Origin of the sequence: Streptomyces sp. NPDC058678 (assembly GCF_042714835.1) — a bacterium.
Taxonomy (GTDB): domain Bacteria; phylum Actinomycetota; class Actinomycetes; order Streptomycetales; family Streptomycetaceae; genus Streptomyces.
Genome location: NZ_JBHXSG010000005.1, coordinates 1 through 57671 on the forward strand (window position 1 = coordinate 1; position 57671 = coordinate 57671).

Sequence of the window (57671 nt, forward strand, 5' to 3'; positions counted from 1 at the left end):
CTGCAGGGCAAGCACGCCGCCTCCCGCGGCCCGCTTCCCATCCCCCCGTCCGAGCAGGGCCAGCCGGTCATCTTCCAGGCGGGCGGCGGCAGTTATGGCCTGGAACTCGCGGGCCGTTATGCCAGCGGCGTCTACGTCAACCCGTACACCATCGAGGACGCCCAGGCCCAGGGCCAGGCCCTGCGGGACGCCGCCAAGCGTGCCGGACGCGACCCGGACGAGGTGAAAATGCTCGCCGGCTTCATGCCGACCATCGCCCCCTCCCGCCAGGCCGCCCTGGAACGGCGCCGCTTCCTGGACGAGGTCGTCGACCTGAACCAACGCGTCCGCTACCTCGGCGCCATGATCGGCCTCCCACTCAGCCCCGGCCAGCTCGACGAGCCGCTGACCGCGGACCAGCTCGCCGACGCCATGCCCAGCCCGCACGACCCGCGCTCCGCCCGCGCCCTCGAAGTGGCCCGGGAAGGCTGGACCCTGCGCGACGTACTCGCCCACGGCGTCATCGACTACCACCCGGTGGTCGCCGGCACCGCCGCCGATGCGGCCGACCACATGCAGCAGTGGTTCGAGGCAGGGGCCTGCGACGGCTTCTCGATCGCCGTCGACAGCTACCACGACGGCTTCGACGCCTTCGTCGACCAGGTCGTCCCGATCCTGCAGGAACGCGGCCTGTTCCACGACGACTACGAAGGCCCCACCCTGCGCGAGAACCTCGGCGCCCACGAGCAGTACGGCCTCGACCCGCGCCTCACGAAGCCGGTCCGGGCATGACCACCACCACGCAGCCCATTCCTCGACGCAACCTGAACGGAGATGGCTTCCGCATTTGTTCTGCCAGGACGACACCGGTGGCTACACCGCGTTCTGCCTGGAGGATCTCCATGACGGTCTGCTGGGCGACAGACGAACCGCTGACCTCAGAGATGGGGACATGCAGGGCAGGTGAGCGGTGTCGCCACCCGCTTGCGCCGCCCTCGTCGGCCTCAACCGGGTCTTCACGATCCTCACTGACAGCAACTGACGCACACCCGGGCCCGCCTGCCACCCACCCACCCACCCACCCACCCAGGTGATGGTGCAACACCTGTGGCGCCAACTAACCTTCCGGCAGAGCTGTTGAGCTGCACGTTCGCGTCCTCAGCCCGTCGCACCACTCTCCGACCCCTAGAGAAGGAAGCGGTACGCCTTGAGCGTGGTGTTGGGGTTGACCGCGGAGGTCTGGGCGACCGCCTTGGCCGTGGGCAACTGATCCCCGGGCACGAGTACGCCGAGCCGCAGCGCCTGCTTGGTCTGCTGAACGATCTGCTGATAGGCGGCGACCCCGCTCCGCCAGTCGATGCGGAACTCCAACCCCTTCATCATCATTTCACTAGTCGACTAGTGAAATGATGATGAGGCACAGATCGCGAACCTGTCAGACGCTGGCGCCGCACTGCCGTTCGTGCCCGTCGAGGCGGACTTGGCGGCACCGGTGCCGGTGGCGGCGCGCGACGCCGCGGCCACCGGGAGCCGACCGTGCGTGGCCTTCGGATCAGTCGCGCGCAGCCCATCCCGTCGGGCCTGGGACCTTGACGAGACGGAACGTATCGTCTAGTTTTTGGTTCATCGGTCGGCAGTCGGTGCTCCTTCTGCTTGCCGCACGACCCTGTTTCCCCAGCAAAGGACTGCTCTTGCACTGTGCTTCAGTCGAAACCACCGTCACTGCTTCTTCGCTCACCGCGTTTCAGATCGCTCTTGCCGAGGTGACCAAGCGCTACGGCGACCGCATGGTGCTGGACCGCGTGTCTCTCACTGTCCGGGCGGGCGAAAAGGTCGGAATCGTCGGTGACAACGGCTCTGGGAAGTCCACGCTCCTGCGGCTGCTGGCAGGACAGGAGCCTGTCGACAACGGCAGCGTGACCGTCGTAGCACCGGGCGGGATCGGCCACCTTCGCCAGACTCTCGATCTGCCCGGCACGGCGAGCGTGGGCGATGCCGTGGATCACGTACTGGGCGAACTGCGCGCCTTGGAGCACCGTATTTGCGCCGCCGAAGCTGCACTGGGCACGGCCGGCACGGCCGAGTTCGAGCGCTACGCCGCGCTGGTGGCCGAGTTCGATGCGCGGGGCGGGCACGGCGCGGATCGTCGGGTCGAGGTGAACCTGCGCCGGCTCGGCGAGAACGCGCCACTGGACCGGGAGCGTGTACTGAGCACCCTCTCAGGAGGGCAGCGCTCCCGGCTCGCGCTCGCCGCGACCCTGTCCTCGGCCCCCGAACTGCTGCTGCTCGACGAGCCGACCAATGATCTGGACGACGAGGCCGTGGCCTGGCTCGAAGGACAACTGCGCCGTCATCGGGGCACGGTCATCGTGGCCACACACGATCGGGCGTTCCTGGAACGCCTCACCGACACCATCCTGGAAGTGGACCACGATCAGCGCACGGTACGGCGCTACGGCAATGGATACGCCGGCTTTCTCGCCGCCAAGGCCGCGGCCCGGGCCCGGTGGATATGGGATCACGAGCAATGGCGCGATGAAGTGACCCGACAGGAACGCCTCGCCGACTCCGGTATCGGGCTGCTGGCCGAGATCCCCCGCAAGGGGCCCTGGGCGTTCAGCGGTGCCGGCGCCTTTCGAGCGCGCTCGCGGTCACACGGCGCCCAAAGCCGCATCCGCAACGCACGCGAGCGGTTGCAACGGCTCACTGAGCACCCCGTGCCGCCACCTCCGCAGCCACTGCGGTTCACAGGCAGCGTCAAAGGCGCGCCGACCGGCGAGAAAACGTCCACGGCCGTGCATTTGGAAGGCGCCCTGGTCCCAGGGCGGTTGTATGTTCCGTCCCTGAAACTCGCCCCTGGTGACCGACTCCTCGTCACCGGCCCCAACGGTGTCGGCAAAAGCACCCTTCTGCAGGTACTGGCAGGGGAACTGACGCCTGACGCCTGTATCGTGCGCCGACCGCGCCGGGTTGGATTCCTACGTCAGCGAAGCGCGCCCGACGACGCCTTCGATGCCCGAACGCTGCTCGCCGCATTCGCAGCCGACAGGGCGGGGCAACCAGACGAGCACGCCGACGCACTCCTCTCGCTCGGCCTGTTCCACGCCGCCGACCTCGCTGTTCCCGTACGGAACCTGTCCGTCGGGCAGCGCCGCAAGCTCGAACTGGCCCGTCTGGTGACGGCCGGCCCACTCGATCTGCTACTGCTCGACGAGCCGACGAACCACTTGGCCCCCGCCCTGGTGGAAGAGATCGAGGCAGCCCTGGCCCGCTACACCGGCACGCTGGTCGTGGTGACGCACGACCGGCTCCTGCGCGAACGCTTCCACGGGCCCCGCCTGGAACTACCCACGGCCAACGAGAAGACGGGCCAGAACTGACGACCTTGAGCCGCCCAACCGTGCACGCCGAATGGCTCGAGGACGGGACGTACACGACCTGCGGGGAGTTCGTCGGCGACGAGCCGCGCATCGGGCCAGGCCCCGAACCGGGCTCCGCCACGCCTCGACGCACCGTCAGACACCCAGACCTCAAGCGACGTGACCGCGCCCTTCACCAAGATGGTCATGTTGGGCGCGGCCAGCAGATCGCAGCTTGGTTTGGTTCAGGGCTGCGTGCCTATTTGGAAAGAACGGCGGCCGGACCGTCCCCTGCCGAGTCCCCTCCGGCGGCCGCTTGGACTCAGCCGCCGCTCTTGCGCCGGAACGACCGCTGACTCGCAGCAGGGCCGTGCGCCCCGCGGATCTTCGACGCGTCCGTGTTCTCAGCGCGGGCGGCCGCGTCCGCCTGCATGCCCCGCTTGCGCGCCAGGGCCTCCCGGAACTTGCGCTTCAAGTCGTCCTGGCCTTCGTCGTCGGGTGCCGGCGCGGGCTCCTCGATGTCGGCCGGCTCCGAACCTTCTTGCGGTGAGGGCTCTGCAGTCATGGTGACCTCCTGGTTCGGGCAGTGGGAAGCACAGCTTGTCATGAGCTATGAGATTCGCGATCAGGCCCCCAGTCCGGCCGCGCGTCGGCGAAGGTCGGCGAGGCCGGGACTGCCGACCGCCCTCTCACGCCGGGGCTCGCCGCCTGGTCCCTCGCATCTCCTTCCGCCGGACGGACCACAACCCGATCCCTCACTCCGCTCACCGCCCCAGCGGCTCGGCAGACACCGCTGGGTCTTCGAGAGGACAGTGTCCTGGCTCGCTGGATGCCACCGCCTGCACCGCCGCTACGAGCGCAAGGCTGAGCACTTCCCGGCCTTCCTCGGCATAGCCGCGGCTCTCATGTGTTCACCGCCGCTTGAGCAGGTGAACAGCACCCACGGTGAGAAACGCTGCACGAAGATGAGTCGCGTGAACAGCCCTACTGAGCACGAAGCCGTTGTGGCCCGCATGTGGTGAGCACCTGCGCGCGGCTTTCCCCGCTGGCCTGCGCGGTGCCGAGCGGGCAGGCCTCGACCGGGTGTTGCTCGACGCCGGCATCGCCGGGTGTGTGTCCACCTGGCAGAGCGACGGTGGCACTCTCGACAGAGAGCGCCACCGCATCCTGCGCGACTGCATCGCAGACCTGGACCGGGTGCTGCCGTTGCTCAACGAAGCAGACGGCTTCTGCTACTTCCAGCGCCTGCGCCGGCTGGCTCAACTCGTGTCGGATACCGATCCACAACGCGCCAACTGAAAACGATGTCTTCATCCGGAAGGTGTGCTCAAGATCGAATCTGCGCCAGAACGTCTGCTGGCGCAGGTCGATGTCCTCGCCCGGCGGGCCGGTGGCCGACGTCCACAGCCGGTCGACAAGGTCCTCGACGACCCGGCGAACCTGCGTGGACCGTAACGTCGGCGACGTCGTCGGCCGGCCCCAGGCGCACGGCCTCCAGGAGCTGGCACCGCCCGGACGCGCCGACCGGCGCGGACCGATTGTTCTGCCACGTCTACGGTCGCAGCGGCCAGCCAGTGGCTGATGTCGACCGCCAGAACCAGGTGCCCGTCGGCGACCGCGGCACGGCGAGGCCGGCCAGTACCCGCCGCAGCCGCGGCACGTCGACGTTCCCGCGGTTCCGGGCCTCGTACATGGCCCCGTGCCGCGCCGGTGCTCGGCCACCGGCGTCACGTCAACCGGCGCGCTCAACCGGCCCGTCCGCACCTTGGGTGCCCTCGGGCTACCGCCGAAGACACCTCCCGGCACGGTGCGAGTGGTGTTCGACAGCTGCCGTCCGACAATTCCCGCCGTCCGCCGGGAGTACCGAGATAGCCTCGGCGCTGTCATCGTCCAACGGGGAGGGGTAGAAGTATGCAGGGGCAGGACTGGATCGAACGTGCGGGTGAGCTGTTCGAAGTGGCGATGTTCGGCGGGGACACGTCCGCGCTGGATCGGTCCGATGACGTGCTGGACGCGGTCGAGGCGCCGCTTTCCATGGCGCGAGGCAAGGTACTGCACGTCCGCTTCCTCAACGACCGCGAAGAGAACACCCAGGAACTGGTGCTGTTCGAGCGCGCGGCCGAATTGTACGAGCGTCTGGGAGACGCGTCGGGTGAGGCGGAGGCGTTGTTCTGGGTTGGCTGCTGGCACCAGGTGGTCAAGGGTGCCGGTGCCACCGCCAGGCCATACTTCGAACAGTCCTACGCGCTGGCGAAATCCGTCGACGACCGGATGACGATGTCCTATGCGATTCGCCATCTCGGCTTCGCCGACACGGAGGCAGGCCACTTCGATCAGGCCCGCGAGCGGTTCACCGAATCGGTGACACTGCGCCGGGAGATCGGCTTCAGGGCCGGCGAAGCGGCTGGCCTGGTGGCACTGGCCGACCTCGCGGCCGAAACCGGCGACCCGTCGACGGCGTTCCGCCACCTCGACGAGGCCCGGTCGGTCGCCGAGAGCTGCGGTGCCAAGGCCGTGTTGGGGTGGATTGAGCAAGCCCGCACGGCTATCCGCTCCTAGTAGCTGATGAGACCGTGCTGGTCGCAGACACTCGTTGAGGACTGCGACCAGCACGGTCGCCTCGTAGCGCACGGCAAGCTTGTCGCATCGCATCGCATCCATCGCGTGGCCACGGCCCGGTGGCGCTTGAGGCGATTGCTCCCGCACTCCACGCCATGCCGCTCGCGGCGAGGTCGCCGGCGGCTTCCGGGTCGGCGGTGGCGAGCCGAGCCGCGAACGCCGGCCGACCGACGACGGTGTCCGGTCCGAGTGGGCGAGTTCGGTGAGTGCGCCGTATGGGCGAGCAAATGGGGCGGCAGGAGGCCGGATGCGGCTACCCGGCGGCCGGATCCGCGTAGTGCCCCCGGTGGGCGGCTACGGCGGGGGTGAGTCACGCGTCGACGGCGTTCTGTACGTACCCGCCCTCGCGGCGGGTGAGTTCGTCCCGTCGGCCAGGCCCTCCCTGCGCGCAACGGCCTTCACTCAGGTTCCTCGGTCACGGCATGGACCGCAGGGGCGGGTGCTGCGTCGTTATCCCTGAAGGCTGGAGCAGTGGCCGAGGTTCTGGGCCGGGCTCGTCGGTAACTACGACGCCGGCGGCCGAGTGGTCGAAACCGGCCGGCCAGCGGGTGTGCTCGCTGGCCACCGCGCCGGTCAGACGTGCCTGGAGAAGGTCGGCCGTGCTCAAGTCGGAGCCACGTAGGTCGGCCAGGCGCAGGTCGGCGCGGCGGAAGACAGCGCCGCCTGCGTCGGCCTTGCGCAGGTTCACCTCGCGCAGGTCGGCCTCGGTGAAGTCCGCGTCACGCAGGTCGGTTTCGACCAGCCGTGCGCCCCGCAGATCAGCCAGAACGCAGCGGGCCCGGCGCAGGATCGCCGTCTTGAGGTCGGCGTGCCGCAGGTTGACCGACACGAGAGACGCCTGCGTCAGGTTGGCGTGGTACAGGCCCGCCGCCTCCATACAGGACCGGTCGAGGTTGACCTCGTGCAGCCACAGCCCGTCGCAGTCGGCCCGGCGCAGGTCCGTGACGCTGAGGTTGACCCAGGAATGCTCCCGGGGCTGCAGCAGCAACACGCCGAGCCCGGTCAGCGCCACCTGGGCGTCGGCGGCACGGACCTCCAGCGGCACGACGTCGTTGATGGGCACGTTCGTCGCTGGGGCTTCCGGCCCGGCGGGCGGCCAGGGCACGTGTGTACGCAGGTAGGCGGCCTGGATGGAGATGACGGCCTCGCGGTCGCGGGCGGAGTGCTCCGCGATCCGCCACAGCGCGTGCAGCCCGCCGATGCGTGTTGCCAGCTTGTCACTGCCGAGTTGATCGACGGCCGTGCTGAACCGGTCGGTGACATAGCCCTCCTGGGTGGCGCGCAAGCCGTCCTGGCTGACGCGTAGTTGCCGCCAGGTGGCGTACGCGCCGAACAGCACGACCATGCCGCCCACGGCCTGCAGAAGTGTCGTCCGGACGTCGTTCACCGCTTTCAGCCGGTCCTGCGCAGCCACGCCCGCCCCGGCGAGATCGTGGTCCACCACCACACCCGGCAGGACGAAGAGCACCGCGCCAAGAACGGCCAGCCCCGCTGTCCCGGCCAGCAGGACCGCGATCGCACGATGCCTGACCAGTCGGTCGCGCCACGGCCTGTGACCGCGGCCCGGCTCCCCCATCTCCATGGGCATGGGAGCCTATGCGCCGCTCAAAAAACGATCAAGATGCACGACCACCTGCACCCGCCGCCGAGCCAACGTCTGCTCACCCAGGCCCCGGGCCTCCCCCTCTTCCCGCTCTCCGAGATCCGAGGTCCGAGGTCCGCCAGATCAACGGCCAGTGTGAGCGCGGCTTCCAGGGCGTCGGAGTGGTCCTCGCCCCTGGTCACCGGCGGCGCGATCCCGGATGAACCACCGTGCGAGGTGTGATGGAGGTGGTATCGGGCCTCTTTCCCGCACTGGCCAGCGGGTCGTACCGGCGATGCCTCATGATGAGCGGACCATGCACCAGCCCGTCACGACCCCGCACGCTCCGCTGCCCGTCCTGCGCGCCGCGGTGTTCGCCGTCGTCGGCACCTTGCTGGGGGTGAGCGCCCACCATCTGCTCGCCGAGGGGCCCGTGCCCTGGGCGCAGGGCGGAGCGGCAGCGGCCGTGCTCTTCGGTCTGGGTCTGCTCGGCACGCGCCGCCCACGCCACCTGGCCACGGTGGCCGCCTGCAGCGTGGTCGCCCAGTCCGGGCTGCACGTGTGGCTGACGCTCACCGCACACGCCGCCCCGCACCGGGCGGCCCCGGCCACTCGTCACCACGGCGGGCAGGTCCACGGCGCCCATTCGGCCTGGCACGAGCGCCTGCACGACTCCCTCGCCATGACGGTGGCACACGCGCTGGTCGCCGTGCTCGTCGCCGTCCTGCTGCACCGGGCGGACATGGCGTGCTGGACGCTGGCACAAGGTGCGACCGGAGCGCTTGACGGCGTGCGGGCGCGCCTCGCCGCCGCCCGGATGCTGCTCACGCCGCCATGGGCACCCGGGTGGATCAATCTGCCGGAACTGGTCCCCGCGGAGGATGACCGGCGCGCAGCGACAAGGCCGGTACTCGCGCATGTGGTGGTACGGCGGGGTCCTCCGGCGACGAGACCGGCTTTCGTCAACTGAGCCCTCAGGAGCGCCGGTTCGGCCTTGCCGTGCTGCCGCCCCGCCCCCCTTGCCTGGAGACACCATGTCCCGCATCACTGCGCGCCGCCTCACGGTGGGCGCGGCCACCGCCGCAACCGCCGTCCTGCTCGCCGCCGTACCGGCCGCCGCCCATGTGGAGGTCGAGTCCGACAACGCCCAGGCCCTCGCCGAGAACGTCGAGCTCACCTTCGTGGCCGAGTCGGAATCCGCCACGGCCGGCATCACCCAGCTGCGGGTGGTCCTGCCCGAGGGCATCGCGCCCGCCGACGTGACGTACGGCGAGGGCCCCACCGGCTGGAAGTTCACCGCGAACGACGACGGTTACACCGTCAAAGGTCCGGCGGTGAAGGTCGGCGGGGACGCCGAGTACTCGGTCGTCGTCCGCCAGCTGCCCGACGCCGAGGAGTTGGCGTTCAAAACGCTCCAGACCTACAGCGACGGCAAGATCGACCGCTGGATCGAACTGGGCGAGCCCAGCGGCGACGGCCACGGAAACGAAGCCCCGGTCCTGGATCTGAAGGCGGCGGCACCGGGCGCGAAGCCGGTCAGCCCCTCCCCCAGCGCGCCGGAGACCGCGTCCGCGTCCCCGACACCGACCGCGCAGGAGACGACCGCCTCGCCCACTCCGCAGGCGGCCGACACCGAGAAGGAGGACGACGGCGGACTGTCGGCGAGCGCCTGGGTCGGCATCATCGCCGCGATCCTGATCGCGGCCGCTGCGGTGGTGTTCGCCGTACGCCGCCGCGGGAGCCCCCAGCAGTAGCCGGGCGTTCGCCGCACGGGCCCTTGCCCTCCGAGTCGCCTCGGGGCAAGGGCCCGCCCTTGTACCTCAGTCGTGCGGGCCTTCCCGCTCACCCGGTGGTCCGCGTGGCTGAGCGCCTCCAGGACCAGGCGCCGCAGATGGCCGTCACTGAGCCGGCAACAGAAGATCTGCTGCCAGGGCGGGTCCGGGGGCGGCCGCGCAGGTCGTGGCGAGATGGCGGCGGACTTCTACAAGCAGGGTGCCAGTCCTGGCAGGCGCCGCGCATCCCGTACACCGCGGCGGTGGTGTCGAGGGCGGCGGCCAGGGCGACATCGGGAGTCGGCCACACCTGCGACCACGACGCAGTTGCAGGCGCGCGCCCCGTTGCCAGGCAGGGCTCGCCGGTGGTGGTGGCTGACGCAGCGCCACCCAGCAGCGGTGGCGCGCTGTACGGTCACGCCGATCCGGTGCATGCCGGGGCGTCGGCCCGGTCATTCCGCACTCTCGGCGGAAGGGCCGGGCCGACGGCCGACGCGTCCAGGGCATCTGGCACCGTCTGCTCCGACGGGCCCAAGCCCTGGCTAGTCCCGGATCACGTGCAGCGTCAGGGTGGAGCCGTACTCACCGGTCAGGGCAAACAGCCGGGTGCCGCCAGGAGACCAGATCAGGCCGTGCGGCCGCAGAGCTCGGCCGGTGTCCGGTTCCAGGTCGATGACCCGGGACGGTGCGTCGGCGCCCGGCGAGAAGAGGTAGACGTCCTGGCCGTAGGAGTTGTCGATGCCCGCGGCGATCTCACCCGTGACGGACACCGCGGCCGCGTTGGGGTAGTTGCTCGTGGGATACGTGTGCTCGACGGAGAGATCGCTCAGCCGGAAGGCCAGATGGTCGTACGGATAGCCCCCGACGATGAAGAGGGTGCTGGCGTCGGGCGACAGGGACAGGTCGGCGATGCTGCCGACGCCTCCAGGGTTGTCCTGCGTCGTGCGTACGACGGGTTCGCCCGAGGTGACGTCGTACACGGTCACCCTGGCCGAGGAGATGAACGGGTCGCCGGCGATGACCAGGCCGGGTGCCGACGGTGAGGACAGCAGCATCGGCGGACCGGCCCAGGTCCCCCACGGCACCAGCGCGAGTCGCACCGTCGGCCTGGAGCCGGACAGGCTGAGGGAGCCGATGCTGCTGTCCCAGTCGGATCCGTAGCTGAACCACAGGGTGCTGCCCACCAGGGCCAGGCGCAGCGGTGCGGTCCCGGCGCCCGTGGCGTAACGGGCCTTCTCCCGGTAGGTGGTGGTGTCGAGGGCGGCTATCGCGTCGCCGCCGCTCAGCGCGACGTAGAGCGTCCGCGAGTCGGGGGACAGCACGAGGTCCGCCGCGCCGGGCTTGTTCGTCAGGGTTTTGAGAAGCTTGCCGTCGAAGTCCGTGACCAACACGGAACTCGTGACGACATCGGCGATGTAGAGCCTGCGGTGTACGGCGTCCACGGCCATGTCCGCGTGGTACGAGATCGGCAGTGCGGTGGAGGATGTGCTGGCCAGGGGCCTGGCCGAGGCGGTGGAGGCAGTACCGAGCACGGGTAACAGGAGCATGATCAGCGCGCCGAGCACGGCTCTGAGGCGGGGTCTTGTCATCGGGTCGTCGTCCTTACGGTGGGCGTCTCTCATCGGGACGCGTGAGCAGAGTTGGGGCAGCACGAGCGACGAATGCCCTCGAGGCGTCCCGTCCATGCGAGCCTGGCCGGGCTTCGTCCGGATCAGACGGTCGTTCGGTGCAGGGGGCCGAAAAATTACCGCTTCGGCCGAGGAGTTCAAGGCGACGGAGCCGGCGCCCCGGGGATACACGTGCCGCTCGGCATTGGCACGCCGGCGCAGCGACTGGTGGCGGTGCGTACGGCGCCTCAGGCCCGCTCATGACCATGGCTTGACCGACCTCAGGCCGGATCATGACCACCTCTTCATGGTGCCGTGACCTGCGGTGATGTGCCTTTGACAGGGGGCTCGACGGGCTTGTAAACCTTGGTGGTTTTCAAGCCCCGGGTTGGCCTGCCGGGCCGGCGGATCGTCTCGTCGCATCCAGATCGACCGCGAAGGACAAAGAGTGTTCCTTTCCCATCACGCCGCCAGAGCGGCGCGTGTCATAGGTACTTTTGGCGCTGCGTCCGCACTCTCCATCTGTGCCGCTCACACGGCGTTGGCTTGCAACATCAGCGACTTCGAGGCAGCAGCCGTGTGCGACGCGGGCGGCAACGGCGTCATCCGCGTCACCGACAAGGACGCCTCCGGTACCCCGGCCACCATCACCCTTTACCTGCAGCTGAGCATGCCCGGCGGTGAACGGCTGGTCGACACCGAGACGATCGAGCACCCCACCGCGCAGGGCACCACCGTCGATCTCAACCCCTTGGAGTGGTATGCCGGGGAGAGCTTCCGGGTCCACGTCAAAGCGGGCAATCAAGTCGACCAGGACATCCAGCCGCTGACCGTCGTGGGGGACGAGACCTGCGCGCCCTCCGGCCCCTCTTCCTCGACGCCCGCGACTCCTTCCTCGGCGCCCTCCGCCACCCCGACTGCGCTGCCGAGCCCAGCCCAGAGCAGCAGCGCAGCCGCCGTCCCTGGTGCGAGCAGCGCGCCCTCTCCAGCGGGCGGCGGCACCGACCTTGCGGAGACCGGCGCGGGCAGCGGTACCACGGTGATCGCCGGCACCGCCGCGGCCCTGGTCATGGCCGGTGGCGGCATTGTCGTCGCGCTGCGCCGCCGGACGGCTCACCGCTCCCACTGACAACTCCTGTCCGCACTCCTCCAGGTCGTACGCCGACCTGACGTAGAGAAGATTCCCTCGGCGTCTCACAGGCGGTGGACCGCGGCTGGGCGCCGGTCTGATCTGTGCGCCACGGCCGGGCGGTCTCGAGAACCGCTCGGCCGGTCCATTCATCAGTGTGCTCCTTGGCCGCCCTCCTGTTCTTCTTGCGCGGCGCGCCGCTCAGGCCGGTCGCGATCTGCTGGGCGGGAGCTGCTGAGACGCCGTTGCCGTCACTTTTGATCAAGAGCACGCCCAGCACGGCTTGTTCACAGGCCCCGGCGGGCAGCACCCGGCCTACCTGGAAGACCCCTTGGCGACCAGGCGCCTGCGCCACTCCTGCAGACGCTTCATCTGCCAACGCGGAACGTTCACGGGTTCACGCAGCGCCGGGCCTTCCTCGCCGGCCGAGTACGGCGGGGTCTCAGCGCCGGCCGTCGATCACTTACGCGTCTGGGTGGCTGTAGCCGGGTTCGTTGGGCCTGTGCATGGTCACGCCCTGCAACGTTGGGAAACCGCGGTCGACTCGCCGGGTGACTGGCTCAGGAGTCATCGCCGCCCCGGCTCCAGGCCCGTGTTCCTCTGACGTCCTGCTTCCGCGCCGTACAAGGTGGAGCAGCGGACCTGTCATGGCTGTGGTGAGTACCGCCACCACGACAAGCACCGAGTAGAACTCCTCATCGATGAGGCCCATCTGCAGCCCGACCGTGAGGATGACCACCTCAGTGAGGCCGCGGGTGTTCATCAGTATGGAAATGGGCAGCGCGTCGTCACGCTGCAGGCCCGAGATGCGGGCACCGAGATACGCGCCCGACATCTTGGTCGAGACGGCCACGGCCAGGGCGGCCACCAGAATGCCCATGCTCGAGCCGTCGAAGGCAGCGAGGTTCACCCCGGTGCCCGCCACGACGAAGTAGACCGGCAGCAGAACCTGTGTGCCCGCCTGCTCCATTCGCTCCAGGACCTCGATACGCAGCCGGGCCAGGCCCACCCTGGGCATGACGGCACCGAAGGCGAACGCGCCGAAGATGAAGTGGACACCCAGCCATTCCGTGGCCGCGCAAGAGGCCATCAGACCCGTGGTCACCAGCGGGATTGCCGCAGTCGGCCGGCTCCCCTTGTCTTCCCCAGGTCGCAGCAGTCGGGCCATGAGCGGGCGTACGACAAAGACCAGGACGACCACGTAGAGGGGAACCAGTGCCACGCGCCACTGGTCGGCCGCACCGAAGAAGGCAACGACTCCTGCGAGCAACACCCACGCGACCAAGTCGTTCACGGCGGCCGCAGCCATGGTGATGCGACCGACGTGCGTGCGGTTCAGTCGTCGGTCGGCCAGGATCCGCGCCAACACCGGGAAAGCAGTGACCGATAGGGCCACACCCGTGAACAAGACAAAGCCCGCGCTCCCTGATGGCCCGTGCTCTTCGGCGAAGGGCAACGCCACAAGGCAGCCGCCCACCAGGGGTACCAGCGCCGAGCCCGCTGCCACACTCAGTGTGGTGCGTCCGCTGCCGCGGAAGAAGGAGTGGTCCATTTCGTAGCCGATGACGAACATGAACATCGCCAGACCGACGTTGGCGAGTGCTCCGAGGAGAGGGCGGACGTCGTCGAGCGGGACGGTCTCCCCCCATGAGTCCCCTGTGGTGGACAACAGAGTGGAACCGAGCAGAATACCCGCGACGATTTCGCCGACCACGGAAGGCTGTCCCACCTTGCGAGCTGCTGCTGCGAACAGTCGAGCCAGCCCCAAGACCACCGCGAAGGCGAGGAAGAACACCGCCATCTCGTCGCCCTTCATGCCCTCTCCTGTCCACCGGTGCGCCCGGCGCCCGAGCTCGGCCGGGTCCTGAGAACAGCGTGTCCGATGAGGTCGCGCATCACCTCGCTGGGACCAGCGGCGATGGTGGCCGCCCGTGCGTCCCGGTAAGTACGAGCGGCGCCGGAGGAATCGAGATAGCCGTGCGCCCCCTGGAGCTGCAGACTCGCATCGGCCATGCGGCAAGCCAGCTCGGTGGTATAGAGCTTGGCCATGGAGCACTCGGTGGTCGGCAGCTCCCCCTGCTCGTACAGCCATGCGGCATGGTGGACGAGCTGCCGGGCAGCGGCCAACTCGGTTGCCAGGTCCGCGATGCGGTGAGCGGGCGCCTGCAGTTCGGACAGTGTGCTGCCGAAGAGCCGACGCTCGGTCAGGTAGTGGCGGGTGTCGTCGAGACAGCGCTCCATCCCGCCCAGCGCCAGCGTCGCCGCGACCAGTCGCTCCAGCTGCAGCCCGCGCATCAGGTAGTAGAAGCCACTGCTGGCGCGCCCGATCAGGCGGTCCGCCGGTACGTGGACATCCTCGTACGCCACCGTAGCCGTACCGGCTGCGCACCAGCCCAGCGTCGGCGTCGGCGTGGTGGTGACGCCGGGCAGGTCGGAGTCGACGACCAGGAGGGACAAGCCCGTCGTTCCGTGCGGGCCGGAGCCGGTGTCGGGCGATGTGCGCACGGCGACGACGTGGAAGTCCGCCACTGTGCCGTTGCTGACCATCGTCTTGACCCCGCGCACCACGAAGCAGTCGCCGTCTCGCTCTGCCGTGGTCGTCAGTCCGGAAAGGTCGGCGCCTGCCCCAGGTTCGGTGATCGCAAGGGCCGCCACGCTCTCGCCCCGAAGCGCAGGGCCGAGGTAGTCCCGGCGCAGCCCAGGGGTGCCGGCCGCGGCGAGGTAGTGGGTGGCCATGTAGGCGTGCACGGAGACCGCTGCCCGCAGCCCGCCGAATCCGGTGCGCCCAAGCTCCTCCAAGAACACCACCGACGTGAACAGATCCCGCTCGCCGCCGCCCGCGCTACGTGGGTGCAGCAGCCCGAGATAGCCCTGCTCACCGAACGACTTCCACAGGGAACGCGGCAGGCCGCCCTCCCGCTCCCAGGCAGCGGCGCTCGGCATCACCTCCGCCGTCAGGAACTCCCGGGTGCGCTCGCGGAACGCCGCGTGGTCGGGGGTGAAGTACGGGGATCGCACCATGTGCTCTCTTCCTGATTCTTTGCCTGCTGGGCGATTTCGCCGTGCAGCAAGGAGCAGACCTCGTCGGCCGAGTCGTGGAGAAAGAAGTGCCCCCCGGCCACTTCGTGGCTGCGGAATCCATGAGGTGCCAAAGGCCGCCAGGCTGCTACGGCGGCTTGGGGCGCGACCTCGTCGTCGGTTCCCCAGAACGTCGTGACCGGTACGGGGACGGGCAGGACAGGGCCCTGCGGCCAGGTTTCCGCCAGCCGGAAGTCCGCACGGAGCGTGGGCGCGAGCACCCTGAGCAGACCCGGGTTCGCCAGGACCGGTGGCGGCGTTCCGGCCAACTGGGCCAAGTGCTCGGTGAACTGTGCGTCGGGCAGGTCATGGATCACGGGCAGTTCGCGTCTGGCACCAGGGGCCCGGCAACCAGAGATGATGACGCGTTCGGGGGCACGGCTCATGGGCCGGTTGACTGCCTCGTACACCAGCATCCCGCCCATGCTGTGCCCGAAGAGCACATACGGAGAGGCGATCTGCTCGGCCAGGGCGTCGCTGAACGCCGTAGCCAGAGCGGGCCACCGGGAGTAGGGCCGTTCGCGGATGCGGTTCTCCCGGCCAGGCAGCCGGACAGCGACAAGTTCCACATCGGCGGGCAGTCTGGCTGCCCAGTGCTTGAACGCGCCGGCGCCGGCGCCCGCATACGGGACACACACCAGCCTGAGCCTGGCGTCGGGTCGCGGTTCGGGGCGGTGGAACCAACGTTGCGCCGACCGTCGCGTCACTGCGTCAGCCACGGAGTTCACGGCTCCCTGTGGCTTCCGCGGTCCGGCGTCGGCCGCCGCACGTCACCACAAAGGTGAGCGTCCCGGCCAGCAGGCCCCAGAAGGCGGATCCGATACCGAGCAGTGTGACCCCGGAGGCGGTTGCCAGGAAGGTCACCACGGCAGGCTCGCGCAGGGCCTCGTCCCCAAGGGCGGACGCGAGGGATCCGGCGGTCGTGCCGAGCAGTCCGAGCCCGGCGATGCCCAGGATGAGCGCGGTGGGCAGGGAGGCGAGGAGCGAGCCCACGGCCACGCCGAAGATGCCGACGCAGAGGTAAAACACACCCGCCCAGACCCCGGCCAGGTAGCGTTCGCGTGGGTTCGGGTGGGCCTCCTGGCCGGTGCAGATCGCCGCGGTGATGGCGGCGAGGTTGAGCCCGAAGCAGCCGAACGGCGCCAGCAGTCCGTTGACCGCGCCGGTCCAGCTGATCAGGGGTGACACGGGGACTTGGTATCCGTCGTTCCGCAGCACCGCCACTCCGGGCAGGTTCTGTGAGGCCATCGTCACCACGAACAGCGGCAGCGCGACGCTGACGATCACCTGCCAGGAGAGCTCGGGCCGGACGAAGACCGGTGCGGCAAGGGCCAGGTGCACCTTCTCCGGTCGCAAGGAGCCCTGCCCGGCTGCGGCCAGGACCCCGACGGTGAGGGCGACGAGGATCGCGTATCGGGGCAGCCAGCGACGGCAGAGCAGATAGGCCACGAACATCGGGAACACCACCGTGAAGTTCCCCGGCATCGAGCCGAACAGGCCGGTGCCGAACCGGACGAGCACCCCGGCAAGCAGCGCCGCAGCCAGCGGCACCGGGATCTTGTCCATGACACGCTCGAACCAGCCGGTCAGCCCGCTGAGCGTGATCAGCGCCGCCGAGACCAGGAACGCCCCGACGGCCTGCTCCATCGACACCCCGTCGAGGCTGCCCGCCAGGAGGGCGGCGCCGGGTGTGGACCATGCGGTCACCACGGGCGCCCGGTAACGCACGGAGAGCCCGATGCTGGTCACGCCCATGCCGACGCCCAGTGCCAGCATCCACGAGGCGAGTTGCCCAGGAGTGGCCCCCGCTGCCTTGGCGGCGGTGAAAACGATCGCTGCCGAGCTGGTGGTGCCGACCAGCACCGCGATCAGACCCGCGACGACTGCCGAAACGGGAGCGGCCCGGTGCATGCGCTGCGAGATGGTCATGAGCTGCGGTCTTCGCCCCCGGCCTGATGTGCGCCCGCTGCGGTGGAAGCCTGCGCAGGCGCGGATGCCTCGATCGCCGCGGCCAAGGCACCGAACGTACCGTCCATGAAGATCAGGTCCGGGGTCAGGGCGTCCTCCCCGAGCTGCCCCTCGACTTGCGCCAACAGGCGTACGGCGGTGAGTGAGTCGCCGCCGAGGTCGAAGAAGTCCGCGTCCGGCTGCACGGCTTCCGGGCCGAAGAGACCGGCCCAGATCTCGGCAAGGAGTGCGGTGCGAGGGGTGCTCCCCGGCACCGCGGCCGGAGCGGGCGACTCGACGGTGACCTGGTCGAGGTCGGGCACCACAGCGAATCGTGCCGGCACCTCGGCCGACGGGTCCCATTGTGTGAGGAGTTCGCGCAGCTCCCGCTCGAGCACCCGCAGAGTCGGGCCGCAGTAGGCGGACTTGACGGTCTCGGTCGATGGACATGCGCCTGGGGTGGCGGCCTCAGGCCGGTACGCGTAGACGTTGTGACAAGGCGTCAGGGCCAGCCTGGGGTCTTGCTCGTGCGCGACGGCGAAGCCTTGCGCGCGCAGCGTGCCGAGGACGGATGCGAGCCGGCCATCGATGTCATGAACTTCCATGACGATCCGGTCGATACCAGACCAGAGCGCATCGTCGATGCCTTCGAGGACCTCCGCCTCGGCCTTCTCCACGTCGATCTTGAGCAGGTCGATCCCGGTCAGGCCGTGCTCGGCAGCGATGTGGGTGAGCGTGGTGGTGGGAACGCGCCTCCGCACCGCGGTCATGCGGTCGGTGACCAACCGGTCCAGTTGCGCCCCGTCCTCTGCGCCGTCGCCGGTGAGGAGGTAGGCGCGCAGCACGTCGAGGTCCTCGTCGGCTTCGGCGAACCCACCCGACATCACGCTGTTGTTCGGGTAGTAGGTGAACTCGGTCTCCGACTCCGCCCGTCCGAGACCGCACCGCAGGACGGTGGCATCCACGCCGTGCAGCTCGGCGTTGACCGCTGCCGCGTCGGCGAGTTCCGCTACCGGTTCGACGGCGATGACGCGCGCGCCAGGGCTGCGCTGCGCGACGGCCAGGGTGAACATGCCGATGTTGGCCCCGGCATCCACGACGACCGCGCTCGGGGGGAGGGTGATGCCGTGCCTGAAGTAGGCGTTCTGGGCGAAGATCTCGCGGTGCAGGAAGTCGGTCTCGCTGCGGTTCACCCCGGCCACCCGGAGATCATCGGCTGGTTCGTGCCAGCCGAGCGTGCCGAGCCGTCCAGCCGCTTCGAGGACGGCCGCACGGTGCAGCAGCGGGGCACGGCTTTGATCGGGCACGAGCCAGGCGACGGTCTCCCGGCCGTCCACCCCCGATGTGACGGTGGCTTCGGTGACTGCGGGGTGCTTGCACATCAGTTGGGTCACGACGCTCGCACGGTCACTGTCCATCGAGTCGGTCACCTGTCCTTCCGGTCGGTTGCGGTGGCATCGTGGAGGAAATCCTCTGCCAGGCATACCAGTTCGGGCCCCGCATCGAAGGCGCTGAGGTGATCACCGTCCGGCAGCATGCGCAGTTCCGCTTGCGGGAGCCGCCGCGCAACGTACTCGGAGCCCGCAGGGTGCGCCGTCGTGTCCTTGGGACTGCTGACTACGAGAGCCGGCTGACCGGCTGCCAGAAAGGGGCGGCAGTCGGTGGACATGATCGCGCCGTTGAGCAGGCCGTAGCGGTGCAGCAGGTCGGGCGTCGAGTAGGGGTGCACGAGGTGATGAGCGATATCGGGACGCATGCCGGTCAACGCTGCCGGGCGTCGCATCAGCCGGTGCAGCCCAGTGGCCTGCTTCAGGCTCCGGGAGGCCATGGCGAGCAGCGACTCGACGTCTCGCTGATGGTCGGTCTTGGGTGCTGCACCGCCGAGTTCGTAGTCTCCGTGCCACAGGCTCAGGGACACCACACGTGCCGAGCCGCAAGCAGCGGCCAGCGCGACGGCGGCACCCCCGCACAGTCCCATGGCGTGCGCCCGCCGGATGCCGAATCCGTCGAGTACCGCCAGCAGATCACTGGCTTGTGCGGCGAGACCGTGGCCACCCATTGCGGCCGGCCCCGGCCCGCCCTCCGCGGGGAAAAGCCCACGGCTCTCCCAAGTCACCACCCGGAAAGAACCGCACAATGCCTTCATCCAGCGTGCCGCCAGCCCCACCGGCATACCGCACGCCGACACCAGGGCGACGGCCGGACGGTCCTCCCGCCCTGCCGTCCAACAGCGCAGCGGGCTGCCGTCGTACGCGGGCACCACGACCGGCTGACCGGGGAACGCAGCCAACGCAGACCGCGCCACGTCCTCGAGCTCACCGGAGCCCGGCCGGGCGCTGCCCGCGGCCTCGACCAGGTCGCAATCCAGCATCAGGCGCCTGCTGAGCGCGAGTTCCACGGACCAGAGAGGTGCAGTTTCCGGCACCACATCGAGCCTGGGCAACTCCAGTGCGGCGGTGAGCCGGTTCAGCAGAAGCTGGAGCGCCGGTATCGAGTCCGGCGCGGCTCCTTGGGCCGGTGCCACCTGTAGCCGTTCCGGAACGGCGCGGATGAGGGAGGCGCTGTCGACCAGTGCCGCTGCCAGCCGGTGCAGGGAATCGCTCGCCGCTGTCGCGCCGTCCGCGGGTTCCGTCACCCTTGGGCCCCGCTCCTGGACCGTCGGAACGGCTGATCACGGGTGGTGCGGTCGACCAGACGGTTGTGCCCGAATTCGTCCGTGCCACCGACCAGCACTGCCCCGTAGCGGTCGAGGCTGACACGGCCGCCGTACTCCTCAATGGCGGAGGTGCCGGGGTAGACCTCTACGCAGGTGGGCACATATCGGGACGCGAACCCCATCCGCATGTCCTTCGTCTTGCCGGCGTGCGGATGTGAGGCGTGCATCAGCGTGGACCAGAAGACGATGAACTGTCCCGCCTTCATCTCCATGGAAACGGCCTGCGACTCGTCCGGCTTCCAGTCCGGGTCGATCTGCAGTTCCCGGTAGTCGTAGCCGAAGAAGCCACGCCGTACGCCGTCCTTCTCCACTGCGATGTTCCGGTCCGGCGAATAGTGCATCCGCTTGGTTTCGTCGTAGAACATGGTGTGGTGCGTGCCGGGAATGAACTGCAGGCACCCCATGTCGACAGTGGCGTCGCTGAACGCGCACCACACGGTGATGGTGCCACCGAAGTCGGATCCGCCCGGCCACTGGATCTGCGGGGTTCCCGAAGCGTTGGCGAAGGTGTCCGCCTGGTGCCAGTCGGTGCCCTCGTCCCCCGGGTACTTGGGGAAGAACTCAGTGCGCCAGCACAGCACGTCAGGACCGAGGATGCTGCTGACCCGGTCGACGATCTCCGGCCGGCCGATGTGCTCGGCCAGGAATCCGTGGTCCAGGTGGCGGTCGTAGTTGGAGATGTTCGTGGCACCTGATATCGCGGCGCTGTCCTGGTACACGGCGGCGCTGCGGTCCAGCAGTTCGAGGCGGGCGCGTCCCCACGCCTTCTTGATCTCCGACGGTTCGTAGAGGGTGAAGGGTCCGGCAAAGCCCTGCTGGTGGAAAGCGGCCAGCTCCTCGGTGCTGCGCGAGAAGTCGGTTGTCCGTGTGGTCATTTGGTCTCCTCAGTCGGTGACTTCGTCGGGGGCTCGGCGCGTGCCTCAGCCGGTGGGCACCGGAGCGGACAGCGCGGCATCGACGTGCCGCCCGAGCACGCGGACCGTCGCGCCGTCGATCAGCACGGTGATGTCGAGGTCGAGGCGGAACACCTCATTGACGCGAGTGAACATGCGCAGCAGCGACAGCGACGTGCCGCCGAGGTCGAAGAAGTCGGCGTCGTGCTCCACCCGGGGGACGTCCAGAACGATTCGCCACACCTCGGCGATCCGTTCTTCCGTGCCGATCAGACCGGCGCCGTCTTCACCCGGGTCCGGGACGTATGCCCCGGCCGCCTCCGGGGAGGGCAACTGCGCTTTGTCCACCTTGCCGTTGAGGGTGAGCGGGAGCTCGGGGAGTACGACGTACTTGGACGGACGCATGTGCGGGGGCAGTGCTGCGGCAGCTTGCTCGCCCAGCGCGGATGCAAGCGTCGTACCCGCTGTTCCGGATGCGACATAGGCAATGAGCCTGACGTCGTCCTCGCCGTAGTCATGCGGCAGGACGACGGCCTTCGCCACGTCCGGGTGGCGGGTGAGCAGCGACTCGATCTCCCCGGGCTCGACCCGGTAGCCCCGGATCTTCACCTGGTCATCCGTGCGGCCGAGGTAGCCGTATCCACCGCCGGGCAGAGCAACGATCCGGTCACCGGTGCGGTAGCAGCGGTGCAGTGCGCCGTCGGAGCCGGCGAGATCGGTGAACCGCTCCTTGTTCAGCTCCGGGCGGCCCAGATATCCGCGGGCCAGTCCCGGGCCTTCGATGTACAGCTCGCCGGGTTCGCCCTCGGCGACGGGCAGTTCGTCCTCGCCCAGGACGTGGAAGACGAGATCAGGCAGGGGCTTCCCGATCGGGCTCGGCCCTTCCCCTTCCAGATCGGCACGGAGCAACGGGCGATAGGAGCTGTGTACGGTCGCCTCGGTGATGCCGTACATGTTGACCAGGCGCGGATGTTCGTCACCATGCCGCTCCACCCACGGCCGCAGCGTGGCGGGATCGAGCTTCTCGCCGCCGAACACCACCAGGCGCAGATGCGGCAGCGGACGCGAAGCGTGCGCGTCTGCCGCTGCGAGCCGGCGGAAGGCGGACGGCGTCTGGTTGAGCACCGTCACCGACTCCGCGCCCAGCAGCTCGAGAAAGGTCTCCGGCGCACGGGCCACTTCCTGGGGGACCATCACCAGCCGCCCGCCGAAGAGCAGCGCACCCCAGATCTCCCACACGGAGAAGTCGAAGGCGGCCGAGTGGAATGCGGCCCAGACGTCGTTCTCGTCGAAGCCGAACCACGGCTGTGTCACATCGAAGAGACGGACGACACTGCGGTGTTCCACTTGCACGCCCTTGGGCAAACCGGTGGACCCTGACGTGTAGATCACATAGGCGAGGTCGTCGCTGTCCACGGAAGGCGGTTTTCCGGAGTGCGCCTGGCTCGGCGCGGCAGGGAGACGGTCCAGCAGGACGACGTCGACGTCCAGGTCGGTGAGTGCTGCGCCGAGCGCCGAGGTGGACACGACGAGGGGCGACTGGCTGTCCTTGACCGTCCACAGGATTCGCTCCGGCGGATGACCGGGATCGATCGGCAGGTATCCAGCACCCGCCTTGAGGATGCCGAGCATGCCCACGAGCAGTTCCGCGTCCCTCGGGGCCAGCAGGGCCACTACCGCTCCCGGCCGCACCCCCAGGACTGTGAGCTTGTGCGCAAGCGCGTCGGCCCTCTCATTCAGCTGTCGATAGGTGAGTTGGTCCTGCGACGTGGTCACCGCCACCTTGTCCGGGAACCGCTCCACCACATCCTGGAACAACTCCGTGAGTGTGCGTCCTCTTGCTGCCATGGGCTCTCCTGCCTGTTCGGTCGATGCAGCAGTGGGCACTGGGTGCTCGACTTCCGGCTCTGGTCGTTTGAAAGGGCGTCCCGTGTGCATACACCTCGATCTCGGCTTTTTAGTCGTATTGCCACGCCCCTCAGGCCGGTACGGTCGCGGGCTCGGTGGGCCGGTCCTTGCGCAGGAGGCGGAGTTCGGCCACCACGGCCAGGGCGCACAGCACCGCTGCCATCAGCGGGAGCCGGTGAGGTGCCACCTGCCCCAGGAGCAGTCCGCCGACCGCGCCACCGAGTGCGGCGCCCACATAGATGACGGAACTGTTCAGGGACACGGCCAGAGGGCCCGCCGGTCCCGCCAGGCGGAGCAGGCGGTGCTGCTGTGGCGCGGCGTACATCCAGCCGGTAACGCCCCACAGCACCATGGCGACGAGCGCACCCGGGAACGACCCGCCCAGCTGTGTCATCGCCAGGAAGGTGACTGTCATCCCGGCCACCGAGACCAGGACGAGCCGCCGGCCCGCCGGACGGTCCATGTACGCGCCGGCAAGGGCGTTGCCGGCCAGGCCGCCGAGTCCGAAGGCGAAGAGCAGCACCGCGAGCCGGGTGCCGTCCTCGGCGGTGGCCTCGGCGAACACGGTGGCGGCGTAGGTCAGCACCGCGTACTCCGCGATCACGGCGAAGATCGTGACGGTCAGAACCATGCGGACCAGAGGTCCGCGCAGGGCGGCCAGCCCTTCCCGCGGCCGGTACGCGGTGTGCTCGGAGCCGACGCCGCGCAGTCCTGCCGCAAGGGGCACAGCCACGGCAGCGGTGCCTGCCGCGAGGACCGTGAGGGTGGGACGCCAGCCAAAGGCGTCCGCCGCCCAGGTACCCGCGGGCACCCCCACCACCGACCCCATCACCAGGCCGCTGGTGACCAGCGCGAGGGATTTGCCTGAGCGTCCCTGCGGGGCGAGGGCCGCCGCGAGTGAGCACGCGTGCGGAGTGAACTGACTGGCCCCGGCAGCGACGAGCAGCCGCCCTGCCATGGCGGTCGGCAGTGAGTCGGCGACCGCGCACAGAACGTTCCCGAGGGCGACGGCGACCAGCGCCGCGGTGAGCGAAACCCGGGGTGACCGGCGGCTGAGGGGGGCCGCGAGCAGCGGGCCGAGGACTGCGTACCCGACGGAGAACACCGTCATGAGCTGTCCCGCGGCCGATACGGAGACGTTCAGCGAGTCGCTGATCTGGGGAAGCATTCCAGCGATGACGAACACGTCGGTGCCGATGAGGAAGGTTCCCGCGGCCAGCAGTGAAAGCCTCATGTGTCCGTCCTGCTCCGTGAGTGCCCGATCGAGCCGGTCGTGCGGGTGACTGCGGTACGTACCGCCTCCACGATCAGTGGTGGAAAGCCGTCGAGATAGAAGTGGCCGCCGGCGAAGTCCCGGGTGTGAAACGCCGAGGTGGTGTGCTCGTCCCAGGCGTGTACGTCGCCATCGGTGAGTTCGTCGTCCCGGCCCGTCCACGCGGTGATGGGGCAGGAGAGCAGCGAGGGGCAGCTGCCGAGCCGGTAGTTGGCGGCCGCCCGAAAGTCGCTGCGCAGGGCCGGCAGGATCATCGCCCGGAGCTCGGGATGGTCGATGATCGCGGGGTCGGTGCCGCCGAGCCCCAGCAGTGCCACCAGGGCGGCCTCCTCGTCGTCGCCCGACAGCCGCGAGGCCGTGCGGCGGTACGGCGCCTGCATGCCGGAGACGATCAGTCCCGCGGGCGCAACACCGTGCCGGTGCTCGAGCCGGGCGGCCGTCTCAAAGGCGACCAGGGCACCCAGGCTGTGTCCGAACAGAACCGGCGAAGACGCCGGTTGCGGTTCGGCGAGCAGTCGTGCGATCTCGTCCGCGAGCAGAGCGATGTCCTCGAAGGCGGGCTCGGCGCAGCGGTCCTGGCGCCCCGGGTACTGCACCGCCAGGACCCGGACATCGGGGGCGAGCGCAGCGGAGAGCGGGAAGTACTGGCCCGCGGTGCCGCCTGCGTGGGGGAAGCACACGAGGGTGCGGGCCTGTTCGCGGGCGTCATGGAAGGCACGGATCCAGGCGGCGCGTTCGCGCGCCCGGTCGTGTGCGGGCGGAAGGGTCATGCTGCGGCTCGTTCCGTGATCAGTGCGGTGATCGCGTCCACCGTGGGTTCGAAGAGGAACTCCTGTATGGACACCTGGACTTGAAAGTGCCGATGCAGGCGGGTCACGACCAGCGCAGCGGAGAGCGAGGTACCGCCCAGGTCCATGAAGTGCCGGCCGGGGGGTATCTCGGCGACGCCGAGCACTGTCGACCAGATGGCGGCGACGGCCGACTGCACATCGCCGGAGTCCGGGAGCGGACCGACGCTGTCGCCGGCGTCGCCTGGGGCCGGAAGACGGCGGCGGTCGATCTTCCCGTTCGGGGAGAGCGGCAGGCCGGGCGTGAGAACCACGTGGTGCGGAACCAAGTAGTCGGGCAGCAACTCAGCGGTATGGGCCCGCAGTTCCCCCGTATCCGGTGCGCTCCCGGGCGCAGCCACGACATGGGCGACCAGCCTGCGTTCCTCGCTGCCGGGCGGTGTCCAGGCCACCACGGCGCACTCCCGCACCGCGGGGTGGCGGAGCAGCGCTGCCTCGATGTCGCCCGGCTCGACCCGGTAACCGCGGATCTTGAGCTGGCCGTCGGTCCGGCCCAGATACTCAAGGGCTCCGTCGGGCCGCTCGCGCACGACGTCACCGGTGCGGTACGCGCGTACGGTCCGGCCTTCGATCCGTGTGCTTCGGAACCGTTCCTTCGTCTGCTGCGGCTCGTGTACGTATCCGTGGGCGAGACCGACCCCGGCCAGCCACAGCTCGCCGTCCTCCTCCAGCGGGACGACATGGGCCGTCATGCCGGGCAGTGGCCGCCCGATGGGAGGAAGATCCGGCCACGAGTGCGGCGGACCGGTGAGGGTGTGGGCAACAGCGACATGGGTCTCCGCCGGACCGTAGTGGTTGTGCAGACGCGCCGCGGGCAGTCGTCCGAACAGTTCCCGGATCGCGGGTGTGATGTGCAGCGCCTCGCCCGCCACCGCCACCTCGCGCAGAGCGCCGGGCAGGATGCCGAACTCGCCGGTGAGATCCGCCAGTCGACGCAGCGCCACGGGAGGCAGGAAGATCCGCTGTATCTCCCATTCCCGGCACAGCTCCCACACGCGCTGCAGGTCGACGCGGTCGGCGTCGGCCGGTGTGTACAGACAGCCCCCGCTGCACCAAGCCGTGAACACCTCCTGGACGAACACGTCGAAGCCGAGTGAGGCGAACATCAGCGTGCGCAGTGGCTCGGGGGAAGTGCTGGCCAGCGTCCATTCGATCAGGTTGTCCAGGCAACGGTGCGGCATGGAGACCGCCTTGGGCCCTCCTGTGGACCCGGACGTGAAGACCACATACGCGGGATCCTCGCTGCCTGGCTCCGGCGGACGGGGCACCGGGGCATCCCGCACAGTGCCGGACACGACGTACGGCCGGAGAGGAAGCACGACGGGCCCGTCCGGTACGTCCGGGGCGCGCAGCGTCGGCTCGACCAGCGCGAACCGGGCGTGACTGCGCCGCCACATGTGCTCGATGCGGTCCGCCGGATACTGCGGATCGATCACGCAGAAGGCCGCGCCCGCCCGGAGCACCGCGAGGACGGCCACGCCGAGAGCGACTCCGCGAGAAGCCTGGATGAGCACGACGTCCCCGGGGTGCACCCCCTGCCGCAGCAGGTGCGCGGCCAAGTCCGTCGATCTGGCGTCGAGTTCGGCGTAGTCGAGCCTGCCGTCGGGTGCGACCAGGGCGGCCGCCCCGGGGCGGCGCCCAGCCTGGGCGGCGATCATCTCCACTACGCCGGGCAACGCTCTGCCCTCTCCCAGGTGTTCGGCGCGAGTGGGAGCCCGAGCGCCTCGAGGACTGCCACGCGAGTCTCCTCGGCCCTGAGCAGCTCGAACCGGTCGCAGCTCAGGCGCAGCGCACGCTGCTGCCCGGCAGCGCGGGCGAAGCTGGACGGATCGGCATCCGCGGAGGTCAGACGCAGCACCTCCCCCTCCCAGGGCGACGTACGCGCGTGGTGGGCCGCCACCAGATGGCTGAGCCAGTCCGCATACGCGCTCACCATGTGCGTGGCGCTCGCCGCGACCTCTGCCTCGTCGGCGCCTGCCGCACGCAGCGCCGCATGTGCCTGGCGGGCCAGTTCGCCGGTGAGCGCGTCGACGAAGCGCTCTGGGTCTTCGGCCAGTGCGACGGCCTCGATCCGCTGCCTCAGCTCGGGCTCGCTCAGTCGTATGCCCAGACCGCCGAGCCGGGCTCGGTAGTCCGCGGTGATCGTGTCCCACGACGTTGCCTCGGGGTCGAACAGCACGATCACCGGTGGCTCCCCGCCCAGGGCGGCGGCCACCTCGAAGGCGAGCGGTGCCGAGGCGCAGTACGCGGCGACCGCTGCGATCGGCCCCGTCCCGGCCGGCACGTTCGCCAGCAGTCGTGCCGCGTAGCCGGCGCCGCTCACCGCCCGTGGCAGGGGGGATCGCAGCAGGCCGTGTACACGTACCCCGTGCCGGTCCAGGCCCAGTTCGTCGATCCGGGCCTCCTTCCGGTATCCGGGATAGTCGAGTGCGAGAACCACGGGGCCTTCGGTCCGGTGCATGTACGAGGTCCTTTCGCTGCTCACTGCGGGGCCTCGCCGACAAGGCCGGACAGCGTGCGCAGTTGTGCGGTCATCAGGTCGTAACCACCGTCGACGAGGTCCTCCATGGAGGCGAGCTGCTGCCCGGCGACCGCGGTGAGGGCCTGCGGTGCGGTGCCGAGTGCCGGGGTGGCCGCGGCCGAGCCAGGTGAGGAAGCCAGGGGCAGCGTGACGGCGGTGGCTGGCGCGGGGGCCGCGCCCGCCGGGGTCTCCGCCCGTGTGAGCCAGGGCATTTCCGGCGTCGGGTACGGCTCGCGGCGGAAGGGATACCCGGGCAGGTGTACCCGCCCGCCGTCCACACCCACGGCCCGCCAGTCGAGGCTCAGGCCATGGCGGTACAGCTCGGCCAGCGCCTCGTACAGCGCGCCGATGCCGGTCGACTCCCGGGACTGGCTCGCGGTCCATCGGCTGCCGGGCAGCGCCACCCGGGCCAGCGAGGTGAGCACATCGGCGGGCCCGAGCTCGAGGAAGTCGGCGTGGCCCAGCGCGTGCACGGCGGCCAGCGTCCGCTGGAACAGCACGGGCCGGCGCGCCTGACGTACCAGATGTTCCGCGTCCACGACGGACCCGGCGGGAAGCACCTCGCCCCGCGCGCTGTCGCCGCACGGCATGCCCAGGGGCGTGAAGGTGAGGGACTCGGCGACCTCGCGCAGCGCGGGGAGTACCGGGTCGAGCAGCGCGGAGTGGAAGGCCCTGTCCACGTCGAGCGGCCGGCAGGCGATGTGCTTCCCGGCCAGCGTCCGGTGGGCCGTCTCGATGGCCTCGGGGTCACCGGACAGCACGAGTGAGCGCGGCCCGTTGACCGCTGCGATCTCCACCGGCAGCCCGGCGCACCACTGCCGTACGGTGTCGGCATCGCCGTGCAGAGCCAGCATGCGACCGGGAGCGGCGGCGCTCATGAGGTTGCCCCGCGCGACGGTGAACCGCAGCCCGTCGGCGAGTGAGAAGGCGCCCGCGGTGCAGAGCGCGGCCATCTCGCCGAGGCTGTGCCCGAGCACACACTCGGGCTCGACACCGAACTGCCGCCACAGCCGCACGAGGGCCATCTGCAGCGCGAATTGGGCTGCCTGCGTGACCGGCCCCGCACCATCCGAAGGCGGCGTCAGGAGTACGTCGATCAGGCTGCCGGGTTCCTCCTGCCGGTACGTCTCTTCACACTCGTCCAGGACCTCGCGTACGACGGCGTACTGCCGATACAACTCCCGTGCCATGCCCGCGGTGGCATGGCCCTGCCCGGAGAAGGCGAAGGCGATCGGCCCTGCGGTACTCGGCTGGTCCCCATCGGGCATTCCCAGAAACCGGTCGAGGCCGTCGGCCAGTTCGGTGGCGGTCCGGCCGTGCACCACCGTGCGGTGAAAATGGTGCGTGCGGCCGAGCGCCAATGTGGTGTGGACGTCGGCGACGCCGAGCCAGGGCCGTGCTCGCAGCTCGTCCCGCAGTCGAGTGGCGACCTCGTGCAGGGCCTCCTGGGATCGTGCGCTGACAGGCACCGGGAGCGGATGAGCGGGCTGCGGCCGGACCGTCGCCACCGGCGGTTCCTCGAGGAGCACATGGGCGTTCGTACCGCCGAACCCCAGCGCGCTGACCCCGCCGCGGCGCGGGACTCCCTGCGGCGTCCGCCACTCCTCGGCCGCGGTGGCCAGGCGGAACGGGCTGGTGTCCCAGGGCAGCCGGGGACTTGGCCGGGTCACGTTCGCGGTGGGCACGATGGTGCCGTGCCGCAGCATCAGTACCGTTTTGACAAGCCCCGCCATCCCGGCACAGGTGTCCAGGTGTCCGAGGCTGGGTTTGACGGAGCCGAGGGTACAGAACCCTGTCCTGCCCTGCTGCGAGCGGTACGCCCGTGACAGCGCCTCGAACTCCACCGGGTCGCCGAGCTCGGTGCCGGTGCCATGGGCCTCCACATGGCCGACGGAATCCGCCTCGATGCCCGCGCGAGCCAGAGCGAGCCGGACGACCTCCGCATGGCCCTGCACGCCAGGGGCGGTGAAGCCGGCCTTGGCAGCGCCGTCGTTGTTCACCGCCGAGCCGAGGATCACCGCATGGATCTCGTCCCCGTCCGCAAGGGCCGCATCCAGCCGCTTGAGCAGCACGGCGGCAACACCGTTGCCGCCGACCGTGCCGTCCGACGCGTCATCGAAGGCCCGGCACACCCCGCTCGGCGACAGGATGAACTCCGGATCGTGCGCGTATCCGGCGTCCTGGGGCAGATGCACGGCCGCGGCCCCGGCCAGAGCCAGGTCGTTCTCGCCCGACAGCAGTGACTGGGCGGCCAGATGGACCGCGACGAGCCCGGTCGAGCAGGCGCTTTGGACGGCGACGGCCGCACCCGTCAGACCGAGACGGTAGGCGACCCGGGTGGCGAGGAAGTCCTGCTGCCCGCCGATCAGCCCCTGCATCTCCTCCATGATGTTCGCCGAGGGCGCGGCGCCCCCCATGCCGTGCCGCGCGAAGTAGGGCAGACCGGGGCCGTACAGGTTCATCCCGCCTCCGGCATACACTCCGATGCGACGGTCTCGGGGCTGGTCCGCGTACCCGCCGTCCTCCAGGGCATGGGCGCAGCACTCCAGGAACAGACGGTGTGACGGATCGGTGAGGCTTGCCTCCTTCGGGCTCATGCCGAAGTGGTCCGCGTCGAAGCACTCGGCGTCTTCGAGTACTCCTGCGGCCCGCACCCGCCCGTCGCTCTGCCCCGCGCCCAGGGTGCGCACACTGCTTCTGCCGGCGCGCAGATTTCCCCAGAGCGCGTCCAGGTCTGGCGCGCCCGGCAGCCGCGCCGCCATGCCGATGACGGCGATCCGCCCGTCGGTGGACACCGGCGCGGGCCCGGAGGGCTGGGGCCCGTCGGCTGCACCGGGGGCGAGGTGCGCGGCGAGCGCGGCGATGCTGGTGTGCTCGAAGAGGGCGGTGTCATCCAGAGAAAGGCCAAGAGCGGCTTCCAGGCGGACCTTGATCCGCATCAGCGACAGGGAGGTGAGTCCCAGGTCGAAGAAGGAGGCCTGCGGATCGGCCGTGCCGCCGAGCACCTCCTCGACGAGCGCCCCGATGCGCTGCCGCAGCTCCCGATCACTGAGCGAGCCCATGTCAGCGCTCCTCTCCCTGCAAGGCGGTCAGGCGGTGGGCGACCCCGCGGATCGTGGGCGCGGCGAAGAAGTCGGCCACGGGTATGCGATGCCCGAGCTCCGTGAAGATGCGCTCCAGGACACGTACCGACGACAGGGAGTTGCCGCCGATGTCGAAGAAGGAGCGGTCCGGCGCGATCGGGTCGATGCCCAGCTCGACCGCCCACAGCTTGTGCACCATACGCTCGAGCTCGCTGAGCTCGAAGTCCGTCGCGATGGCGGTCGGTTGCGCGCGCAGGGCGAGGAGCTCGTCGCGGGCGAGCTTGCCGGTTGCGCCGTACGGAATCCGGTCGAGTCGCACCCAGGACTGCGGTACGAGGTAGTGCGGCAGCACCGCGGCCAGCTGCGCGCGCAGCGGAGCGCTCCAGTCGCCGTCGGGCGCATGCGTCGGCGAGAGCACCACGAAGGCGGCGAGTTCGGTGTCACCGGACTCGTCGGGGCGGGCCAGGACGACGGCCTCGCGCACCCCGTCGAGGCGGCCGAGCGCCCACTGGGCCTCCTCGGGCTCCACCCGGTAGCCGCGGATCTTCACCTGATCATCGATGCGGCCGATGTACTCGAGGACGCCGTCGGCACGCCAACGCACCAGGTCACCGGTGCGATAGCGGCGTTCGCCGGAGTCCGGCGCGTCAAAGAAGCCGCGCGCGGTGGTGTCTGGGTTGCCGTGGTAGCCGTGCGAGACGGCGACACCGCCGATGACGAGCTCGCCGGGGACACCGATCGGCACCGGCCGGCCCGAGTCGTCGGACACGACGAGCGTGACATTGTCCACCGGCCGTCCGATCGGCACCACCGTCTCGGTCGCCGGGTCCACCCGGTGCGAGGTGACCACGATGGACGTCTCGGTGGGCCCGTACTGGTTGTACAGCGTCAGCTCGGGGCGCCGTGCGGCCAGATCGCGCAGCTCGGGGGTGAGCGTCAGCTTCTCGCCGCCGATCAGCAACTGGCGCAGGGACGGGACTGCCTTGAGCTCCCGCACCAGGTACTTGAGGGGGGTGAACGGCACGCTCATGCGCTCCACCCCGAAGTGGCGCAGCTGCGCCGCGACCGCTGCCGGGTCATAGCGGGTCTCGTCGTCGATGGTGATCAGCGCCTGCCCCGAGGCGAGGGTGGAGAAGATCTCCTGGACGCTCACATCGAAGCCAGCCGACGCCCACTGCACGGTCCGCAGCGCGCCGAGCGTGCGCAGTTGCCAGCGGATCAGGTTCACCGGACCCCGGTGCGGGACGGCGACCGGCTTGGCACGGCCGCTCGAGCCCGAGGTGTAGATGAAGTACGCCGTGTCCGCGGCGTCCACGACCCGGCCCAGCGGCCCGTCCTCACCACTCGGTGCCACGTCCTCCAGCCACTGCACGGGGCACGGCAGTGCGTCGGCAACGTCGCCGTCGAGCGTCTGGTCGGCGATGACAAGGCGGGCTCCGCTGTCCGTCAGCATGAACGCGCGCCGCTCGGCGGGCAACGCCCGATCAACCGGTACGTAGGTGGCGCCGCACTTGAGTACGGCGAGTACCGCTGTCACCAGGCCCGGGCCGCGCGGCACGCTGACTGCGGCGACCTCGCCCTTGGCCAGGCCCCGGTCGGCGAGCCGCCGTGCGAGGCGGTTCGCCGCGGCGTCCAGCTGTGCGTAGGTGAGCGGATCGCCCACGCCGGCCACCGCGAGGGCGTCCGGTGTCAGGGCGGCCTGCTCCTCGAACAGCCCGTGCAGCGTGGCGGGTTCGATGTCGGTGCGCTCACCCTGGAAGCCGGCCAGGGTCCGCTCATCGCCCGCGGTCAACGCCAGTAGCTCGGACAGCGCGGCACCGGGCGAATCCACCGCGCCGCGCAGCAGGTTCTCGGTGTACTCGACGATCCGCCGCACCGTCGACTCGTCGAAGAGACCGGCATCGTATTCGACGGTGCAGCGGATGCCCGCCGCGTGGTCGGTGAAGTAGAAGGTCAGGCCGAACGGTGCCTGCTTGCGCGGTACTTGGCGGAACTCGGCGGTCAGCCCGGTGTTCTCGAAGACGGAGCCCAGCTCCTCCTCGTACTCCACCATGACCTGGAACAGGGGGTTCGCGCCGCTGCTGCGGTCGGGATTGACGGCCTCGACGATCTGGTCGAACGGGACACCCCTGTGGTCCATGGCCGCCGTGGTGCGGGCCTTGACGCGGTGCAGCAGTTCCCGGAAGCCGATGCCGCCGGACAGATCGAGCCGCAGCGCGACCGTTTCGACCCACATGCCTATGACGTCGGCGGCGTCCTCCGGCCGGTTGGTGACCGCCGTACCGATGACGATGTCATCCTGCGCGGCGAACCGGCCCAGGGTGGCGGACACCGCACCGAGCAGCGCCATGAAAGGCGTGCAACCCTCGGCCCGGGCAAGACGGCGGACGCCGCTGCGCAGCCGGCCGTCGGTCTCGTGCACCAGCGTGGCTCCGCGGACCTCGTGCCCGGCCGAGCGCGGCCGGTCAGTGGGCAGGCCGAGCGGGGTGGCGTCCGCCAACTCCCGTTTCCAGTAGGCAAGTCCCTCGGGCGTGGGGCTTTCCTGCGCAGCGGTGGGCCACAGGGGCAGTTCGGGCAGATCGGTGGGCTCACCCGGCCAAGCACGGTAGTACGCGGCGAGGTCCCGGCACAGGATGCGGGTCGACAAGGCGTCGAGCACAGTGTGGTGGGCCACGAGGTAGAGCAGATGGCGCCCTCCGTCGAGTTTGCCGATCCTGGCGCGCAACAGCGGGCCGACGGCAAGGTCGAAGTCCGCCTCGTCCTCGAGATCCCGCAGCCTCAGCAGCGCGGCTGTGTCGTCGAGGCCGGGCAGGTCCGTCACCGGGCAGTCCACCGCGACCGTGTCGAGCACGACCTGTTCCAGCTGGCCGGCCCGTTCCCGGAAGACGGTGCGCAGTTGGGGATGGCGCGCCACGACCTGATGCAGGGCGGCCCGCAGCGCGTCGGTGTCGAGCGGGCCCTCGATGAACAGGGCCTTCGGCTCGTAGTAGGTGTGGCTCCCGGGGTCCATCCGGTCGAGCAGCCACAGCTGACGCTGCAGCGGGGTGGCAGGGGCGGTGCGGGGCGACACGGCAGGGGCGGGAGCGGTTTCGGTTCGCTCGGCGGACGCGGCGCGCAGCCGGTTGAGTTCGGGCAGCCCGCCGAGCATGAGGTCAGGGGCGACCCCGAAGTCGATGAAGCACCCGATCTCGTCCGCACCCGCGGCCGTCAACGAATCGAGGACGGGCCGCACTTCGGTGGCACTGCCGATCAAAGCCCGGGTTTCGCAGTAACGCTCGTAGGCCAGGTCGAGGACGTAGTCGAGGTCGTCCTGGTGCGTGGTCAGCAGATCTACGTCGATGCCGAGGCTGTTGGCGGCGTTGTCGAACAGGTCGATCGAGGAGCGCAGATAGTCGCAGAACGGCTTGCGCGCCTCTTGCCTGGCGCGTTCCGCGTCGGGCCCGAGATAGGTGTGCACCAGAACAACGACGCGTCCGGTTTCGGGATCGAGGCCGTGGGCCGCACGGGCGGCACGGTAGCGGGCGATGTTCGCGGCGAGGTCCTCGACGCTCTGGGCCATGAGGTTGGTGACGATGCCGAGTCCGGCCCGTGCCGCCCGCTCATAGCTCTCGGGGTTGGACAGGACCGCGGCGAACAGCGGGACGTCGTCGCCCTGCACGGGGTTGGGATGCAGGCTCACCTCTGTCGGGCGGCCGTCGCCCGAGGTCACGGTCAGCGGCCGACCGGACCACAGTCGCCGGAAGGTGTCGAGGTGTGCATACATGATGTCCCGCTGCCGGCCGTAGTTCTCCGGTGCCAGGACGAAGTCGGTGGAGTGCCAGCCGCTGGCGAAGCCGAGCCCGACCCGCCCACCGGACAGGTTGTCGACGACCGCCCACTCCTCCGCCACCCGGATGGGGTTGTGCAGGGGCAGCACGACGGAGCCCGCATGCAGTCGGACCCGGGAGGTGCGCGTGGCCAGGGAGGCCGCCAGAACGGAAGGGTTGGGAAAGAGCGCGCCGAACGAGTGGAAGTGCCGTTCCGGCAGCCACAGGGCGTGGAAACCCTGCTCGTCGGCGTACTCAGCGGCCTGCAGCAGGTGCTGGTAGGCGAGGGCGCTGTCGGGCTCGGGGTAGTCGCCGAAGAAGTAGAGACTGAAGTCGGGGGAAGTGCGCGCGGCGGTGCCCGCAGGCGTGCGCCCGGCGGTGCCGGCAGCCGTGAGGTGTGGTGTGCCGGGACGGGACACCCGGGCCGGCCGCCGGTTGGTGGTTCCGTCGGCAGAGGCAGGCTCGGCGGTCGCGGCAGCGGCGTCGGACCGGTCCGTCCCGAGTGGGGGGTGTACGGCGGGCAGGGCGGGCGGAGCCCCGGTGGCCGGGCCGGGTCGCAGACCGCTGAGTATTTTCAACTGTTCGGCCGTCAGCTCGGAGAAGCGGGTCATCATCTTGCCCGCCAGTTGCAGTTGGTCGGTGAAGAGGGCAAGCGCGGAGTCGTAGGCGTCGGCGGTCGGCACCGGGGGCGGTGCGGCGGGCGCGGTGTGCACGGTGGCGGACCGGACGGGCTCCGCAGCCGGGGCAGCCGGGGCAGCCGGAGCGGCCGGAGCAGTTGCAGCGGCCGGAGCAGCTGGAGCAGTGGCGGGAGCCGGAGGTTCCGCGGCACGGCCGGCCACCGTTTCGGCCAGCTTCCCCGGCGTGTCCACGTCCGTGAAGAGTTCGCGCACGGACACCCGTACGCCGAACTCGGACTGCACGGCCCTGGCCAGCGCCATGAGCGACAGCGAGTCAGCTCCCGCGGCGACGAACGAGCGGCCGGGGTCGAGCTGTTCTGCCGGGACGCCAAGCCGGCTCGAGACAAGGGCGAGCACCTCACCCGCGGTTACGTTCACTTCCGCTGCTCCAATCCACTTGTCTGACCTGCATTGACCTGCGTACGCGTTGCGCTGGACGGCATCGGCGAGGCGATGACCGGGCCGGACGGGAACGGGCCTGGGCTCATGCCTCACGTCGCCAGTAGACGCCCAGGCCGTCGATGTCCCGGATGGGGTCCGTGATCCCGAACTTGGCCCTCCAGTCGTGTACTGCTTCGGCGCACACGGGAATGTGGTAGTCGTCCACGATCACGAACCCGCCGGGCGAGACCTTGGGATACAGGTGGACCAAGGTGTCCATCGTCGACTCGTACAGATCGCTGTCCAGGCGCAGCACGGCGAGCCGGTCCACCGGAGCGGTGGGGAGCGTGTCGCGGAACCAACCGGGCAGGAACCTCACCTGGTCGTCGAGCAGGTCGTACCGCTCGAAGTTCCGGCGGACCGTGGGCAGATCGGTCGCCATGAAGTCGTTGTAGCGATCGGAGGCGAGCTCCTGGTCCCCCGCGTGGGTCGACTCGTCCGCCCTCGGCATGCCCTCGAAGGAGTCCGCCACCCAGACGCACCGGTCGGTCACACCGTGGGCCTTGAGCACGGCCCGCATGAAGATGCAGGTCCCACCGCGCCACACGCCGGTCTCGATGAAGTCACCTGGTACGCCGTCCGCGAGTGCCGTCGTCACGCAGTGCTCGACGTTCTCGAGACGACGTATCCCGATCATGGTGTGCGCCACGCTCGGCCAGTCGACGCCGAGTCTGCGGTTGAGTTCGTCGTACTCGTGCGCCGGGGCCCAGCTGGCCGGTACGGGCGCGTCCTCGTAGATGGTGTTCGCCAGTACCTTCTTCATCAGATCCAGGTAGAGCTGTGCCGTCGAGTCCATGCAACCGTCCTGTCAGAGCTGGGGCGCGTCTCACGCCCTGGAGACGAATGGCGGCTGTGCCGCGACCGGTGCGGGTTTGTCTTTGCCGGACACCCGCACGTACCAGACCGCGACCAGGATCAGTGCACAGATCTCGGCGAGCGAGACGGCATCGAAGGAGCCGTGGAAGGCGGTCTCCGCAAGGTAGGTGATGCCCGGCAGCGTGGTGAGGAGGACGATCGCCACCATGGGGTCGGTGCGCTGCAACCCGGCCTGCAGTGCGAACAGCGGCAGAGTCACAGCGAGCACACCGGTGAGCAGCATCGTCGGCAGCTCCCCGGTCCAGTCACTGCCGGGTCCGCCGACGAGGAGCAGGAGCAGTCCGCCGCACACGTACGTGAGGTGGAACCGGTGTGCCGTGACGTACACGGGGTCGACGCCTTGCCTCCCCAGCTCCGCTGAGATCAGGGCGAGTACGGGCGCGCCGACACCCGCGACGACCACCAGGGCGAGACCTGATACCACCCCCGGCCCGAACGCGCCGTCCTCGGTGAACCGCTGTCCGACCGCGACACCGAGCAACACCAGGACGACCGCGGCGAACCAGCCCTGCCGCGACACTCGGCGCCCCTGCCCGGCCAGGCCGAGCAGCGCGAGCACGATCGGGCCCATCGCCGTCTCGACACCGGTGGCCAGCGTGGCGGGCACCCAGGTCAAGGAGGCATAGAAGCTGAGGAAGGTGACGGCCGTGACGACGTTCATCGCCACGAGCAGACCACGGGCCGGGGGGGCGGTGACTCCTACCGGTCCGCTCCGCATGCGGCGGACCAGCAGGACCGTGTTGAACAGCACGGCCGCGGCGGCGAATCCGGCGCAGGAAAGGGCGAGGCTGCCGCTGGAGTCCAGGGTGCCCGACACGAAGCCGTACACGCCGGCCTGCAGCAACACGGAGGTGACGATGTAGAGAACGGGCAAGGTCAAGCCCCGGCTTCCGAGACCTGGAACAGGGTTCCGGAGTCCTCCATCTCGTGCAGCACCGCGAGGCTGTGCTCGATGAGTTCGGCGTCCTCGTGCACGAAGAAGGCAGTGCCGCAGGAACCCGTGGTCAGCTGGGTGTCCCGCAGTACGTCGTTGACCTGCGGCAGCCGGGCCACACTGTGAAAGCCGGGCAGCCGACGCAGTTCGCGCAGGCCGTCGGCGGAGGTCAGGATGCCCGGGCGGTGAGCGCGCAGGAAGACCTTGGCCAGGGTGCGGGCCGGGCCGTACGGCAGGTCGAACCGGTTACGGAAGTCGTCGGGGCGCAGAAGTCGCTCGGCGACCAGGTGCTGGCTGCTGTAGCCGAAGGCGCAGTGGTAGGCGTCGGGTGACAGATAGGGGCCCATCAACCGCGAGTTGACCTCGACGAGCCGGGGTCCGTCGGCGGTGAGCATCACCTCGGTATGGGCCGCGCCGTCCTGGATGCCGAGCACGTCGAGGCAGCGCTTGCTGTAGTTGACGAGCTCCCGCTCGCGCTCGTCCGGGATGGTACGGCTGATGATGTGCCGCAGCACCGGACTGCCCTCGACGCGATCGATGCGCTCGGCGTACAACTCGGCGAGCAGATGCCGGCCGTCCATGCTCACCGTGTTCACGATGTACTGCGAGCCGGCCAGGAACTCCTGGGCGAGGACACCTTCGTTGATCTCGCCCATGAGGTTGCGCTGTCCGGCGATCGCACGAAAGGCGGCGAGGGCCTCGTCGGAGGTGGAGCAGATCTGGCAGCCGTCGCTGCCCGCGCTGTTGAACGGCTTGATCACCAAGGGATACGACGCCCATTGGGCGAGGACGGCCCTCAGCTCATCCTCGGTGCGCACGACACTGCTGCGGGCATGGGCCAGGCCGGCCCCGGCGAGGGCCTGCTGCATCCGATACTTGTCACGGCGGGCCGAGCGCAGTGCATGGTCGTGGTGCGGGAGCCGGAGCCGCTCGGCGAGTTCGTCGGCAAGGGTGACGCCGAACTCGCTGCCGGCGACGATCGTGCGTACGCCGAGTGCGCGCAGCTGCTCCGCCGTGCTGTCCAGGTCGGAGTGCAGGACGGTCTTGACACCGGTGCGTTCCGTCCCTGCAAGCGACGCGCGGTCCTCCGGGTAGACCTCGAGTAATTCGGCTCCCTCCTCCTGGAGAGCATCGGCGAGCTGGGCTCCGCTGGAGGCCGGGACGACGAGCGCGATCACAGAGCAGTCCTTTCGGCGAACGTGGCAACTTCATCGGTACGGGGCCGGGCGATCTGGTCCCCGGCCACGGCCGCGTGCTGGGCGGCCGCCCGCAGGTAGTTGACGATGGGGTGGCGGGCACCTGCAGCAGCGCCGAGGACCCAGATGCGTTCCGGGGTGCCCCGATCGGGAAACCGGACCCTCAGGTCGGCGAGGAGTTCGGGCTCCGGGCCGTCCCCGTCGTAGCCGATGTGCAGTCGGCCAACCGTTCCGGTGAGCCGGCGAGTACGGTATCCGGCGGCGACGACCACCTGGTCGAAGCTCTCGCGCGAGCCGTCCGGCCAGTCCACCTGCCAGCCGACATCGGTGCGCTTGATCCGCTCCAGGTAGTCGGGGGCCACGCGCAGTCTGCCCGCTGCGGCATGGGATCCGAGCAGCTTGGCATTGTGCAGCGGGATCGCGGAGATGTAGCGCGACATCAGGGTGCGGTACCGGGCGAGGACGTCCGTGGCGGCCTGGGGCCGCCAGTGCGGCACATGCTCGTTGAGTGCGTCTATCACCTCAGCGACGATGTCCTGCCACGGGATGCGGCCCTCGTCGGCGAGTTGTGCCTCTTCGCGCAGCAGCCGAGTGGCCATGTCCGCCCCGGAGCGGGTGCGCACCCCGCGGGCCTCCGGGTGGCTGCGGCGTATGGCCCGCACGAGCATGCGGGCGAGTGAGCCGTCGAAGGACGCCTTCTCGGGATCGAGTGCCGCCCAGTCGCTCGGGCCGATGGCCGGCTCGGCGCTGCGGCGCAGACGGGTGCGTACGGCCGGCAGGGTGGCGGAAGGAGAAGTGAGGACACAGTACCGACGGCCTTGCTGGGACAGGACGAGGGCGGCGTCGATGGCCGACAGCTTGGAGCCGAGCACAAGGACCCGTGCGTCGTGCGGCAGTCGCCGCAGCCGGTCGGCCGGGTAGGGCGACTCGATGAGGCACGGGTCACCCTGGTGGGCGCTGACCTCGGCGGGCAGCCGGGGGGCGTCGGCGCCCGCGCAGAAGATGACGTCGGTGCCCTCGACGGTGGCGCCGTCGGCCAACTCGACCTGGTAGGTGCCGTCGTCAAGGCTGTTGATGGCGACCGCCCGTTCCCGGATGTGGGTGACCTTGGTGCCCATGGCGCGAGCCCGGTCGCGGTACTGGCCGTAGCGCTCCCTGCAGTACTGCCCGACGAGATACCGGGGCACGAAGTCGTCATGGTGTACCGGATGGCCGCGTGCCGCCAGGTAGTCGAGGAAGTCGGATCGCCCCTCGGCCAGCAGGGACGTCACGTCCACGGAGGTGTTGCAGAGAAGCGTGGGGTCGGTGGTGCCGAAGGCGGTGCCGAACCCGATGGCACCGGGCGCCACCAGGGTGATGCGTTCGTTGCCGGGCGCACCGGCCAGGTGGGCCAACGCGCTGACAGCGGTGGCACCACCCCCGATGATGACAATTCTCTTGGTCACAGGCTTGTCCGTTGCTGCTCAACTGGTTCCCGGGCGATACGTCCCGAGCGGTCGGCGGTCGAGAAGTGGTACTCCGGAGTGACGACCCCGCGCCGAACTTTCACGGCGTCGACGAGGAAAGACGGGGAAACCCTGTCGAGATGGTCGGTGGCAATGGAACCGGCTACGGCGATACGTATCTTCATTCCCGTCCACTTACTTGCTCATGGTTCTGCGGACCTGGTTCGGTCAGCCGCCCCTGTCAAGCGCGCCGTCGTTCAGGAGAGGCCGGCGGCGTTGCGGAGGGCGTCGGTGCGGTCGGTGCGTTCCCAGGTGAAGTCGGGCAGTTCGCGGCCGAAGTGGCCGTAGGCGGCGGTCTGGGCGTAGATGGGGCGGAGCAGGTCGAGGTCGCGGATGATCGCGGCGGGGCGCAGGTCGAAGACCTGGGCGATGGCGTCCTCGATGCGGCTCTGCGGAACCCGGCCGGTGCCGAAGGTCTCCACGAACACGCTGACCGGTTCGGCCTTGCCGATGGCGTAGGCGACCTGGACCTCACAGCGCTCGGCGAGACCTGCGGCGACGATGTTCTTGGCGACCCAGCGCATGGCGTAGGCGGCCGAGCGGTCGACCTTGGACGGGTCCTTGCCGGAGAAGGCGCCGCCGCCGTGGCGGGCCATGCCGCCGTACGTATCGATGATGATCTTGCGGCCGGTCACGCCGGCGTCGCCCATCGGGCCGCCGACCTCGAACCGGCCGGTGGGGTTGACCAGCAGACGGTATCCGTCGGTGTCGAGGGAGATGCCGTCCTCGGCAAGCTGCTTCAGGACGACGTCGACCACGTGTTCCTGGATGTCCGGCAGCAGCAGCGAGTCCAGATCCACGTCGGCCGCGTGCTGCGAGGAGACCACGACGGTGTCCAGGCGTGTCGGGCGGCTGCCCGAGTACTCGATGGTCACCTGGGTCTTGCCGTCCGGGCGCAGGTAGGGGACGGTCCCGTTCTTGCGGACCTCGGTCAGTCGCCGCGACAGGCGGTGTGCCAGATCGATCGGCAGCGGCATGAACTGGGGTGTCTCGTCGGTCGCGTAACCGAACATCAGGCCCTGGTCGCCGGCGCCCTGCTGGTCGATCGCATCGCTCCTGTCCGCGGCAGCGGCCTCGATCCGGGTCTCGTACGAAGTGTCGACACCCTGCGCGATGTCCGGGGACTGCGCGCCGATGGAGACGGAAACGCCACAGGAGGCGCCGTCGAAGCCCTTCCTCGACGAGTCGTAGCCGATCTCGAGGATCTTCTCGCGCACCAACTGCGCGATCGGGACGTATGCCTTGGTGGTCACCTCGCCGGCCACGTGCACCAGGCCGGTGGTGACCAGCGTCTCCACGGCGACCCGGGAAGTCGGGTCCTCTCGCAGAAGCGCGTCGAGGATGGTGTCGCTGATCTGGTCAGCAATCTTGTCAGGATGCCCCTCGGTCACGGACTCCGAGGTGAACAGTCGACGGGACACAACGCTCCCTGAGGTTGCAGCGGCAGCCGACCGCTGAGGGGATTCGGGAAGGGCACTTCGGGCTCCGGCCCAAAAGGGGAAGCCGTCACTCTTGGCGCTGGTGGCGGACACCGCGTCGAAGTGCGTGGTCGTCGAGTCGGCACCGGAGTTGGGGTGCTACGGACGGTCGACGGTGTGTGGCAGGCTCCTGGGATCGGCTTTCCGCAGACCTCGCAGCGGCAGCACCGTGCCGTGGCGTGGAAAGCAGACTGCGGCTACCCAAAGGGAGCGCATCTCACAAGGAGCTGCAGGTGTATCCGCTGGGGAATGGCTCGAGACGCCCGCGCTGGGCCAACGCCTGTGGCCGGCCAGCAGGTTGAGGCGGAACTCTCGATGTGGCCCAGGGCGGCCCTGACCCAGGATGCCGGGCGGGCCGCCCTGCGAGACGCCTGGACTGGATCAGTCCTGCGGCGTGGCGTACACCACCCAGTTGTCGTGGGTGTGCGGGTACGGGCGGAAGTCGCCGTGCGGCGGGTCGTCCCAGGAGATCCGGCGAATCTCGTGAATGGTCCAGTCGGAGAAGAGCTCGCGCATCTCCTCCTCGCTGTAGTAGCGGAACAGCGTGTCCTTGTAGGCGAAGGTGTGCGGCGCGATCTCGTCGCCCTCGCCGTAGGTGCCGTCGTCGAGGGTGAAGGCGTTGGTGACGAACAGGCCACCGGGCGCCACGATGCGACGGGCCTCGGCTATCAGGTCGGTGGGGTCCTGGATCTGGCCGAACACGTCGAAGCACGTCACCGCGTCCACCGAGGCGTCGACGAGCGGCAGGTTCGTCGCATCGGCGCGCAGCAGGAACGAGCGCTGCTTGATCACGCGGCGGGCATTCGCCAGGCCGGTGGGGGCGATGTCGACGCCGAGCGCGTTCAATCCGGCCTCGGCCAGGGCGGCGAGGTTACGCCCGTCCCCGCAGCCCAGGTCGACAACTGTGTTGGTGCTGCGTCCCTTGAGGGCCTCGATCGCCTGAGGAATGACCGGAATCGGGTCCTCCTGCCAGAGCGGACCTGCACTCTGGTCCTGGTACGCCTTCTCCCATCCGTACTGAAGCTCCGCGTACTCCACCGCGCTTGTCATACTGCCTCCTTAGGATGACTTACATAGGTCATCTTATTGCCTCTCCATGACTCGTAAAGGGGTGTCTCAACATCTGAGCCGCTCCCTCATCCGGCCAGGTCGAGCCACCTCAGGCCCGCGGTTGTGGCGGCCGCAGCCACCACCACGACCAGGAACGGGGCGCGCCGCCAGATCGCCAGACCCGCGACAGCGAGCCCCACGGCGCGTTCATCGAGCGCCAGTTGCTGCTGATCGACGAACGTCTGAGTGGCGATGAGGGCCGCGAGCAGCGCAACGGGCACCACGCCCGCGACCCGCGCGACGGCCGGCCGGCCGAGCGCCTTCTCCGGGACCAACAAGCCCGCCAGCTTGAGCGCGAAACACGCGGCCGTCGCGAGGAGAATCCAGGTCCAGCTCATGCGGCACCTCCACGCCCGGTCACACTTCCCCCTGCGCACTGATCGTCCGCCGGGCCACTGTTCACGGGCTTGGCTTCTGGCGCGCCGCCGTTCACGTTCAGGCTGTCGCGCCGGCGGGCCTGCGCAGTTGGCAGCAGCAGGACGCTCAGAGCCGTGAGCCCGGCGATCACCACGGGCAAGCCCGAACCGACGAGCGGCGACGCGGCGATCGCCACCAGGCCCGCGAGGACGAAGACGAACTGGCCGGCCCGCTCACGCAGTCGCGGTGCCACCAGCGCCAGGAAGGCGGCAGAGGAGGCCGCGTCGAGCCCGAGTGCCTTGGGATCGGCCAGCAGCGAGCCGGAGAGGGCGCCGATCAGAGTGGTCAGGTTCCAGAACAGGAACACCACGGAGCCGGTGACCCAGTAGGCGAAGCGACTCGCCGCCGGCGTCGGCTTGGCTATCGCCATGGCCGTACTCTCGTCGCTCAGCAGATGAGCCGCAGGCAGGAGCGATCTCGCACGCAGGTCCAGTACCGGCCGCAGGCTCACCCCATAGAAGAGGCTGCGCACTCCGAGCAGTGCGGCGGTCGCGGACGCGGCCACCCCGCCGCCGCCCGCCGCGAGCGTCCCCACCAGGGCGAGTTGGGCCGAACCTCCGTAAAGGAGGAGGGACAGAAACTGCGTCTGCCCTATGCTCAGGCCGCTGGAAACGGCCAGGGCCCCGTAGGACAGACCGTAGGCACCGACGGCCAGGCCGACCCCCAGGGCGTCGCGCACAAGCCTGGATTTCTCCTTGCGCGATAGTTGATCTTGCTCCTGGAACACCACGAGGAGCCCTTCCACGGATCACATCGACGGGGCAGCCCAGATCCTGAGACGCCCCCTTTACGTCATGGATACTACTTAGTATGACTGTCTCCTGTCATTACGGAGCTCTAGCATGACACTCAGGTGCGTGGGTGCCCGTTGGCCGCAAGACATGTGAGGGAAGATGAAGCACTACTTGGACCGCTTCGAGGCCCTGCTGGGGCTTACCCCGATCAAGCCCATCACGATTGACATCCAAGGGGAGCCACGAACGATCCAGCTGAAGCTCGAGGGATACAACATCTCCGGCTCGATCAAGGCCCGTACCGCCTACGGACTTGTGCGCGGCCTCGTCCAGGACGGCAGGATCAGGCCCGGCATGCGGCTGCTCGAGTCCACGTCGGGCAACCTCGGCGTCGCCCTGGCGGGCATGGCCCGCTACCTGAACATCGGCTTCACCGCCATACTCGATCCCATGAGCACGGTCGAGGTCCGCAGTCGTCTGACGGACCTCGGCGCCCACATCGTGATGGTCGACAAGGTCGACGAGGCGGGCGGGTACCTGCTGTCACGACTGGCCAAAGTCCAGGAGATGCTCGAGGCCGATGACAGCTATGTGTGGGTGGACCAGTACAACAGTCCGAAGAACCCGGAAATACACCGCCGGATGACCGGACCAGAGATCCTCGACCAACTGGCGACCCCTCCGGATGCGCTGTTCGCGGCCGTTTCCACCGGCGGTACGTTTGCAGGGATCAGCCAATGCTTCCGCGACCGAGGCGTCGCCACCCGCATGGTGGCGGTCGACGTCGACGGCTCCGTCGCCTACGGCGGCGAGCCCGGTCGACGGTATCTGTCCGGCATCGGCGCCAGCCGACCGTCCTCCTTTCTCAAGGAATCCCTGATCGACCACTATGCCTATGTGGACGTCGGTGAAGCCGCCTACTACTGCAGGACAGTTCTGGCGACGACGGGTGTTCACCTCGGCGCTTCGTCCGGCGCGGTCGTGGCAGCTTGCGCGCGCTACCTGCGCGAGAATCCCGACGTCCGCGACGCCCTGTGCATCTGCGCGGACGGCGGAGAGAAGTACGAAAGCACCATCTACTCCGACGAGTGGTTAGAAGCGATCGGGACGACACTCCGGCCGACCGGCGTCACCGGATAGACCCGCAAGCTCAGGCCGGCGCGCCTGCCCTGAACAAAAGGAATGAAGGATAGGACCGAGGTGCAGAAAAGCAGCTTGGCCGAGCGCTTTCAGTCGCTCGAGAGGCATGCCTCAGGTGGCCCCCGCGTGGATGTGGGAGACGTGGTCGACATGCCGACTGCCGAACTTCGGTTCGCCGACGAACATGACGTGGCGCAGACTCTCGTGCTCAGCGCGTTATGTGCCCGCATGGACGGCGGCGAGTCGATCGCGTCAGCTCTCGGCAAGACCGCCGAACGGTATATCGCATCCTCTTTTCTCTACACGGGTCGGATCCTGCCCCGGGCGATGGAACTGATCGAACTCCTCGACCGCGGAGCAGACGAAAAGTCACCGGACCTCCTCACCGAAGCGGCTGACCACCTCAGCCAGGGCTGGACCGACTATTCACAGTCCGTGTTCCCTGCGGCTTTCGCCAGGCTCGCCGACGAACTCGGCCTCGACGTGACTCTCGAGCAGTTCACCGAGGTTTCGTTCGTGTCCTGGAAGCAGGGGCTGGCCAGCGCCACAGCAAATGACGCGGAGCGGGCGCTGTCGTCCTTCGAAGTATCGCTCGAGCGCTACCGCAACTACCGCTACTACGCGGACGCCGCCTGGCTGCACACGGATGTGGTCATCGCCCATCTACTGGCCGGCCGCGAGGACGAGGCGTCGGCCACCGTGCAGGCGCAGCGGGACTACGTGGAAGAAATCCTCGGCTCCCACCCACTCGTCGAAGGTGCCGGGGACGAGTCGTACGCCTTCCAACTCGGGGACGTACGCAGCGGCAACTACGGCACGTTCGTGGAGTCCTCCACGGTGCGACCGCAGGTGCTCACCACCCGCGACGCGGCCCTGCTGAATCGCTACGTGCGCACCAGCGAGTACCTCCTCGCGGCCTGTCGGTACGGAGCCCGACGGGATTTCGACGCGGCGCTCGACGTCTTCTCCTGCGGGTGGTCCACCTTCCAGGCTTCGCCGTATCCGAAGATCTTCCTGCACCTCGCCGACCGCTATATCGACAACCGGCACGACTGGAATCCGCACCTGACCGCGTACGAGGGCTGGCACCGGATGCTGCGCACCTACCGGATCCGGGTGAAGCCACGCGTGCTGATCGACACCGCGACGACGCTGCATGACCGGTTCGCTTACGCGGGCCTGGACACCAGTGCCGCCATCGTCCTGCTCGACGCGGCCATCTTCCACGCCCGGCTGCACGGCAAGAACGGTGCCGTGGAATGGGTCACCCGCTACCTACGAGAATTACGTCCCCTTGTGCCGGAAATGGTGAACGCGACGGCCCACTACTTGCAAGCACCACAGGGCGGGCAGTTCCAGTGGCAGCTCAGCACATACATGGGGCTGCGCTCCGCTCACTTGGCGCCAGAGTTCCCGGGCCTGGAGCTCGGCGAGGAGCCGATACCGGATCTCGACCGATTTGAGGTCGCACTCTACGGCCCACTGCTCTCTCTGGAAGGGATAACGGTCTACGAAATCACACCGCAGGCACTTATTGATATCCTTAAAGCGCTTGGCGAAGAATTCATGCGGAGACAACCGGACGGCGAAGTGCCGTTCCTGTCAGCGACAGAGCTCTCACAGCGCACGAACCGCACCCCGGCGGCAATCGCCCAGACAGTGCGCAGATTCCGGAATGCCTGCCAGGAGAGCTTCCGGGAAGTGGCCGGGTACGAAGTGATCCAGGACGCCGTAATTCAAGGCCGCCCCGGATACCGCATCAACCCGGCGCACGTCCAACGGTTGCTCGATTACTCTTCGGACGCCTGACTTTCAAGTTCCACGCACCTTCAAGAAAAGGACCACAGGGTACCTATGCTCGAAAATGGCAAGATCGTAGTCACGCCTGAAGACGTCGACCAGGAATTCAAGTTCGTGGTGGCCCTCAAGGCGAAGCTCGATCACGGAGTGGCCACGAATGCCGCGTCCCACCTCTGTCTCGGTCTGGTGGCGAAGGCAGCGGCCGTACGCCCCGAACTGCTCCCGCGGATGTCGTTCCTCGACTTCCCCGATGCCGACGAAGGCGCCCACGTACCCGTCTCCGGGCTCTCGCTCGTCGTGCTCGAAGGCCGCCCTGCCTGGCTGCGCCGTCTGCGCGGCGAGGCGTCCGCGGCCGGACTCCTGAGTACCGACTTCACCGGGCAGATGACCGGGGGCAGTTACGCCGACCAGCTCGAGCGCATGCGGCAGACACCGGAGGCCGAACTCGACTACTACGGCGTGGCCGTCTTCGGTCCGCGCGACGTGGTCGACCCGCTCACGAAGAAGTTCTCCCTGCTGCGCTAGTCCGGACCAGAACACCGGGCCCGGAACACCCCCTCCCTCACCACGACTTGAACAGCGAGGAACACATGGACCACTCCGAGCAGTCCCCTGACCAGAGCATCACGATCGTCCCCGCGGCGGCGGTCAAGGACGTTCTGCAGTCCCTGGGCACGGCGTCCAAGGAGATCGTCGAAGACATCTACATCAAGGCCGCGCAGGGGCAGTTGGTCAACCCCGACAGCCTGTTCCTGCGCCCGGACGAAGAGCGCAGGGAGCGCATCATCGCCCTGCCCGCGTATGTCGGAGGCGACTCCGAGGCCATGGGTGTGAAGTGGATCTCCAGCTTCCCGGAGAACCTCGGCCTGGGCCTGCCCCGGGCCTCCGCCCTGATCGCGCTCAACGACCCGCGCACCGGCTTCCCCAAGGCCGTCCTCGAAGGCGCACAGATCAGCGGGCACCGCACCGCGCTGTCCGCGGCGGTCGGCGCCGAAGCGCTCCGCGCGGGCGACCGTGCGCCGGCCAAGGTGGCGGTCATCGGCACCGGCTACATCTCGCGCACCACCCTGGACGTTTTCGCGGGGCTTGGCTGGGCCTGCGACTCTCTCGTGGTGTTCGACCTCGACCACGAACGCGCACAGAGCTTCGTCACGGAGAGCAAGAAGATCCCCGGAAAGCTGACGGCCGACGTATCCGCGGCCGCCACACTCAAGGAGGCCGTGGAGGACGCGGACGTGGTGCTCTTCGCTACCACAGCGGTCGTGCCGCACCTCAGCGATGCGGACTGGTTCAAGCACAACGCCGTGGTCCTGCACATGTCTCTGCGTGATCTGACGCCTGAAGCCATGGCCGGCGCTGTGCACGTCGTCGACGACGTGTCACACGCCCTGCGCGAGAAGACCTCGCTCGCCCTCGCCGTCGAACAGGGCACCGTGGATCGCCAGGACATCGTCCCCGTCGGAGACTTGCTGCGCGGCGTGGCCAAGCCCGACCTCGGCGCACGGGCCGTCTACTCGCCCTTCGGCCTCGGCTCTTTGGACATCGCCCTGGCCCAGCTCGTCCTGGACAAGTCGCGAGACGCGGCAGGCGTCGTGTCCGTTCCCGGTTTCACATGCACTTCCTGACCCTCACCGTCCCGCCGTTCACCCGGCGTCACCCCCAGGCGCCCAGTGCCCCCCGACCCAGCACAGGAGGAGCGGCGTTGTCCCGTCGACTGTTCACTTCGGAGTCCGTGACCGAGGGTCACCCCGACAAGATCGCCGACCGGATCAGTGACGCGGTCCTGGACGCGATGTTGCGCGACGACCCGACCTCCCGGGTGGCGGTGGAGACCCTGATCACCACCGGTCAGGTACATATCGCCGGCGAGGTGACGACCCGGGCGTACGCGCCGATCGCACAGTTGGTGCGCGACACCATCCTGGACATCGGCTACGACTCGTCGACGAAGGGCTTCGACGGCACCTCGTGCGGGGTGTCGGTGTCGATCGGCGCACAGTCCCCGGACATCGCACAGGGCGTGGACAGCGCGTACGAGCAGCGGGTCGAGGGTGAAGCGGACGAGTTGGACGCGCAGGGCGCGGGCGACCAGGGCCTGATGTTCGGTTACGCCACCGACGAGACGCCCACGCTGATGCCGCTGCCCATCGACCTGGCACACCGCCTGTCGCGGCGTCTGACCGAGGTCCGCAAGAACGGCACGCTGCCCTACCTGCGCCCGGACGGCAAGACCCAGGTGACCATCGAGTACTCGGGCAGCCGCCCGGAGCGCCTGGACACGGTCGTCGTCTCCAGCCAGCACGCTGCCGACATCGACCTGGACGGGCTGCTCGCCCCCGACATCCGCGAGCAGGTGGTCGAGCACATCCTGACCGAACTCGCCGACGACGGAGTCAAGTTGGACACCGAGGGTTACCGTCTGCTGGTCAACCCCACCGGCCGGTTCGAGGTCGGCGGCCCGATGGGCGACGCCGGCCTGACCGGCCGCAAGATCATCATCGATACGTACGGCGGCATGGCCCGCCACGGCGGCGGCGCCTTCTCCGGCAAGGACCCGTCCAAGGTCGACCGCTCGGCCGCCTACGCCATGCGCTGGGTCGCCAAGAACATCGTCGCCGCAGGTCTCGCCTCACGATGTGAGGTCCAGGTCGCCTACGCCATCGGCAAGGCCGAACCCGTCGGCCTGTTCATCGAGACCTTCGGCACCGCAACCATCACCCAGCACACCATCGAAAAGGCCGTCGCCGACGTCTTCGACCTGCGACCCGCCGCGATCATCCGCGACCTCGACCTGCTCCGCCCCATCTACGCCCAGACCGCCGCCTACGGCCACTTCGGCCGCGAACTCCCCGACTTCACCTGGGAACGCACCGACCGAGCCGACGCCCTCCGCAACGCCGCCGGCCTTTCCTGACAAGGTCCTACTGACAGGCAAAAAGGGAGATTGCTGTGCGTATAGCAGTCACTGGTTCGATAGCCACCGACCATTTGATGGTCTTCCCCGGCCGCTTCAAAGAGCAGCTCATCACCGAACAGCTCGACAGGGTGTCCTTGTCCTTCCTCGCCGACGGCCTTGACGTGCGCCGCGGAGGCGTCGCAGCGAACATCGCTCTGGGGCTTGGCCGATTCGGCCTGCGCCCCGTGCTGGTCGGCGCCGCGGGCGTGGACTTCCCCGATTACGACGCCTGGCTCAGCGAGCACGGCGTGGACACGTCAGCGGTCCGGGTCAGCGAAACGCTGCACACCGCCCGCTTCGTGTGCACCACGGACGCCGACCAGAACCAGATTGCGACCTTCTACGCGGGGGCCATGACCGAGGCCGGCCGGATCGACCTCGGCGAAGTGCATCGACGTGCGAAGCCTCTCGATTTCGTCATCGTCGGTGCCGACGACCCCGAGGCGATGCTGCGCCACACGGCCACGGCGCACGCCCTGGGTATCCCGGTCGGGGCCGACCCTTCCCAACAGCTGGCCCGCTTGGACGCCGAACAGACTCGACGCCTGGTGGACGGGGCCCACTTGCTGTTCACCAACGAGTACGAGGCGGCGCTGCTCCTCGAACGGACCGGCTGGAGCCGCGACGAGGTTCTCGCCAAGGTGGATACCTGGATCGTCACCCGAGGCGCTGACGGAGTGTCCATCGCGACAGCGGATGCCGAGACGCAGGACATTGCGGCGGTGCCGACGGACGACGTGGTAGACCCGACGGGGGTGGGCGACGCGTTCCGCGCTGGCTTCCTCGCGGGCCTCGCCTGGCAGCTGCCCTACGAGGGAGCGGCTCAACTCGGCTGCGCACTGGCCACGGTGGTGATCGAATCCGTGGGCTCGCAGGAGTACAAACTGCTCACGGCGGATCTGCTGGCCAGGATCAGCGGCACCTACGGCCACCAGCCGGCCCGGGAAATCGCGTCGCGGCTGGCGGTCACACCATGACCACTGCCGCTCCACCCGAGCAGCCGCTCTGCGTGAGGCACTTGCCACGCGTGTGATGGTGGCTGATGAGGCGATGCTGCAGGGGCCCAGTTTTGAGGATGTTCAGCAGTTGGAGGGCTGCGACGAGATCCTGAATGTGACGCCGCCGGACATGGTGCGGTCGTTGCATGGGCGTTGGCGGAGTACGACCTCCCGGAGCGGGTCATTGAGCCGTCCGGGGGGCGCGGATACCCGGGAGGTGGCGGCCGAGTTCACCGCGTCGACGGGGCAGCGGTGGATGCTGGGCTCGACGGGTTCGGGCACGAAGTCAGTCGTCGGCCGCTGCGAACGTCGCCGCAGCGGTGCGGCGCGATTTTACCTACGATGTGCCTTTCGATTCCCTTTCGGAATCTTCCAGCCGATCATCACGCGGTGAGTCCCGGCTCAATGAAGGTGAAGGCAAGCGGTTTCAAGCGGCTTCAGTCGAATACTCGGTGAATCGATAGATGCTCTGCGGATTCAGCCGGTAGCCGGGGCGTCCTTGAATCACGGCGTCCTGGACCATGCTGTATTCCGCCACTTCACGGAATCGCTCCTGGCAGGCACTGCGAAATCGGCGTACCGTCTGAGCCAGGGCCGCTGGGGTCCGGTTCGTACGGTTCGAAAGCTCGGCAGCAGAAAGAAACGGGACAGCGGATCTGTCCGTGAAGCTCTGCGAAAATTCACGACCGAGCACGCGGAGCATGTCGATGAGCGGTTGCGGCGCATTCTCGTGCACGGTGATCCCTTCCACCGACAGCAATCGGCCATAGAGCGTTACCTCCAGCCGGTTCGGCTGCGGCAGCTGCTCCTCGCCCAGGTCGAGGGAGAGGAATTCGGGCGCGAGGTGACCAGCCCGGAGTCCGATGTACCGGCTGAGCAGCTGGCGGCGCTCCGTATTGCGTGGGGCCTGCAGGTAGTCGGCCACAGCGCCCAGGACTTCCGGCAGGGTCGGCCGCAGATCCCGCAGGTAGCGCGTGATCCAGTCCACCGACTCGCCCCTGCCGTGCAGCCGGGAGTGCAGCACTGCGGTGTCCAGCAGAACGAGGCTTGCGCAGGTGTTCAACCCCGCGTAGCCCAAGCGATCGTGCAGCGTCGCGGCCGTGTCGATGAGCACATTGGGCCGCACACGGATCCGGTAGGTGCGCAGCATCCGGTGCCACTGCTCATACGCTGTGAGATGTGCGTTCCACTTTTCAGGGGTCTCCAGATAACGGTCGGCAAGATGCCGGAACATCCTCGGATAAGGCGACTGCTGATAGGTGCCCCAGCCGAAGGAGAAGGTGTCGAGTGCCGCATCGAAGTCGCGGTGCACACCGTACCGGCAGGCGGAAATGAGGAACTCGCTGGTGCGGACATATCGCATCAGGAGTTCGCGGTCGCGTTCGGTCAGCTCGGTCGGGCGCAGGACGGAGGATTCCACAAACGTGCTGTAGTTGCCGCTCTGCACGTCGCCCAGGTGAAAGGCAAAAGACCGCCCTGCGCCGGATGCGACCAACGGGTGCGCCTCGAGTACCTTCTCCACATAGTCCCGCTGCGCCTCGAGCTCGGCATAGGCTTCTTCCTTGTGCCCGGCGAGCAGATGGGCAATAACGAGGTCCGTGTGAAGCCAGGACGCGTCCGCGTAGTAGCCGTACTTCCGGTATCGATCGAGGGAGTCCGCGAAGAGCGACAGTGCCCGCTCCGGATCGTTCTCGGCGGCGGCCTCAAGACCCTCGTGCCACAACACGAAGGAAACACGGGAGAACGGCTCGGGCTTCCCCTCGAGCCCGGCCTCGCCGGCGATCCGGGCGAATGCTGACGGGAACATGGAGTCGGCGTACCCCGCCCAGCCCTGGCTGAGGTGGTCGGCCACCTCCATCAGCAGGTCCAACGACCGCTCACGCACCGCGCGGTCGAGGAGTTCGATCAGCTCCCTGGTCCGCGGCAGTATCCGACCGGTGTAGAAGAAGGAGGTGTCGACGTACTTGTCGGCTGTCGCCAGCAACGTGGGAGCGGCTGACTTCCCGTGGTCCATGCGGGCGCACAACTCGCCGAGAAGCAGCAGGACCGCGACGTCGTGCTCATTGGCCTGCCGCAGAGCGGCCACGGGCACGTCCAGGATGTCCGTCACGACGACCTGGCGGCCGCCTGCAACATGCTCCTCAAGTGCCTGGTAGCGCTCGACTACGCTGCTCATCTCCGCTGTCCTATCCGTTACGTCGCCTGTGCCCGGTAGCAACCGATTACCGGGCTCCCGTGGCCTTCGCCAGACCATCCGGTCGGTGACGGTTATCCGGCGCATCCTGGAGTGGGGCCACGCCGACTGTCTCCAGCACATTCGTCACCGTTAACGGTGTCCTGGAACTGGTCCCGAAGCGACCCACTGCTGCGTGAGTGTTCCACGGGCAGCGTCCGCCGTGACACTTGCCACCTTTTGAATGTCATCTTAGGCATGGCTGATGATAGAGACCGCACCACGATGTCGTGGTGACCCTCCGCCCAGTCAATGCCACAGAAAGCCCTGGTCAGGATCCGCGAGCACAAGGGTGCAGGAGTCGAGGCGAGGAAACGCCCCCTCATGGGCAAATCGAACCAACAGATTCCGGTATCGGCGTGGGCAGTTCGCACCCCCAGCGGCCGGCAGGGGCGCTCCCGACTTCTCACGTCACGTCAACTGTCAGCTCCGGGTGCGCGGCAACGTCAGCGCCGTGCTCGACTAGGAGTTCGCCCCCTTCCGGAATCCGTGCGAGTGGATCGTGCGGACGCACCACCCCGATCCGCCACGCACTCGGCTCCTTCTTCCCGGCCTGGGGCGGGGAGGTGGCGCCCTGGCGCTTGTCCGGACGGTCCGTCAGGACCCGCCCGGCGGTACTTGTCGGGTGGACCCGAACTCCCGCTCGTCTTCGAAGCCGTCTGCGGTCCGCTCAGTGCGTCGGGAGCGGGCGAGAGTACGCCGGCCGATGGCCATGGCGATCAGCCCCAATGGGATGGCCCCGATGGCTCCCACCATCCCGTTGCCGGTGCCGGGGCCGCCATTGGAGGTGGCCAGATGCAGCGCCGCGAGGGCCGTGCCGACCAGGCCCACCGCCATGGCCGCCATGGCGCCGATGCGCGCATTTCCGGCGCTGATACGGCCGCCGACGCGGGCCAGGGCCAGCCGGCCGATGGCCATGCCGATCAGTCCCACACCGAGGGCCAGGTTGGCTCCGGTCCGCCCGTCGCCGATGACTCCGCCCTCGGCGGCCACCGTCAGGGCATCTGTTGCGCTCATGCCACTCTCCTTCTTCGTCCATGTCGGATTCCGCGGTTGCGCTGTGCCTTGAGCGTGTCTGCCGACCGCACTGCTCGTCGTCCGGCGGGTGCGGTCTTTTCGGACTGCCGTCGGCACAGCAGTTGACTGCTGCGCATGCGGCAGGCAGCGGGTGAGTACCGCGGGTGCGGTAGTTGGCCGCTCGTCCGTCGGCGGGACTCGCCCACGGCGGCGTCCGGCTAGGGTGCGCGCATGGACACAAGGCGTTTTCGTGTCCCGGCCGGTGCCATGGACTGGGCGATTGCCCTCAGCGTGGCGGCACTGCTGCTGGGCACCGGGTTGTCCGGGCAGCACGCTGCCGGGGAGCACGCGCTGTTCGGCTCCGTGCTGCTGGCGTCCGGCGGTCTGGCGCTGGTCGCGCGTCGCAGGGCTCCGATTGCCGTGCTCACTGTCACCGGCCTGTGCGCGGTGGGGTACGAGGCGGCGGGTTTTGAGGTGCTCGCTGTCTCGTACCTGGTTGCTGTGTACGGCGCTGTGCGGTCCGGGCACCGGGCCTTGACGGTGGCAGCGTCCGTGTCCCTGCTCGCCGTCCTGCCACTCACGGCGCTGGTCTTCCGCGACGGGCCGGCGCGCGAGGCGTTCACACAGGCCCGGAACGTACTCGAGATCGCCTGGCTGATCGCCGCCTTCGCCGCCGGTGAGGCACTGCGGCAGGCCGAGCAGCGGGCGGACGAAGCCGAGCGCACCCGGGAGGAGACCGCGCGGCACCGCGCCGACGAGGAGCGGCTGCACATAGCGCGGGAGCTGCACGATTCCCTCACCCACCAGATCTCGATCGTCAAGGTGCAGTCCGAGGTCGCCGTCCATGTAGCCCGCAGGCGCGGCGAGCAGGTGCCCGAAACGCTGCTGGCGATCCGGGCGGCCGGACGTGAGGCGAGCCGGGAGCTGCGTGCGACCCTGGAAGCCCTGCGCGACGACGACACGACCCCTCCGCAGAGCCTCGAGCATGTACCGGAACTGGTGGAGCGCGCCCGTTCTATGGGCCTGGACGCGACGCTGACGCTCGAAGGGCAACGGCACGACGTGCCGGCCGCGGTGGGCCGGACCGCCTACCGCATCGTCCAGGAGGCGCTGACCAACACCGCCCGGCACGCTTGTGCCACGACCGCGGCGGTCCGGATCGAATACCGGCCCGACGCCCTTGCCGTCCAGGTGGACGACGACGGCAAGGCCACCCCTGATGACGCCCCGGTCCCCGGTCTCGGGCTGCTCGGCATGCGCGAACGCGTCACCGCCCTTGGCGGCCGGCTGCGCGCGCAGCCGCGCACCGAGCACGGTTTCACCGTCCAGGCCGAACTCCCCGTGGAACGAGCATCATGATCCGTGTCCTGCTGGTCGACGACCAGCCGCTCATCCGCAGCGGCTTCCGCGCGCTGCTCGACCTCGAAGACGACATCGAGGTGGTGGCCGAAGCCGCCGACGGCGCCGAGGGTCTGGCGCTCACCAAGGAGCACCTGCCCGACGTCGCGCTCATCGACATCCAGATGCCGGTCATGGACGGCATCGAGGCGACCGGGCGCATCGCCGCAGACCCTGCCCTGGCCGACGTGCACGTCGTCATGCTGACCAACTACGGCATGGACGAGTACGTCTTCGAAGCACTGCGCGCCGGCGCCGCCGGGTTCCTGGTCAAGGACATCGTGCCGGAAGACCTCCTGCACGCCGTACGGGTCGCCGCCCGCGGCGACGCACTGCTCGCGCCCTCCATCACCCGCAAGCTGATCCACCGCTACGTCACCCAGCCCCTCCCCACCGCCGGCGCCGCACTGGAGGAACTCACCAGCCGCGAACGCGAAGCGGTCGCCCTGGCCGCCCAGGGCCTGTCCAATCACCAGATCGCCGACCACATGGTGATCAGCCCGATGACCGCCAAGACCCACATCAACCGAGCCATGAGCAAACTGCACACGCGCGACCGGGCCCAACTCGTCGTCCTCGCCTACGAATCCGGCCTGGTCGCCCCGCGCAACCGCTGACAGCCGGGCGACGGTTGCCGACATCGCGGTGGCGGGGACGGATCAGCTGACCGGCCGGCCGGCGCGGCTATGATCCCGAGCGCGCCTGCTCCCAGCGGGACGCTCTCACCCTCAGCGGTCAACATCGCGCCTGGTCAGGGCCTGCCGGGGCGGCGGGTCAGTGGGCAGGCTGGAACAACTCGATGAGGTTGCCGGCCGGGTCGGCCAGCAGGATCTGACGTCCTCCGGGACCGGCGACGACCTCGCTGCGGAAGGAGAGACCCGCGCTGCGCAGTCGAGCGATCTCGGCGTCGAGGTCGTCGTAGGTGAGGTGGATGCGATTGGCGCCCGCGACGGCAGCCTCCTTCGGGGTGGCCCGGGCGCCCGAGCTCGCCGGACCCGACAGCAACAGCCGCAGCCGGCCACGGACCACGTCGGCGAAGGCAGGGGCGGCGCTGGAGTGCAGCGTGAAACCGAGGTGGGTGGTGTAGAAGTCGGTGGCGGCCCGCACGTCATCGACGAGGTAGCGGACGTTGACGTATTCGTCGTGAGTGGTCATGGCGCGGACCTCGCAACGGTCCAGGGGGTGTTCAGGACCGGCATCAGGTGCCTGATCCGGGTGTCCATGTCTGCCGCCGCCTGCTGAAAGGCCGCATAGCCGGCCTGGCCGGTGTCGCCCACCGCGCCCGGGTCGGCCATGCTCCAGTGCACTCGCCGCGGGCCGAACTGCGGGCAGACCTCGCGTGCCTTGTCGCACAAGGTGATCACGTGGTCGAATCGGCGGCCGGCCAGGTCGTCCACGTGCTGGGTGCGCCGACCTGAGACGTCGATGCCGAACGACCCGCGCAGCACCCGGACGGCATGAGGGTGCAGGTGCGCCTTGGGGCTGGTGCCCGCACTGACCGTCGTCACGCGGCCGGCGGTGTGATGGCGCAGCAGGGCTTCAGCGATCGGCGAGCGGGCGCTGTTGCCGGTGCACACGAAGAGCACCGCAACACGGCGGGATCGCTCCCGCACGACCGGACGGGGCGGTGAGGGAGCGTGGCACAACGCCGGGTGCAGGGCGGCACCGCTTGCGGCCAGCGCTTCGGCGCAGCGTCCCAGGTTCAGGTGGTAGTAGCTGTCCCGGCCGTCGAAGTTGCTGCGCCTCGCCGTGACCAGACCGCCGTCGCGCAGCAGCCGCAGGTGATAGGAGACCAGGTTCTGCGGCTCCCCGACCCGTTCCACCAGTTCACGCACCCGGTAGTCACCGTCGGCGAGTTCCGTCAGCAGCCGCCAGCGCAGCGGATGCGCAGCCAGCCGGACGAATAGCGGCGGCGCGACGGCCGCGTCCGAGGATCCGGGTCCCATACCTCGAAAATACATCAAGGCAGATTGATACATCAACGCCACTTGATCAGATGCCGGCATGCGCGCGGCATCGACCCCGTGCCCGCACGTCAGTCCGCGCTCACAGTCCGCGAGTTCATTAAGGTCTCTTCTGGATAATCCGTCTCGGATCGAGTTGCTACGCTGGCGGGATGACCGCCATGTCGCCCGCGCGCACCGAACCGGACTTGTCGTTCCTCCTCGACCACACCAGTCACGTCCTGCGGAGCAAGATGTCCGCCGCCCTCGCCGAGATCGGCCTGACGGCCCGGATGCACTGCGTGCTCGTCCACGCCCTGGAGGAGGAGCGCACCCAGATCCAGCTCGCCGAGATCGGCGACATGGACAAGACCACGATGGTGGTGACGGTGGACGCCTTGGAGGAGGCGGGTCTGGCCGAGCGCCGCCCCTCAAGTACGGACCGGCGGGCCAGGATCATCGCCGTCACCGACGAGGGCGCCCGTATCGCCGGACAGAGTCAGAAGATCGTCGACCGCGTGCATCGCGACGCCCTGGCCACGCTTCCCGGCGGAGACAGGGAGGCCCTCCTGCGGGCCCTGAAACACCTGGTCGGCGACGGCCTGGCGAACCCCGTGGAGGCCCCGCGCACCGCCCGCCGGGCACGCCAGTCCAGGTAAGCGGGGAAGCCGGACCAAAAGTAAGACCGAAAAAAATAG

The 57671-nt window shown here is 69.0% G+C and carries 45 protein-coding genes and 5 pseudogenes; 18 read left to right on the top strand and 32 right to left on the bottom strand.

Going from position 1 to position 57671, the window contains the following annotated elements; genetic code table 11:
• On the top strand, window positions 1–771 hold a 771-nt coding region (locus tag ACFWWR_RS06975), incomplete at its 5' end, for an LLM class flavin-dependent oxidoreductase (protein ID WP_384302319.1).
• A 399-nt stretch (window positions 772–1170) separates the two neighbouring features.
• Here ACFWWR_RS06975 and ACFWWR_RS06980 read toward each other — a convergent pair.
• Window positions 1171–1359 (bottom strand): annotated as a pseudogene (locus tag ACFWWR_RS06980) (GntR family transcriptional regulator); the annotation flags it as partial.
• A gap of 407 nt (window positions 1360–1766) precedes the next feature.
• Between ACFWWR_RS06980 and ACFWWR_RS06985 the strand changes: the two are divergent.
• The gene (locus tag ACFWWR_RS06985; protein WP_384302518.1) at window positions 1767–3359 is read left to right on the top strand and encodes an ABC-F family ATP-binding cassette domain-containing protein; all 1593 of its coding nucleotides are present in this window, start codon (window positions 1767–1769) and stop codon (window positions 3357–3359) included.
• Window positions 3360–3660: 301 nt separating this feature from the next.
• Here the strand turns inward: ACFWWR_RS06985 and ACFWWR_RS06990 are convergent, their stop codons facing one another.
• Entirely contained in the window at window positions 3661–3903 is a 243-nt protein-coding gene (locus tag ACFWWR_RS06990; RefSeq protein ID WP_383860090.1) for a DUF5302 domain-containing protein, read from the bottom strand.
• Window positions 3904–4114: 211 nt separating this feature from the next.
• Between ACFWWR_RS06990 and ACFWWR_RS06995 the strand changes: the two are divergent.
• Window positions 4115–4271 (top strand): annotated as a pseudogene (locus tag ACFWWR_RS06995) (IS5/IS1182 family transposase); the annotation flags it as partial.
• A 150-nt stretch (window positions 4272–4421) separates the two neighbouring features.
• Window positions 4422–4637, top strand: coding sequence for a hypothetical protein (locus ACFWWR_RS07000; protein WP_384302321.1), 216 nt, complete (start codon window positions 4422–4424; stop codon window positions 4635–4637).
• Window positions 4638–4906: 269 nt separating this feature from the next.
• On the opposite strand, the pseudogene ACFWWR_RS07005 reads toward ACFWWR_RS07000, so the two are convergent.
• Window positions 4907–5078, bottom strand: a pseudogene (locus ACFWWR_RS07005) (transposase); the annotation flags it as partial.
• 171 nt (window positions 5079–5249) lie between these two features.
• On the opposite strand from ACFWWR_RS07005, the gene ACFWWR_RS07010 reads away from it, so the two are divergent.
• The gene (locus ACFWWR_RS07010) at window positions 5250–5897 is read left to right on the top strand and encodes a tetratricopeptide repeat protein (protein WP_384302323.1); all 648 of its coding nucleotides are present in this window, start codon (window positions 5250–5252) and stop codon (window positions 5895–5897) included.
• A 475-nt stretch (window positions 5898–6372) separates the two neighbouring features.
• On the opposite strand, the gene ACFWWR_RS07015 is transcribed toward ACFWWR_RS07010, so the two are convergent.
• A complete protein-coding gene (locus tag ACFWWR_RS07015; RefSeq protein ID WP_384302520.1) occupies window positions 6373–7539 on the bottom strand; it encodes a pentapeptide repeat-containing protein in 1167 nt (388 codons plus the stop codon).
• A gap of 316 nt (window positions 7540–7855) precedes the next feature.
• Here ACFWWR_RS07015 and ACFWWR_RS07020 point away from each other — a divergent pair, with 316 nt between their 5' ends.
• Both ACFWWR_RS07020 and ACFWWR_RS07025 read left to right on the top strand, forming a co-directional pair.
• On the top strand, window positions 7856–8509 hold the full coding sequence (locus tag ACFWWR_RS07020; protein ID WP_384302325.1) for a hypothetical protein: 654 nt from the start codon (window positions 7856–7858) through the stop codon (window positions 8507–8509).
• A 64-nt stretch (window positions 8510–8573) separates the two neighbouring features.
• Window positions 8574–9293, top strand: a complete 720-nt coding sequence (locus ACFWWR_RS07025; protein ID WP_384302327.1) for a DUF1775 domain-containing protein — start codon at window positions 8574–8576, stop codon at window positions 9291–9293.
• 77 nt (window positions 9294–9370) lie between these two features.
• On the opposite strand, the pseudogene ACFWWR_RS07030 reads toward ACFWWR_RS07025, so the two are convergent.
• Window positions 9371–9445 (bottom strand): annotated as a pseudogene (locus tag ACFWWR_RS07030) (transcriptional regulator); the annotation flags it as partial.
• 408 nt (window positions 9446–9853) lie between these two features.
• A complete protein-coding gene (locus ACFWWR_RS07035; protein WP_384302329.1) occupies window positions 9854–10900 on the bottom strand; it encodes a YncE family protein in 1047 nt (348 codons plus the stop codon).
• A gap of 559 nt (window positions 10901–11459) precedes the next feature.
• Here ACFWWR_RS07035 and ACFWWR_RS07040 point away from each other — a divergent pair.
• Window positions 11460–12047: an LAETG motif-containing sortase-dependent surface protein gene (locus ACFWWR_RS07040; RefSeq protein ID WP_383860071.1), complete on the top strand. Its 588-nt coding sequence runs from the start codon at window positions 11460–11462 to the stop codon at window positions 12045–12047.
• Between the two features lie 463 nt (window positions 12048–12510).
• Here the strand turns inward: ACFWWR_RS07040 and ACFWWR_RS07045 are convergent, their stop codons facing one another.
• The 22 genes from ACFWWR_RS07045 to ACFWWR_RS07150 form a co-directional block, all read right to left on the bottom strand.
• Window positions 12511–13863 (bottom strand): cation:proton antiporter, encoded by a 1353-nt coding sequence (locus ACFWWR_RS07045; protein ID WP_384302331.1) that lies wholly within the window; start codon window positions 13861–13863, stop codon window positions 12511–12513.
• Window positions 13860–15068 (bottom strand): acyl-CoA dehydrogenase family protein, encoded by a 1209-nt coding sequence (locus tag ACFWWR_RS07050; protein WP_384302333.1) that lies wholly within the window; start codon window positions 15066–15068, stop codon window positions 13860–13862. The genes ACFWWR_RS07045 and ACFWWR_RS07050 overlap by 4 nt, the downstream gene beginning before the upstream one ends.
• Window positions 15002–15763, bottom strand: a complete 762-nt coding sequence (locus tag ACFWWR_RS07055) for a thioesterase II family protein (RefSeq protein WP_384302335.1) — start codon at window positions 15761–15763, stop codon at window positions 15002–15004. Before ACFWWR_RS07055 ends, ACFWWR_RS07050 begins: the two co-directional genes overlap by 67 nt.
• 73 nt (window positions 15764–15836) lie before the next feature.
• Window positions 15837–17054, bottom strand: a complete 1218-nt coding sequence (locus ACFWWR_RS07060) for a benzoate/H(+) symporter BenE family transporter (RefSeq protein ID WP_384302337.1) — start codon at window positions 17052–17054, stop codon at window positions 15837–15839.
• Window positions 17051–18490 (bottom strand): FkbM family methyltransferase, encoded by a 1440-nt coding sequence (locus ACFWWR_RS07065; protein WP_384302339.1) that lies wholly within the window; start codon window positions 18488–18490, stop codon window positions 17051–17053. The genes ACFWWR_RS07060 and ACFWWR_RS07065 overlap by 4 nt, the downstream gene beginning before the upstream one ends.
• Window positions 18491–18498: 8 nt before the next feature.
• On the bottom strand, window positions 18499–19707 hold the full coding sequence (locus tag ACFWWR_RS07070) for an alpha/beta fold hydrolase (RefSeq protein ID WP_383860053.1): 1209 nt from the start codon (window positions 19705–19707) through the stop codon (window positions 18499–18501).
• The gene (locus ACFWWR_RS07075) at window positions 19704–20663 is read right to left on the bottom strand and encodes a chlorinating enzyme (RefSeq protein ID WP_384302341.1); all 960 of its coding nucleotides are present in this window, start codon (window positions 20661–20663) and stop codon (window positions 19704–19706) included. Before ACFWWR_RS07075 ends, ACFWWR_RS07070 begins: the two co-directional genes overlap by 4 nt.
• Window positions 20664–20708: 45 nt before the next feature.
• Window positions 20709–22529, bottom strand: a complete 1821-nt coding sequence (locus ACFWWR_RS07080; protein ID WP_384302343.1) for an amino acid adenylation domain-containing protein — start codon at window positions 22527–22529, stop codon at window positions 20709–20711.
• Window positions 22530–22659: 130 nt separating this feature from the next.
• Window positions 22660–23823 carry an MFS transporter gene (locus ACFWWR_RS07085; protein ID WP_383860044.1) on the bottom strand — a complete coding sequence of 388 codons (1164 nt, stop codon included), beginning with the start codon at window positions 23821–23823 and terminating at the stop codon, window positions 22660–22662.
• Window positions 23820–24632, bottom strand: a complete 813-nt coding sequence (locus tag ACFWWR_RS07090) for a thioesterase II family protein (RefSeq protein ID WP_384302345.1) — start codon at window positions 24630–24632, stop codon at window positions 23820–23822. The genes ACFWWR_RS07085 and ACFWWR_RS07090 overlap by 4 nt, the downstream gene beginning before the upstream one ends.
• The gene (locus tag ACFWWR_RS07095) at window positions 24629–26386 is read right to left on the bottom strand and encodes a non-ribosomal peptide synthetase (RefSeq protein ID WP_383860038.1); all 1758 of its coding nucleotides are present in this window, start codon (window positions 26384–26386) and stop codon (window positions 24629–24631) included. Before ACFWWR_RS07095 ends, ACFWWR_RS07090 begins: the two co-directional genes overlap by 4 nt.
• Window positions 26374–27171 (bottom strand): hypothetical protein, encoded by a 798-nt coding sequence (locus tag ACFWWR_RS07100; protein ID WP_383860035.1) that lies wholly within the window; start codon window positions 27169–27171, stop codon window positions 26374–26376. Before ACFWWR_RS07100 ends, ACFWWR_RS07095 begins: the two co-directional genes overlap by 13 nt.
• Before the next feature lie 20 nt (window positions 27172–27191).
• Complete coding sequence (locus tag ACFWWR_RS07105; protein WP_384302347.1) at window positions 27192–30293, bottom strand: beta-ketoacyl synthase N-terminal-like domain-containing protein; 3102 nt, start codon at window positions 30291–30293, stop codon at window positions 27192–27194.
• Between the two features lies 1 nt (window position 30294).
• Window positions 30295–35175: a MupA/Atu3671 family FMN-dependent luciferase-like monooxygenase gene (locus ACFWWR_RS07110; RefSeq protein ID WP_384302349.1), complete on the bottom strand. Its 4881-nt coding sequence runs from the start codon at window positions 35173–35175 to the stop codon at window positions 30295–30297.
• 106 nt (window positions 35176–35281) lie between these two features.
• The gene (locus ACFWWR_RS07115; RefSeq protein WP_383860027.1) at window positions 35282–36034 is read right to left on the bottom strand and encodes a TylF/MycF family methyltransferase; all 753 of its coding nucleotides are present in this window, start codon (window positions 36032–36034) and stop codon (window positions 35282–35284) included.
• A gap of 30 nt (window positions 36035–36064) precedes the next feature.
• Window positions 36065–36994, bottom strand: coding sequence for a hypothetical protein (locus ACFWWR_RS07120; RefSeq protein WP_383860024.1), 930 nt, complete (start codon window positions 36992–36994; stop codon window positions 36065–36067).
• The gene (locus ACFWWR_RS07125) at window positions 36991–38226 is read right to left on the bottom strand and encodes an ATP-grasp domain-containing protein (protein WP_383860021.1); all 1236 of its coding nucleotides are present in this window, start codon (window positions 38224–38226) and stop codon (window positions 36991–36993) included. The genes ACFWWR_RS07120 and ACFWWR_RS07125 overlap by 4 nt, the downstream gene beginning before the upstream one ends.
• The gene (locus ACFWWR_RS07130; protein ID WP_383860018.1) at window positions 38223–39689 is read right to left on the bottom strand and encodes an FAD/NAD(P)-binding protein; all 1467 of its coding nucleotides are present in this window, start codon (window positions 39687–39689) and stop codon (window positions 38223–38225) included. The genes ACFWWR_RS07125 and ACFWWR_RS07130 overlap by 4 nt, the downstream gene beginning before the upstream one ends.
• A gap of 257 nt (window positions 39690–39946) precedes the next feature.
• Complete coding sequence (metK, locus tag ACFWWR_RS07135; protein WP_384302351.1) at window positions 39947–41170, bottom strand: methionine adenosyltransferase; 1224 nt, start codon at window positions 41168–41170, stop codon at window positions 39947–39949.
• 438 nt (window positions 41171–41608) lie between these two features.
• Window positions 41609–42277 (bottom strand): class I SAM-dependent methyltransferase, encoded by a 669-nt coding sequence (locus tag ACFWWR_RS07140; protein WP_383860012.1) that lies wholly within the window; start codon window positions 42275–42277, stop codon window positions 41609–41611.
• A gap of 86 nt (window positions 42278–42363) precedes the next feature.
• Complete coding sequence (locus tag ACFWWR_RS07145) at window positions 42364–42675, bottom strand: AzlD domain-containing protein (RefSeq protein ID WP_383860009.1); 312 nt, start codon at window positions 42673–42675, stop codon at window positions 42364–42366.
• Window positions 42672–43499: an AzlC family ABC transporter permease gene (locus ACFWWR_RS07150; RefSeq protein WP_384302353.1), complete on the bottom strand. Its 828-nt coding sequence runs from the start codon at window positions 43497–43499 to the stop codon at window positions 42672–42674. Before ACFWWR_RS07150 ends, ACFWWR_RS07145 begins: the two co-directional genes overlap by 4 nt.
• A 160-nt stretch (window positions 43500–43659) precedes the next feature.
• Here ACFWWR_RS07150 and ACFWWR_RS07155 point away from each other — a divergent pair, with 160 nt between their 5' ends.
• The 7 genes and pseudogenes from ACFWWR_RS07155 to ACFWWR_RS07185 all read left to right on the top strand — a co-directional run.
• On the top strand, window positions 43660–44628 hold the full coding sequence (locus ACFWWR_RS07155; RefSeq protein ID WP_384302355.1) for a pyridoxal-phosphate dependent enzyme: 969 nt from the start codon (window positions 43660–43662) through the stop codon (window positions 44626–44628).
• Between the two features lie 60 nt (window positions 44629–44688).
• Window positions 44689–46437, top strand: a complete 1749-nt coding sequence (locus ACFWWR_RS07160) for a hypothetical protein (protein WP_383859999.1) — start codon at window positions 44689–44691, stop codon at window positions 46435–46437.
• A gap of 45 nt (window positions 46438–46482) precedes the next feature.
• Window positions 46483–46953: a DUF2000 domain-containing protein gene (locus ACFWWR_RS07165; protein WP_383859996.1), complete on the top strand. Its 471-nt coding sequence runs from the start codon at window positions 46483–46485 to the stop codon at window positions 46951–46953.
• Window positions 46954–47018: 65 nt separating this feature from the next.
• On the top strand, window positions 47019–48053 hold the full coding sequence (locus tag ACFWWR_RS07170; protein WP_383859993.1) for a 2,3-diaminopropionate biosynthesis protein SbnB: 1035 nt from the start codon (window positions 47019–47021) through the stop codon (window positions 48051–48053).
• Window positions 48054–48130: 77 nt separating this feature from the next.
• On the top strand, window positions 48131–49342 hold the full coding sequence (gene metK, locus ACFWWR_RS07175) for a methionine adenosyltransferase (RefSeq protein ID WP_384302357.1): 1212 nt from the start codon (window positions 48131–48133) through the stop codon (window positions 49340–49342).
• A gap of 35 nt (window positions 49343–49377) precedes the next feature.
• The gene (locus ACFWWR_RS07180) at window positions 49378–50361 is read left to right on the top strand and encodes a carbohydrate kinase family protein (protein ID WP_384302359.1); all 984 of its coding nucleotides are present in this window, start codon (window positions 49378–49380) and stop codon (window positions 50359–50361) included.
• Between the two features lie 28 nt (window positions 50362–50389).
• Window positions 50390–50668: pseudogene (locus tag ACFWWR_RS07185) on the top strand (hypothetical protein); the annotation flags it as partial.
• Window positions 50669–50809: 141 nt separating this feature from the next.
• On the opposite strand, the gene ACFWWR_RS07190 reads toward ACFWWR_RS07185, so the two are convergent.
• Together ACFWWR_RS07190 and ACFWWR_RS07195 are read right to left on the bottom strand one after the other, a co-directional pair.
• On the bottom strand, window positions 50810–52558 hold the full coding sequence (locus ACFWWR_RS07190) for a hypothetical protein (RefSeq protein WP_384302361.1): 1749 nt from the start codon (window positions 52556–52558) through the stop codon (window positions 50810–50812).
• Window positions 52559–53212: 654 nt separating this feature from the next.
• Window positions 53213–53632, bottom strand: coding sequence for a DUF6223 family protein (locus tag ACFWWR_RS07195; protein ID WP_384302362.1), 420 nt, complete (start codon window positions 53630–53632; stop codon window positions 53213–53215).
• Window positions 53633–53863: 231 nt separating this feature from the next.
• On the opposite strand from ACFWWR_RS07195, the gene ACFWWR_RS07200 reads away from it, so the two are divergent.
• Entirely contained in the window at window positions 53864–54991 is a 1128-nt protein-coding gene (locus ACFWWR_RS07200; protein ID WP_384302364.1) for a sensor histidine kinase, read from the top strand.
• Complete coding sequence (locus tag ACFWWR_RS07205; protein WP_383859977.1) at window positions 54988–55647, top strand: response regulator; 660 nt, start codon at window positions 54988–54990, stop codon at window positions 55645–55647. Before ACFWWR_RS07200 ends, ACFWWR_RS07205 begins: the two co-directional genes overlap by 4 nt.
• A gap of 157 nt (window positions 55648–55804) precedes the next feature.
• Here the strand turns inward: ACFWWR_RS07205 and ACFWWR_RS07210 are convergent, their stop codons facing one another.
• Both ACFWWR_RS07210 and ACFWWR_RS07215 read right to left on the bottom strand, forming a co-directional pair.
• On the bottom strand, window positions 55805–56185 hold the full coding sequence (locus ACFWWR_RS07210) for a VOC family protein (RefSeq protein ID WP_384302366.1): 381 nt from the start codon (window positions 56183–56185) through the stop codon (window positions 55805–55807).
• On the bottom strand, window positions 56182–56976 hold the full coding sequence (locus ACFWWR_RS07215) for an ArsR family transcriptional regulator (RefSeq protein ID WP_384302368.1): 795 nt from the start codon (window positions 56974–56976) through the stop codon (window positions 56182–56184). The genes ACFWWR_RS07210 and ACFWWR_RS07215 overlap by 4 nt, the downstream gene beginning before the upstream one ends.
• A 170-nt stretch (window positions 56977–57146) precedes the next feature.
• Between ACFWWR_RS07215 and ACFWWR_RS07220 the strand changes: the two genes are divergently transcribed.
• Window positions 57147–57632, top strand: a complete 486-nt coding sequence (locus tag ACFWWR_RS07220; protein WP_384302370.1) for a MarR family winged helix-turn-helix transcriptional regulator — start codon at window positions 57147–57149, stop codon at window positions 57630–57632.
• Window positions 57633–57671: the final 39 nt, after the last annotated feature.

Coding starts and splice junctions, on each gene's coding strand:
- ACFWWR_RS07140 (WP_383860012.1), bottom strand. CDS start 42,277: ATGACAAGCGCGGTGGAGTACGCGGAGCTTCAGTACGGATGGGAGAAG.
- ACFWWR_RS07210 (WP_384302366.1), bottom strand. CDS start 56,185: ATGACCACTCACGACGAATACGTCAACGTCCGCTACCTCGTCGATGAC.
- ACFWWR_RS07215 (WP_384302368.1), bottom strand. CDS start 56,976: ATGGGACCCGGATCCTCGGACGCGGCCGTCGCGCCGCCGCTATTCGTC.
- ACFWWR_RS07065 (WP_384302339.1), bottom strand. CDS start 18,490: ATGGACAGTGACCGTGCGAGCGTCGTGACCCAACTGATGTGCAAGCAC.
- ACFWWR_RS07010 (WP_384302323.1), top strand. CDS start 5,250: ATGCAGGGGCAGGACTGGATCGAACGTGCGGGTGAGCTGTTCGAAGTG.
- ACFWWR_RS07050 (WP_384302333.1), bottom strand. CDS start 15,068: ATGGTGCGATCCCCGTACTTCACCCCCGACCACGCGGCGTTCCGCGAG.
- ACFWWR_RS07145 (WP_383860009.1), bottom strand. CDS start 42,675: ATGAGCTGGACCTGGATTCTCCTCGCGACGGCCGCGTGTTTCGCGCTC.
- ACFWWR_RS07045 (WP_384302331.1), bottom strand. CDS start 13,863: ATGAAGGGCGACGAGATGGCGGTGTTCTTCCTCGCCTTCGCGGTGGTC.
- ACFWWR_RS07060 (WP_384302337.1), bottom strand. CDS start 17,054: ATGACCATCTCGCAGCGCATGCACCGGGCCGCTCCCGTTTCGGCAGTC.
- ACFWWR_RS07165 (WP_383859996.1), top strand. CDS start 46,483: ATGCTCGAAAATGGCAAGATCGTAGTCACGCCTGAAGACGTCGACCAG.
- ACFWWR_RS07205 (WP_383859977.1), top strand. CDS start 54,988: ATGATCCGTGTCCTGCTGGTCGACGACCAGCCGCTCATCCGCAGCGGC.
- ACFWWR_RS07170 (WP_383859993.1), top strand. CDS start 47,019: ATGGACCACTCCGAGCAGTCCCCTGACCAGAGCATCACGATCGTCCCC.
- ACFWWR_RS06990 (WP_383860090.1), bottom strand. CDS start 3,903: ATGACTGCAGAGCCCTCACCGCAAGAAGGTTCGGAGCCGGCCGACATC.
- ACFWWR_RS07190 (WP_384302361.1), bottom strand. CDS start 52,558: ATGAGCAGCGTAGTCGAGCGCTACCAGGCACTTGAGGAGCATGTTGCA.
- ACFWWR_RS07195 (WP_384302362.1), bottom strand. CDS start 53,632: ATGAGCGCAACAGATGCCCTGACGGTGGCCGCCGAGGGCGGAGTCATC.
- ACFWWR_RS07085 (WP_383860044.1), bottom strand. CDS start 23,823: ATGAGGCTTTCACTGCTGGCCGCGGGAACCTTCCTCATCGGCACCGAC.
- ACFWWR_RS07015 (WP_384302520.1), bottom strand. CDS start 7,539: ATGGAGATGGGGGAGCCGGGCCGCGGTCACAGGCCGTGGCGCGACCGA.
- ACFWWR_RS07115 (WP_383860027.1), bottom strand. CDS start 36,034: ATGGACTCGACGGCACAGCTCTACCTGGATCTGATGAAGAAGGTACTG.
- ACFWWR_RS07020 (WP_384302325.1), top strand. CDS start 7,856: ATGCACCAGCCCGTCACGACCCCGCACGCTCCGCTGCCCGTCCTGCGC.
- ACFWWR_RS07025 (WP_384302327.1), top strand. CDS start 8,574: ATGTCCCGCATCACTGCGCGCCGCCTCACGGTGGGCGCGGCCACCGCC.
- ACFWWR_RS07105 (WP_384302347.1), bottom strand. CDS start 30,293: ATGGGCTCGCTCAGTGATCGGGAGCTGCGGCAGCGCATCGGGGCGCTC.
- ACFWWR_RS07090 (WP_384302345.1), bottom strand. CDS start 24,632: ATGACCCTTCCGCCCGCACACGACCGGGCGCGCGAACGCGCCGCCTGG.
- ACFWWR_RS07200 (WP_384302364.1), top strand. CDS start 53,864: ATGGACACAAGGCGTTTTCGTGTCCCGGCCGGTGCCATGGACTGGGCG.
- ACFWWR_RS07100 (WP_383860035.1), bottom strand. CDS start 27,171: ATGCACCGGACCGAAGGCCCCGTGGTTCTCGCACTCGACTATCCCGGA.
- ACFWWR_RS07035 (WP_384302329.1), bottom strand. CDS start 10,900: ATGACAAGACCCCGCCTCAGAGCCGTGCTCGGCGCGCTGATCATGCTC.
- ACFWWR_RS07080 (WP_384302343.1), bottom strand. CDS start 22,529: ATGGCAGCAAGAGGACGCACACTCACGGAGTTGTTCCAGGATGTGGTG.
- ACFWWR_RS07220 (WP_384302370.1), top strand. CDS start 57,147: ATGACCGCCATGTCGCCCGCGCGCACCGAACCGGACTTGTCGTTCCTC.
- ACFWWR_RS06985 (WP_384302518.1), top strand. CDS start 1,767: ATGGTGCTGGACCGCGTGTCTCTCACTGTCCGGGCGGGCGAAAAGGTC.
- ACFWWR_RS07075 (WP_384302341.1), bottom strand. CDS start 20,663: ATGACCACACGGACAACCGACTTCTCGCGCAGCACCGAGGAGCTGGCC.